General features: G+C 65.7%; 33 protein-coding genes (2 of these 33 only partly in view). 21 read left to right on the plus strand and 12 right to left on the minus strand.

Annotated elements, in window-relative coordinates; all coding sequences use genetic code 11:
- The 5 genes from AC1PMG_RS10365 to AC1PMG_RS10385 all read left to right on the plus strand — a co-directional run.
- On the plus strand, positions 1-333 hold the 3' end of the coding sequence (locus tag AC1PMG_RS10365) for a hypothetical protein (protein ID WP_481111554.1). 1,065 nt of this gene lie to the left of the window's left edge; 333 of the gene's 1,398 nt are visible here — the last part of the coding sequence; its start codon lies beyond the left edge, outside the window; it ends in the stop codon at positions 331-333.
- 461 nt (positions 334-794) lie between these two features.
- Positions 795-2,741: an ATP-dependent nuclease gene (locus AC1PMG_RS10370; RefSeq protein ID WP_481111555.1), complete on the plus strand. Its 1,947-nt coding sequence runs from the start codon at positions 795-797 to the stop codon at positions 2,739-2,741.
- Complete coding sequence (locus tag AC1PMG_RS10375) at positions 2,738-4,423, plus strand: UvrD-helicase domain-containing protein (protein ID WP_481111556.1); 1,686 nt, start codon at positions 2,738-2,740, stop codon at positions 4,421-4,423. The genes AC1PMG_RS10370 and AC1PMG_RS10375 overlap by 4 nt, the downstream gene beginning before the upstream one ends.
- A 12-nt stretch (positions 4,424-4,435) precedes the next feature.
- Positions 4,436-7,735: an NERD domain-containing protein gene (locus AC1PMG_RS10380; RefSeq protein WP_481111557.1), complete on the plus strand. Its 3,300-nt coding sequence runs from the start codon at positions 4,436-4,438 to the stop codon at positions 7,733-7,735.
- Between the two features lie 108 nt (positions 7,736-7,843).
- Positions 7,844-8,611: a hypothetical protein gene (locus tag AC1PMG_RS10385; protein ID WP_481111558.1), complete on the plus strand. Its 768-nt coding sequence runs from the start codon at positions 7,844-7,846 to the stop codon at positions 8,609-8,611.
- Positions 8,612-8,644: 33 nt separating this feature from the next.
- Here AC1PMG_RS10385 and AC1PMG_RS10390 read toward each other — a convergent pair whose 3' ends face one another.
- From AC1PMG_RS10390 to AC1PMG_RS10405, 4 genes are read right to left on the minus strand one after another with little or no spacing between them, the layout of a single operon-like run.
- Positions 8,645-9,754, minus strand: coding sequence for a hypothetical protein (locus tag AC1PMG_RS10390; RefSeq protein WP_303430113.1), 1,110 nt, complete (start codon positions 9,752-9,754; stop codon positions 8,645-8,647).
- A gap of 7 nt (positions 9,755-9,761) precedes the next feature.
- Positions 9,762-11,462, minus strand: coding sequence for a hypothetical protein (locus tag AC1PMG_RS10395; protein WP_228316205.1), 1,701 nt, complete (start codon positions 11,460-11,462; stop codon positions 9,762-9,764).
- A complete protein-coding gene (locus AC1PMG_RS10400) occupies positions 11,459-13,165 on the minus strand; it encodes a hypothetical protein (protein ID WP_481111559.1) in 1,707 nt (568 codons plus the stop codon). The genes AC1PMG_RS10395 and AC1PMG_RS10400 overlap by 4 nt, the downstream gene beginning before the upstream one ends.
- A gap of 35 nt (positions 13,166-13,200) precedes the next feature.
- Entirely contained in the window at positions 13,201-14,280 is a 1,080-nt protein-coding gene (locus AC1PMG_RS10405; protein ID WP_481111560.1) for a site-specific integrase, read from the minus strand.
- Between the two features lie 104 nt (positions 14,281-14,384).
- Between AC1PMG_RS10405 and AC1PMG_RS10410 the strand changes: the two genes are divergently transcribed.
- Positions 14,385-15,284: a DNA-binding protein gene (locus tag AC1PMG_RS10410; RefSeq protein WP_481111561.1), complete on the plus strand. Its 900-nt coding sequence runs from the start codon at positions 14,385-14,387 to the stop codon at positions 15,282-15,284.
- A gap of 155 nt (positions 15,285-15,439) precedes the next feature.
- Here AC1PMG_RS10410 and AC1PMG_RS10415 read toward each other — a convergent pair whose 3' ends face one another.
- The gene (locus tag AC1PMG_RS10415) at positions 15,440-15,832 is read right to left on the minus strand and encodes a DUF3693 domain-containing protein (RefSeq protein WP_481111562.1); all 393 of its coding nucleotides are present in this window, start codon (positions 15,830-15,832) and stop codon (positions 15,440-15,442) included.
- A gap of 128 nt (positions 15,833-15,960) precedes the next feature.
- Here AC1PMG_RS10415 and AC1PMG_RS10420 point away from each other — a divergent pair, with 128 nt between their 5' ends.
- The 13 genes from AC1PMG_RS10420 (at position 15,961) to AC1PMG_RS10480 (ending at position 22,143) form a co-directional block, all read left to right on the plus strand.
- Positions 15,961-16,149, plus strand: a complete 189-nt coding sequence (locus tag AC1PMG_RS10420; RefSeq protein WP_481111563.1) for a hypothetical protein — start codon at positions 15,961-15,963, stop codon at positions 16,147-16,149.
- On the plus strand, positions 16,149-16,337 hold the full coding sequence (locus tag AC1PMG_RS10425; protein ID WP_481111564.1) for a hypothetical protein: 189 nt from the start codon (positions 16,149-16,151) through the stop codon (positions 16,335-16,337). Before AC1PMG_RS10420 ends, AC1PMG_RS10425 begins: the two co-directional genes overlap by 1 nt.
- Positions 16,330-16,518: a hypothetical protein gene (locus AC1PMG_RS10430; protein ID WP_481111565.1), complete on the plus strand. Its 189-nt coding sequence runs from the start codon at positions 16,330-16,332 to the stop codon at positions 16,516-16,518. Before AC1PMG_RS10425 ends, AC1PMG_RS10430 begins: the two co-directional genes overlap by 8 nt.
- A complete protein-coding gene (locus AC1PMG_RS10435; RefSeq protein ID WP_481111566.1) occupies positions 16,515-17,594 on the plus strand; it encodes a replication initiation factor domain-containing protein in 1,080 nt (359 codons plus the stop codon). Before AC1PMG_RS10430 ends, AC1PMG_RS10435 begins: the two co-directional genes overlap by 4 nt.
- The gene (locus AC1PMG_RS10440; protein ID WP_481111567.1) at positions 17,582-17,896 is read left to right on the plus strand and encodes a single-stranded DNA-binding protein; all 315 of its coding nucleotides are present in this window, start codon (positions 17,582-17,584) and stop codon (positions 17,894-17,896) included. The genes AC1PMG_RS10435 and AC1PMG_RS10440 overlap by 13 nt, the downstream gene beginning before the upstream one ends.
- A 4-nt stretch (positions 17,897-17,900) precedes the next feature.
- Positions 17,901-18,104 carry a hypothetical protein gene (locus tag AC1PMG_RS10445; RefSeq protein WP_481111568.1) on the plus strand — a complete coding sequence of 68 codons (204 nt, stop codon included), beginning with the start codon at positions 17,901-17,903 and terminating at the stop codon, positions 18,102-18,104.
- Complete coding sequence (locus tag AC1PMG_RS10450) at positions 18,101-18,343, plus strand: hypothetical protein (RefSeq protein WP_481111569.1); 243 nt, start codon at positions 18,101-18,103, stop codon at positions 18,341-18,343. The genes AC1PMG_RS10445 and AC1PMG_RS10450 overlap by 4 nt, the downstream gene beginning before the upstream one ends.
- A 119-nt stretch (positions 18,344-18,462) precedes the next feature.
- Positions 18,463-19,956 carry an A coat protein gene (locus AC1PMG_RS10455; RefSeq protein WP_481111570.1) on the plus strand — a complete coding sequence of 498 codons (1,494 nt, stop codon included), beginning with the start codon at positions 18,463-18,465 and terminating at the stop codon, positions 19,954-19,956.
- Positions 19,956-20,273: a DUF2523 family protein gene (locus tag AC1PMG_RS10460; RefSeq protein ID WP_481111571.1), complete on the plus strand. Its 318-nt coding sequence runs from the start codon at positions 19,956-19,958 to the stop codon at positions 20,271-20,273. The genes AC1PMG_RS10455 and AC1PMG_RS10460 overlap by 1 nt, the downstream gene beginning before the upstream one ends.
- Positions 20,270-21,454: a zonular occludens toxin domain-containing protein gene (locus AC1PMG_RS10465; protein WP_481111572.1), complete on the plus strand. Its 1,185-nt coding sequence runs from the start codon at positions 20,270-20,272 to the stop codon at positions 21,452-21,454. Before AC1PMG_RS10460 ends, AC1PMG_RS10465 begins: the two co-directional genes overlap by 4 nt.
- A gap of 94 nt (positions 21,455-21,548) precedes the next feature.
- On the plus strand, positions 21,549-21,824 hold the full coding sequence (locus AC1PMG_RS10470; protein WP_481111653.1) for a hypothetical protein: 276 nt from the start codon (positions 21,549-21,551) through the stop codon (positions 21,822-21,824).
- Positions 21,825-21,835: 11 nt separating this feature from the next.
- On the plus strand, positions 21,836-22,018 hold the full coding sequence (locus tag AC1PMG_RS10475; protein WP_481111573.1) for a hypothetical protein: 183 nt from the start codon (positions 21,836-21,838) through the stop codon (positions 22,016-22,018).
- Positions 22,018-22,143 (plus strand): hypothetical protein, encoded by a 126-nt coding sequence (locus AC1PMG_RS10480; protein WP_481111574.1) that lies wholly within the window; start codon positions 22,018-22,020, stop codon positions 22,141-22,143. Before AC1PMG_RS10475 ends, AC1PMG_RS10480 begins: the two co-directional genes overlap by 1 nt.
- Before the next feature lie 41 nt (positions 22,144-22,184).
- On the opposite strand, the gene AC1PMG_RS10485 is transcribed toward AC1PMG_RS10480, so the two are convergent.
- From AC1PMG_RS10485 to AC1PMG_RS10495, 3 genes are all read right to left on the minus strand, one after another.
- Positions 22,185-22,517 carry a DUF3653 domain-containing protein gene (locus AC1PMG_RS10485; RefSeq protein ID WP_481111575.1) on the minus strand — a complete coding sequence of 111 codons (333 nt, stop codon included), beginning with the start codon at positions 22,515-22,517 and terminating at the stop codon, positions 22,185-22,187.
- A 132-nt stretch (positions 22,518-22,649) separates the two neighbouring features.
- Positions 22,650-23,480, minus strand: a complete 831-nt coding sequence (locus AC1PMG_RS10490) for a thioesterase II family protein (RefSeq protein WP_481111576.1) — start codon at positions 23,478-23,480, stop codon at positions 22,650-22,652.
- A 27-nt stretch (positions 23,481-23,507) separates the two neighbouring features.
- A complete protein-coding gene (locus tag AC1PMG_RS10495) occupies positions 23,508-23,720 on the minus strand; it encodes an MbtH family protein (protein WP_219842927.1) in 213 nt (70 codons plus the stop codon).
- 177 nt (positions 23,721-23,897) lie between these two features.
- Here AC1PMG_RS10495 and AC1PMG_RS10500 point away from each other — a divergent pair, with 177 nt between their 5' ends.
- Together AC1PMG_RS10500 and AC1PMG_RS10505 are read left to right on the plus strand one after the other, a co-directional pair.
- Positions 23,898-25,124 (plus strand): efflux RND transporter periplasmic adaptor subunit, encoded by a 1,227-nt coding sequence (locus AC1PMG_RS10500; protein WP_481111577.1) that lies wholly within the window; start codon positions 23,898-23,900, stop codon positions 25,122-25,124.
- Between the two features lie 24 nt (positions 25,125-25,148).
- Positions 25,149-25,853 (plus strand): ABC transporter ATP-binding protein, encoded by a 705-nt coding sequence (locus AC1PMG_RS10505; protein WP_481111578.1) that lies wholly within the window; start codon positions 25,149-25,151, stop codon positions 25,851-25,853.
- A gap of 14 nt (positions 25,854-25,867) precedes the next feature.
- On the opposite strand, the gene AC1PMG_RS10510 is transcribed toward AC1PMG_RS10505, so the two are convergent.
- The 4 genes in view from AC1PMG_RS10510 to AC1PMG_RS10525 are tightly spaced (at most 16 nt apart) and all read right to left on the minus strand, a layout consistent with a single transcriptional unit that may run on beyond the window.
- Positions 25,868-27,097: a beta-ketoacyl synthase N-terminal-like domain-containing protein gene (locus AC1PMG_RS10510; protein ID WP_481111579.1), complete on the minus strand. Its 1,230-nt coding sequence runs from the start codon at positions 27,095-27,097 to the stop codon at positions 25,868-25,870.
- A complete protein-coding gene (locus AC1PMG_RS10515) occupies positions 27,094-46,578 on the minus strand; it encodes an SDR family NAD(P)-dependent oxidoreductase (protein ID WP_481111580.1) in 19,485 nt (6,494 codons plus the stop codon). Before AC1PMG_RS10515 ends, AC1PMG_RS10510 begins: the two co-directional genes overlap by 4 nt.
- Positions 46,579-46,594: 16 nt before the next feature.
- Entirely contained in the window at positions 46,595-57,550 is a 10,956-nt protein-coding gene (locus AC1PMG_RS10520; RefSeq protein ID WP_481111581.1) for an SDR family NAD(P)-dependent oxidoreductase, read from the minus strand.
- A protein-coding gene (locus tag AC1PMG_RS10525; protein ID WP_481111582.1) for an SDR family NAD(P)-dependent oxidoreductase crosses the window boundary here: on the minus strand, positions 57,547-57,671 show its 3' portion. 16,471 nt of this gene lie beyond the right edge of the window; 125 of the gene's 16,596 nt are visible here — the last part of the coding sequence; its start codon lies beyond the right edge, outside the window; it ends in the stop codon at positions 57,547-57,549. Before AC1PMG_RS10525 ends, AC1PMG_RS10520 begins: the two co-directional genes overlap by 4 nt.

Here is a 57,671-nt window from a genome sequence, read left to right on the forward strand (position 1 = left end):
TACAACTTTTTCGGAAACGATCCTGATAGCCATGCGATCTCCGAGGGTTGGCTTTGGTCTCATGCAGCCTACAGGTTCATTGGTGCCCACATTAATGAGAGAAGGCTGCAGTCCACGCATGATGCACACAAGATCAAATGCCCGTTCTACACCACGTGCGTTTGCACCTTCCGTCAATCCAGCCCTGAGAAGTGCGCTTCACGACCTTGGCTTTCCGTGCTTGATGGTCAAGGTACCTGTGACTTCGCGCACGCGGTGCACATCACGCGCCCACCCGCCAGTGATCTGTCGCTTCGTACCAACCTCGAACCAGGCATGCCACACTCACCCTAGTCTTTTTCCGGGGAGGCGGGGCTTTCCCGCCTCCTGGTGCGACAAGTCGCGGGCGGCACTAGTAGCAGGGCTCAGTAACGTTGCGAGTCCGCTTCTGGCCGGAAGTGGACATGGGCAGGGCAGGGGATTAGGGAGATTTATCGGGGGTAGGGGAGCGCAACTTTGAGACCGGTTGCTACCGCTATTGTCGCGATAATGACAAGCATCTGCTGTGCAGTCATGGCCGCCGATAACTCATTTCTTGGGCGGCAAGTCAAGTCGTATCGCAGCCATGGAGTGCTCACCCAGCTGCAGTCTTCGAGATGAAGGGGCTCTCGCTCACCGCCGAGCCAGCCGGGCGACAATCGCCTTCCGGTCGCTGACATATGGTCGGAGCATTGCACTGCGGCTTTGTTAAACTAACATGGATGCCCGGGCGGGCGTGTGCCTGTTGCGTGGCAAATCCCACAAAGGGAGGCTAAATGAAGCTCGTTCGCCTTCGCCTATACAACTTTCGCTCTTTCGGTCCCGAACCCACAGTAGTCGAGCTTACTGACATGACTTTCTTGCTCGGGCCTAACGGTGCCGGCAAGACTGCTGTGCTCCAAGCTCTCGCCCGCATGTTCGGGCTCGATCCCGCGCAGCGTAGGATTAAGCGATCCGACTTTCACGTCCCGGCAAGCGAAGCGCCAGAGGACGCCCCTGAGCAGCGAACCCTCTGGGTCGAGGCGGACTTCGAGTTTCCTGAGCTGGAACAGGACGAGGCCGATGGGGCCGCACTTCCGGCGGTGCCTGGCAACTTCGCGCACATGCAACTTGTGGCAGCCGAAGGTCCGGCACAAGTTCGCTTCCGGCTGAAGGCAACCATCGATCAGGACGACGACATCGAAGAGAGTTTGACGTTCGTCATCCGCGAAGGCAACGACGGAAATCCAACGGAAGAGAGCCGCGTATCGAAGCAGGACCGTAGCGCCATTCAGGTCCACTACTTGCCAGCACGACGCGACCCTGCCGACCACATCTCCTACTCTGCCAACGCACTACTCGGGCGAGCACTGCGGTCGGCGGACTGGAGCGCTGAGCGCGAGGAAATCAGCACCCTGACGGAACAGATTGGCGATGAACTTCGGGACAACGCGGCCATCGGCGGGATCGCTACCGCGCTCACCAGTCAATGGGTCGGCCTGCACAAGGGAAGCCACTACACAAATCCGTCGGTCTCGTTCGGGCGGAACGAGATCGAGAACCTTCTGCGACATCTGAGCATCGGGTTCACGCCCGGCCATGGCGAGAACATCGTGGACTTCACCCGGCTCAGTGACGGTCAGCAGTCCTTGCTCTACGTTTCTCTGGTGCTCGCCATGCACGACATCGGCAGCAAGGTCCTGAGCGGCGAGCTGACCGAAGCGTTTGATATCGACAAACTGCGCCCCGCAGTTTTCACGCTCATTGCCATCGAAGAGCCAGAAAACAGCTTGTCGCCCCACTATCTCGGCCGCGTCGTCAGGACGTTGACGACTTTCGCCGAGGGGCAAGACAGCCAGGCGTTGGTAGCGACGCATGCGCCGTCGCTCTTACGTCGGGTGCCGCCCGAGTCGGTCCGATACCTGCGCCTGAACGAGGAGCGGAGCACCGTCGTCAAGAGCATCGAACTCCCGACGGATGAGACAGCACAGAAGTTTGTCCGCGAAGGCGTTCAGGCCTTCCCGGAGCTTTACTTTTCCCGCATGGTCATCCTGGGTGAAGGTGACAGCGAGCAGATCGTGCTCCCCCGATTGCTGGAGGACCGGGGCATCCTCGCCGACGACGCATCCATTTCAGTCGTGCCCCTTGGCGGACGGCACGTCAATCACTTTTGGCGGCTGCTGAACGGCCTTGGCATCCCGCATGTCACGCTACTGGACCTAGATGTCGCGCGCTACCAGGGCGGATGGGGCCGCATCAAGTACGCCGCCAATCAGCTTCTGAGCTATGCCGACATCGACGGCAATGACCTGACGCAGGATGAGATCGACGACATCCCGAAGTGGAACTCCGATGACGGGATCATGCTTGACGATCTAGGCTGGATCGCCCGACTTGAGGCGCTCGGGGTCTACTTCTCGACGCCGCTCGATCTCGATTTCATGATGATGACGCACTACCCGGCTGCTTACCGCGTAAAGGACGACGACCTGGAGGAGCCCGACGAAGAGACGGTCAAGGCTGTGCTTGGCAAGAGCCATGATGTGCTTGACGGGCAGTACTCTGACGAGCAGCAGAGCTACTTCGATGCTTACCATCGAAGGTTCAAGCTCGACAGCAAGCCCACGTCGCACATTCGTGCGATGGCGAACCTCGATAACGAGAAGCTCATCGAGCAAATACCCGATGCTCTCGACCGCATGTTCGATGCGGTTGAAGAAAAGGTCGCGGAACTTCCCGAATGATCACGTCCGAACGATGGGCACCGGCTGACGGCCTTTCCCTTGAACCGAACGCGCTAGCGGCGGCCAAGGAGATCGACCGCAACTTGGCGCTCACCGCCGGTCCAGGCGCTGGCAAGACGGAGATGCTGGCGCAGCGTGCCGACTTCCTGCTGCGCTCCGGAGCGTGCCGCTATCCCAAGCGCATCTTGGCGATTTCGTTCAAGGTCGATGCCAGCCAGAACCTCAAGGCCCGGGTCCGCAAACGTTGCGGTCCGGAGCTTGCGGCGCGCTTCGATAGCCATACGTTTCACGCTTTCGCAAAGCGCATCATCGACCGGTTCAGACCGGTACTGACCGGTAAGGACGCGCTTGATCCGGACTACAGTGTCGGTCCTCATCGCGTCCAGCGGCGATCTATCACCTTCAATGACATGGTGCCGCTGGCGGTGCAGATCGTGGAGACAAGTCAGATCGCGCGCAACGCGATCCGTCACACCTACAGCCATGTGTTCCTTGACGAGTTTCAGGACTGCACGGATGCGCAGTACGAACTCATCAAGGCTTGCTTTCAGGGTACGGTTGTCCGGCTTACAGCGGTCGGCGACACGAAGCAACGCATCATGGGATGGGCCGGGGCACTTGAAGGTATCTTTGAAAGCTACGCGGAAGACTTCAACGCACACCCGCTTAACCTCTATCAGAACTTCCGGTCAAAGCCGAGGTTGCGCCGCATGCAGAACGCCATGGTACGCGTCATGGACCCGCCCGCTGCACTTGACGACGATGACTTTCCGGGCGATGAAGGAGAGATTGAGGTCCTTCGGTTCGACAACGATGATGACGAAGCGGAGGCGCTCGCGGATTTAGTGCGCGGCTGGATCGACGGTGAATGCCTTAATCCTTCCGAGATCGCCGTGCTGGTCAGCAAGCAGCAGAACCTCTATTGCCAGAAGCTGCGTGCCGCGTTGGATGCCAGAGGCGTTCCGATCCGCGACGAGGACGCAATGCAGAATCTGGCATCGGAGCCGGTTGCGAACCTGATCATTGATTTTCTTCTCGTCGCAACAGGGCAGCGGCAGCCAGGCCCCTTTCAGCGTCTCCTCGATCTTGTGGTGTTCGGGCGAGGGTTCGATCAGGAGAACGAGTATCGCGCGCGATCCCGATGGGATCGCTTCAGTGCGAGTGTCAAACAGCGGCTTGCCGCGGGGGAAGCCGACCTTGCAGACATCGACGATCTGCGAACCATCATCGGCGAGCTACTCGACATCGTAGGACGCGATGCGGTAGTCGGGCTTTCGTCCGAGTACGCGCAGGGGGATTATCTGCAACAGCAGATTGACGCGACGACTGATCGGGCACATACGCTGTTGTCCGAAGGCGGGGACCCGTCGGCAGCCCTCGCCTTGTTCTCAGGCGATCGAGCCGTAAAAGTCATGTCGATCCACAAGAGCAAGGGCCTAGAGTTCGATACAGTTGTGATGTTCGGTGTTGAGACTCAGACCTTCTGGGGCGATCAGGATGCCGAGCGCTCTGCCTACTTCGTTGGCATCTCGCGCGCAAAGCGTCGCTTGTATCTGACGGTTTGCGAGGAAAGAGAACCGCCTGAGGGAGCTAAGCGCTGGAATGTGGTCCGGACGGAGCATGAAGAGTTCGTCGGATACGTGAATCCCTATGTCGCCCACCATACCACCGGTCTCAGCTGAGGCGAGATGGGAATGACGGGCGCCGCTACGATCGAACTTTATGTCGGCACGGCCATAGAGCACGCATCGGAGCGAGAAGTGCTGGCCGCGCTCATCGAGCACATGTCGATTGCCGGCTGCTGGGCAGCCATCTTCGCTAACATCCACATCGGCGGCCGCCAGATTGATTTTCTGGTCGCCACCGACTCTCTGACGCTAGTTGTCGAAGCAAAGCAATTCTCGCGTCGTATCCGCGGCAAGGTCAATGGACTCTGGCAGATGCACGTGTCGGGGAGCGCCTGGAAGAATGTCGGGAACCCTTACCTTCAAGCCTTGGACGCAACGCACGCACTGAAGGATCACCTCCGGGCCTCTCACGGCGAAAATCTCGGCTATCCGGCTACGTGTGTCGTCATCGCTCCGAAGGTGCCCGTGGGATCCGATGTGCCACCCTCCGACTTCAAGGTCTCCATCATCGGGACGGAAGGCCTTGCAACTGTCGTCGCCAAGACCTCCCGTCTGCTTCTGTCCAGAGAAAAGTGGGCGGCCTTTGCACGGGAGCTTCGGCTCCAGCGTGTCCAGACGATGAGTGCAGCTTGCGATCCGAAGCTGCTGGAGCAGGAGGTGCTGGTCACCGCTTACAGGTCGGAGTTTCTCCGGACCTATGCCCCCGACATTGGTTCGCTGAAACCTGATTCCTATGGGGTCGGGGACGAAGAGTTCGATGCCAGCGGTGTGGCGGATTGCGTTGCGCAGGAAGGTGAAGACCTGCTGATCGTGGTGCCATCAGGCTGCGGAAAGACCTTGCTGACCAAGAAGATCGCCATCCACTCCTTGGAGCAGGGCCATGTTCCGATACTCCTGCAGGCGAAGTACTTTGCCGGGAAACTAGGCGAGAGCATCGAGCGGGAAGCGGTCATGCTCGGCGCGCCTTCGGCGACCAGCCTGATCAGGGCGGCGAGGGCGACCGGCAGTCCGCTCGTCCTGGTGTTGGACGGGTACAACGAATGCCCGGCAGCAGAACAGCTTGCCCTCACGCGGAGCTTGGCGGCTGCTGTCCGGCGTTTCGGTGCCCGGCTCGTGGTCAGCGCACAGGCTGACCTTGCGCGACCGGATCTCATTGAGGCGAGGCACGTAGTAGTAAGAGAACCTAGCAAGGCCCTGAAGGCAGCGATCGCAGGGTCAAGTGCCGCGGATCGATTCGACTATCTTTTGGAGTCAGTATCGAGCGGGCTTGAGGCAGATTTGGTCGGTCGAGTCGGCACGACATTGGCTGACGGATCGAGCCGATTTGCGCTGTTCGACGCTTATGCGAGGCAAAAGCTGGGAGATGACGCATCCGATGGGATCCGATTCCTCGCTGCCGTCGCAGCACAGCTCATCGACCGAATGTCGTTCAGCCTATCAATCAGGGATTTCGATCGCCTAGCGGCCGCCGAACGCATCCCGGGCGACCTACTTGGAAGGATTGTCGCCGCTGGCCTCGTGGTGAGGCGGTCGGACAAGGTCAGTTTCCGCCATGAGTTGATCTTCGCGGCGTTCGCCGCCGAGTCTGTAGTTCGACGGACCAATCATGATGTCGAGGACGTGCTTCGGGCACTGGGCGCGCCCAAGTATCGAAATGCCCGTTCTTTGATCCTGGGCGCCTACGATGACGATGGATTCGTCGTGAAGGTGCTCGCGGAAACGACCGATGCGGATCTCCTGCGGGCTGCATCCGACGGAGAGTGCGGGCTGGCTGCGCGCCACTGGACCGTCGCCCGATGCGAGCAGGTACTTGAGAGACTGACCTCGGAAGCCGCAGCACTCGGGTTCTCGCTGCAGGGAGGCATCTGGAACGGGGCCGGTGTATCCGAAGACAGCGCCAGCGAATGGACGCCCGCGGAACACGCGCTCATGGCGACAATCTCCTATGGCGTGTGGCGAGGATCGTATCTTGATCAGGTCCTGCATGCCGTAGGCGTAATGGATCAATCGCTGATCCGGGGTTTCCAGGTGCTGAAGGACGAGGCAAGAGAGAAGAAGATTGCGCTCCGCAGCGGCTTGTTTGCGGATGCCTATGTCGTGTCAGGAAAGGCCGGGATTTCCCACCTGCTGATGTGCATCTTCAACAGCGATCGCGTGTTCCGGGCTAGCGAAAGCGAAGTCGCGGGCAAGCTCAGGACCAAATGGGAACAGCCTCGCACACCCGGCCAGACTTACCTGCTGCTGTCATTGGTCAGATTCGCGGAGGACAAGGAGTTCGTAGTTCCGTACATCCTGCCCTTGCTCGGCGAGCAGTGGAAGTATCAACCCTACCACTTGCAGCTTGCACTTCTGAATTTCGTGCACTTTGCGCGTCTGTCTGACGAGGAGCTGCGGCAGCAGCTAATAGGCGCATTGGACGCTTTGGTTCCAAACGTGGGTCCCGTACTGTCCGGCATGGTGATCGAAGCCCTTGAGCACATGGGTGCACTGGAGGAAGAGGTCAGCCGGCATGTCGATACCGTCAGGACGGATCTGCAGCAGCTTCTGTCAGGCTCTATAGACGCCGACAAATGCGGCGGCGCCTGGAGAGCTTATGTCTGCCAGTTTGACCACCCGTATTCGGCAGCCTATTGCGAGGTCATGCAAGAGCTGAGTCCGGATGACAGGAAGCGTCTTTTGGCGATGGCCTGCCGAGGCGCGGACTACGCAGGGATGTTCGTTGCACCGTTGATCCAGGAGCTCGTAAAGCATAGCGATCGTTCCGTTGCTCCGGCGATTCAGCGATGGCTAGAGCTGCCCGCAGTTGAGAGTTTCATACCGCAAGATTCTGTCTCCGTGTTTGTGTGGGCCCACGTCGCCCTGGGCATGCTCGGAGTTCCGCTACCCGCCCGCGATGTGCATGAAGACTCTCCCGCGAAGGCTGCCTTGATTGCCTTCGGGGAGTTGTACTACTGGATTCACCGACGGGACTTCGAAGCGGAGCATCTCGATCAGGCTTGCGCGCCGGCACTGGGTGTTTTGCTCAGGCCAGATCAGTTCGGGGCGGCGTCGGCCTTGCATATGTTGACCAGGTCGATGATGCACGAAGATGGCGTTCGAGAGTCGGTCATCCGGGAATTTCCCGGCGCGATGGCAAGCATCTGCCGGAACGCATTGCGGCTGCCCGACCATCAGGTCGGCTACTTTCCGCATTTCGTGCATGACAAGCTTGACGCGCTGCGATTCTGGATCGATCTGATAGGGAGTCTCGGTGACATGGGCGATCTACCGCTCTTGCGAAGCCTAAGTGAGGATATGGATATCGGGGAATCGGCGATCAAGGCGATCCGGCGTCTTGAAGTACGATCAGGCAGTATCGGCGGCTAGGAGGGCACTGGCAGCTGTGCGAAAATCAGTGCAAAGATAGTTGTGTTCCTAAACATACATCGGCTTCGTTTATGGTCGATGCAATGCAAAACCAAACGGTGCGAGACGATGTCGATCAAACGAGTGCTAATTCCGGATACGACTTTCGACGGCGATGCAATCCGCACAGCATTTCAATGCCTTCTTGGCGTCATGGCCGAGGATCCGAGCATCAAGCGATGTCTGCTGTACATCCCAACCAAAGGAAACATCCAATCCACCACGCTTGAGCAGGCGCTGGGTGCAAAGACCTTGAAGCTGCTCAGTGACGGTAATGAGCTGCGTATCGGCGAGGGCGCTGTCAGGCTGGAGACAATCAGGACCTTCAAACCCTATTCGCCGGGAGACGCCGTGGTTGTTGTCTATGCCGATCAGAAAATGATGGATGCCGTTGACTCGAATCGGTCATTGAAGGCCGTTATTTGCGTACCTCATCTTCCCGATGCGGTGGATAGCTGGAAACGCACATGGAATCCGATCTCGCCTGGAGGCAAGCAGGAGGAAGCACGGCTCATCAGCAATCCGATCGTCGAGGCGGCGCTGGCTTCTCTGACCGGACGAATCAATCTAAGCCACCGAGCAATCCATTCTTCAGATACCGGGGTGGTGAAGGACGCTTTTCGCATCCTGCGTGCGCATCGACAAACGGAAGACCCCGCGAACATTCGGGCTTGGTGCATCAAGCAAGGCTGGCATGCCGACACTGCCGATATAGCGATGAAATATGCCGCCAAGGCCTTTGCCCTGCGTTCCAAGCCGAGCATACTTGGAACCAATTGGGCATCCGACATCTACCAGCATTGGGAGAAGAAGGCTGCGATCGGAACTACCATGTAATCCCAAAGGATGACGCGTTGCAAGCTTCGCTTTTTACTCGGCGCGAAGTAGAGCAAGCGCGGCCGGAATCGCGGCGGCGACCTTGCAGTCGTATTGGCGGTCAAGCGCCAAGTGATTCGCGGTCACCATTGACATCAGCCGGCGTTCGGTCAGGAAAAGATCGCAGTACGCCAAGGCCGAGCACGCATGCCGGAAGTCCTCAAAATCGTTCGGCCTGAGCTGTTGGGTCTTGTTCCAGCGAACGCTCGCGTGCAGGCAGGTATTGATGTGCAGGCTGGGGAGAACCGACTTGTGCTTTTCATGGCCCAGCGCCGTCGACAGCATCTTAGTCCAGATGCGAACCGCCTCCGCTTCCGCGGTATTGCCTGCCGCGGACGGCGATCTCCCTGTGACGAGTTTCTGCACGTCGCGAGTGATCTCCACGGCCATTGATGCATAGACCTCGGCCGCGCCGTGCGCCTCAATGGCGTAGGTTTGCTGAAAACTGCAAAGCTCGCCGGCATGCTTCGCATTACCCACGTTGAGCTGCTCCGCCAGGCGGGGGTGCCGGTCTGGGGGCATCTGTTTGCCGCCGAGCGTGTCGACCATTTGCGACAGTGACAACGACCACATGTGGTCGAAGAATGCCTTCTGGATCGCAAGCTCGGTGCTGGGGTCGAAGGTGGTCTCAAACGGGTGCATCACTCCCAGGACGTAGCTGAGTCTGGTCCATGGCAGGCGCTGCGGCTCTGGGGCCCCGAGATCTCGGCATTGACCATAGATGAAGGCACGCAACTCCATGGCGACGCGCTGCTCGAACGGGATCAAGGTGACGCCCAGGCTCAATTCATCGATTATTTTTGCCGTCGCGATGCGGGTTAGGTCGTCGCTTTGCTTGAGCATTTCGGCAAAGGTGCTTTCGCTGAGCGGGCAGAAGGCCTTGCCTACTGCGACGAGTCCGCGCAGGACGCCGAGCAGTTCGATTTCCGGATCGGTCCTGCGCACGCCGGCAACGACGTCTCGCAGGATGATCCAGTACTTGGTGTCCAAGTAGATGATACGGCGGGGCCGCAGCTCCTCGGCCAAGGCGGCATGGCAGCTTCGTACGTGGGTCTCGAGCGTCACGTCTGGCGAAGCGAGATGCCATTGCAGTGTGGACATCATGCCTCGCTCACTCCGCGGCAAGCGGGGCGACGATACGCCGCCAGAACTGGGGCGGGACGGGCAGCCGGTAGTGGTGGCAGGCGGCGAGCATAATCGGCCAATAGCCGGTCGCGATCGCCGAAAGCTTGTCAAAGGCGCGCTCCTGCTTGAATGCGGCGTCGAGGGTGTCGATCTGCTCCTGGCCGTTGGCCGTCAGGGGAAGGTCACACAGAGCGATCCCGTGATCGTCGCTGCCGGCGTAAAGGCCGGCTTCGCTCGATTCGTCTGGGATCCAAAGCTGGAGCGTGCAGTGCTGCAGCTCTTTGTCCTTGAGGTCGATCAGCTGTGCCAGACATTCCCCGTCGTTGAAATAGGAAAGATAGGCGGCCATGAGCGGAATCAATGTCGAACCTGCCGTCGCGTCCTTGCGGTATTCGTCAGTCCGATAGCGCGGATGCGCGATGAGGTCGCGGTATTCGGAGAACACGCACGGATACCGGCCGTGGGTGCGCAGCGTCAGTGCCAGCCTCTGGGTCATTCCTCGCAGCCACGCATGGGCATCGTGCAGGTTGCCGTCGGCGGCACTGACCAGGAGCAGGAACAGTGCGACTTCGATGGACTGCTCATCTTGAAGGGGCAGGAACAGCGCCGGATTGTTGTTGACCAGTTGGAAGCCGGCGTCCGCCAATGCCCTGGTCTGGGCCTGCAGCCTGGCCCTGCGCTCGACATCCGGGTCCCGTTGGCTGATCCAATGGATCCACAAGCCGGCCATCGCAATCCGGCCGAGGAGGTCGAACAGCTTGAGGTTGACATCAGCGGAGGTGCCGCCGCGGATCGCCATCGAAATGCCGTGGGGCACGCCGGCGTGCGGCAGGATCTTGTGATACAGGAATTCCTCGGTGATCGCGAGATGGAGCTGGATGGCGTCGCCCAGGATGGCGGTGATCGCCTTGCCGGTCGCATTGCGGGTCTTGCCGACATACGGGCGCAGCAGGTCCCACAGGCGGAGCAGGGCAAACTCGCTGGTGCGGTACGGCGCCTCGACGTTGTCGACGTCGCGCGCCCACACAAACAGTACCCACTGTGCGATGTAGATCTGGCGGGCGGTCCGAACACGCTCCTTGTCGTTCATGGCGGACAGGCATAGCTCGTGGACGAGCCGCGAAAAATGCGCGAACGCGATCTCGGGATCGTCCACCATCGCGACCGCTTTCTGGAAATGGCGGCGCAGCGCCTTGGGCATGATCTCTTCGCGCAGCACGCCTTGCATCAGCAGGCCGGCGAGCTTGTCCCCGTTCCATTCGGCGAACGAGACCTTATCGGTGCTGTATCGCCGGGCGTAGCCCTCGACGTCGCTGCGTACCTGCTCCTGCATGTCGCCGCCGAAAACCATGCAGACAACGATCTTCAGGTCCTGGTAGCGCTTGGGCACGCGGTGCTGGACGTAGTTGTCCAGGATAGTGTCGAGCGACGCACGAAGCGATTGCGGGGTGCCGTCGTTCCAAGACTCCCGGGTGAGGTCTCCGCGCTTCACTGTAAACAGGAACAGCTTGCGCTCGCCATCCTCGTCCACGCCGACGGCTGCAATGTCGACGCCGGCCTGCGCCGTGCCGCGCTGCGGTCGGGAATAGACGGTGTAGCCCAGTTCGCTGAGCAGGTCCGGCAGGATCGCATCGAGCTCTTCGCGTTCGCGCAGGGACGCCAGGTAGCTCCGGAAGATCAGCTTCATGCGGGCTTCTCGACCATGCACACGCGACGCAGGTAGTCCAGCCCGACGGGATCGAGCTTCTCCAGGTGCGGAAGTTCGATATAGGCGCTGTGCTTCTGAAGATCCATGGCGAATGCGCGCTTCTGGCCGCCGGGGTCAGCGAGGTAGGTGAGCGTGCGCTTTCCGTGCAGGATGGTCGAGTGGTGCACGAGCTTGCGGAAGATGGACTTTTTCTCCACCTCCTTGTGTGACTCCCGCATCTGGTCGTGCGAGCGCTGATGCGCGGTGTCCAGCTGCCGTTCGGAAGGATGCAGTTCCTTGATGGAACCGATGGCGTCGATGGCCGAGTAGAAGTCGCCGAATCTGGCCAGCACATTCTGGACGGTTCCGTAGGCTGCGTCTGTCGAAGGCAGGCTCGCCAGATAGTCCCGGGCGCCGCCGCCGTAGCTCAGCAGGATGGGGTCGAACAGGATCTGTCCGACTTGCGCCCTGAAGTCCTCGTCCGCGGCACGGATCACCGAGACCAGGATCGAGCAGCAGGTCACGGGATGGAAGAACAGGAAACCGATCGCCTTGCGGCACAGAAACAGTTGCTGGTCCGAGCTCAGGCCCAGCGACTGTGCGCTGGTATTGAAGACGCGCTCCTTGCCGGCCCTCACGAACTGGCTGGTGCTGCTGGCCAATGCGATGCTGCCCGACAGCAGCCATCTCGCGACCAGCTCATACACCCGCTGCGGGTTGTCGGTGTTCAGCTTGTGCGCGGTCGAATGGAACTGCTCGATGGTCAGCGTTCCCTCGCGCAGCGTTTCTGTCAGGAAGTCCAGCGCCTGCGACTCGTTGGGCGTGCCGACCATGCGCTGCAACCCGCTGTCCACCAAGCGAACAGTGCCCAGTTGCTCCGCATCGACGGCTCGCAAGGCGTTCAGCGCCATCCCGACCGTCTCGATATCCAGCGATGAATCCGGTTGGAACAGGAGCCGCGCGAGTCCATACAAGACCTGTGGCCCCGGACCCTGCACGGCGGATTGGACCAGTCGCCGCGCCAGTGCGTTGTCCTGAAGCGGTTGCAGGATGCCAAACGCCGCGGACAGCGCGTTCGCTCGGACCGCATCGACGTTGCCGCTGGCCACGAACGGCTCTACGGCGGCGACCGCCTGCCTGGCGCTGTCGCCATCCGCAAAAGACATCTGGCCCAGGGCCGACAGGCCGTAAAGCCGGCGGTTGTCGTCGTACTCCCTGACGAACTCGGTGGCCGTTTCGATGTCGTTTGCACCCTGCAGGGCAAAAGTGACGAACTGCATGGCCAGGTCGTCCCCCGCCTTGGCGTTCCGGATGACGCCGGCAGCGTCCTCCAGATTGCGTTTGCACCATTGCCGAAAGGCACCGTTCGGCATGTGAGCGACACCGTCGTTCCCCGCGCGTTCGATCAGGGTGCGGCAGCAGGCCATCAACGCGGTGGCATTTGTGCGGAGCCGGGGGATGGCATCGCAATAGAATTGCTGCGCCGTGAAGAACGAGTGCGTGTCGATGGCGTCGAACGCCGGCTGGCCCGGGATGGCGACGAGATTGATGTCGCCGTTATTGTGCAGAGCGATGCAGCGGTGCAGGAACGTGTCGCTCCCATCCTTGGCGGGGAGATGGTATTGCGCGAGCTCGGCTACGAGGCTGCCGGCTTTGTAGAGCTGGATGATCTGCTCTGCTGACGGAATCGGTGAAACGGCCACGGCGTCCCCTGTCAATGACACGTGCCCAAAATATCCTACTTGAGCAATCGCGCGGCAGGATTCTCCTCGACGGCGCCTGCTTGGAAGTACCCAATCACGCTCGCCACGGAACGGTGTTCGGTCATGGCCATTACCGCAGGTAGCGGCACACCTTGCTTACCGGCCTCGGTGACAAATCCCGACCGCAGGCTGTGCGCCCCGAAGTCCCCCTCCAGCCCTGCCAAACGGGCACGACGCTTCACGATCAAGGCAACTGAGCCGGGGAGGAGGGGAGGGCCGACTCGATCTTTCCAGATCCGCCGAAAGATCGCCCCTTCACGGATCTGCGCGGTTTCGAGCCAGGCAGCCAAGGCCTCAGCACTACGGCCCAGAATCGGCTTGTCCGGGGTCGAGTCCGCCGTTACGCCCGCTTGCTGGGTCTTCGAATACTCCAGCCGATAGATATAGCCGTCTTCGCTGACCATGCGCAGGTCGCGCATATCCGCGGCCGCGATCTCGCTGCGCCGGCGCCCGCCGCTGGCGAAGCCGAAGCAGAGCAGGGCACGGTCGCGCACGCCTTCCAGGCTGTCATCGCAGGTGGCCAGCATAGCCTCAAGCTCGGCCCGGGTGATCGCAGTTTTCTTGGCCGGGCGCTCACCGCGCTTAACGGCAGCACGTCGAGCCCGGCTCAGGAGCGTACGGACACTGGGCAGCTCGCAGGGGTTGGCCAGGCGCTTGAGACTGTGCGCGGAGGACAGCACAGCCACGCGCTGGACCACGGTCGACAGCTTCAGCGGCCCAACCTTGGCTTTGAGGCCGGCAGCGACTAGGGCCTGATCGATCGCCGGCGGCAGCTCGCTGACCAGGCCAGTCTTGTTCTTGCGCTGGATGTGGTCGACCAGGAACTGGATCACCACAGCCTCGCTCGCCGGCAAGGCCAGCTCGACGCCATAGCGAGCCTGGTGCCAGCCGGCCCAGTAGCGCAGGGCCGTGGCATAGCTACGGGTAGTGTTGGCCGCGGCCGCTTCGGCGAGCAGTTCACGCACCGCGTCGGCGGCCTGCTGGGCCAACTGCTCGGGCAACACCAGGTGCGTGGCCGTCGCCGGCAGGATGGGCAATGTGCTATTTCGCTTCATACTATGTAATGCATGTTATGAAATATGGTGTGTACTAGCGATAATCATCACTTATCGCCAGTACGTCAACTGCGGGGCAGGGCGCAAATCCGGGAGGCACTTCAATGGCCAGAGGCATCACAGAATCAGATGTTCACGCTGCCGCCGACGCGCTTGTCGCGCTTGGCGAACGTCCCACCGTGGAACGCATTCGTGCTCATCTTGGCACTGGCTCGCCGAACACCGTGGTTCGCTGGCTGGAAACCTGGTGGGGAAGATTGGGTGAGCGGCTGACCGCGCAGCAGGTCAGACTTGAGCTACCCAATGCCCCTGCGGAGCTGGCAACCTTAGCCTCACAATGGTGGGAGCACGCGCTGGCAGCAGCACAACGCCACGCTGACGCCCAGCTGGCTCAACAGCGTGCCAACCTCGTCGCGCTAGAAGATGACTGGGGCAATCGGGAGGCCGCTTGGCAAGCGCAGATTCACCAGCATACCGCTGCTGCCGACCAAGCTCGGCAGTCGCTGGTTGTCGCCGAACAGCGGCTGGCCGATCTCCAGCGCTTGTGCGATCAACAGCTTACTCAGATTGCCGACCTGACCACGCAGCGCGAGGACTTGCGTGACCGCTGCACCCATATGGAACAAGAGCTTAGTGCGCTACAGGGCCGTTACAGCGAGCGCGAGGCAGTGATCACCATCGAGCGCAATCGCCAGGCCGACCACCTGCGTGCAGTTGAGGATAGGGCGCACATAGAGATTGATCGGGCACGTCAGGAAGCTCAGGCACTTCTAAAACAGCTTACGAGTGCACAACGAGAGCGTCAGACCTTTGAGCAGCACGCTCGCCAGCAAGAAGACAATACCCGTCAGGCATTGGCTGAGGCGCTACGAGAAGCTGCCGTCGAGCGAGCTCGAGCCGACACCCTGGCAGCAGAGTTACAACGTACCGTCTCAGAGCGGCCCACGTCACGCCAGAAGTCGGCCAAACCGGCGGCCCGTACGCCGCGCCGCGCCGCACGTTAGACAACAAAATCCAAGCAGATTGGCGGACAGTCAGGCTATTCAGGTCAGTCCAAATAATTCGTTTCCAGTCCATCCAATTGATAGATAGTCCAGTCAATTGGTGTGGCTCGAGAGACAACTGCCGACAGAGAAGCAGCTGCTTGAGCCTGGCGTTTTTACATAATATACATTTTATCCGCACCGGAGCCGTTCAAGCCATTGATTTCAATGGTCTTTTTCTGATTCGTCGCCGGCACTGTGCCGATTGTCAGCACCACCAGCGCGACGACCGCGGCCGCCGCGCTTAGCCTGTCCAGTACCGACCTCCACAGGGCTTTTTCCGCTGGGCTGGCCGCTCGTTCGGCGTGTATCCGGGCCATCCACTCTCCGCCATCGAGCCTGGCCATCGCGCAGATCTGCGCAATTCGTTCATCCGGCATCGGGTTTCGACCCGCCCGCCAACTGCTTATCACCGCCCTGGTGATCCCAAGCCGCTGAGCTAAAGCATTGTCAGACGGGAGATTTGCCCTCTCTCGGCCTTTGTCAAGTAGTTCGTTGACGCTTGGCATGTTTCAGATTCCGTTGACAGAACGTATGCGGACCAATATACATGGCCCGTGTTTGCGGAATCGCATACACCCCGCCCCCCGGCACCCCCCGGGGGCCACGGGTCAGGGTAGGGGACTGGGGAAATATTGTGATTAATCACGAATATCAGGTGCAGCAGCGCGATGGTCGCCGCTGGGTCGTCCTTGAGGCGCACCCGGATCGTTTCACCGCCTATGAGCGCAAGTTCGAGCACGTCGCCGATGAGGTGATCCGCGGCCGCATGTTCGCCATAGCGGTGCGTGACTTCCGCGTTCGCAAGGCGGGGGATGTTTCGTGATGAGTCACGATATGTACGTTTCTGCCGGCGCCGCCGTTCTCGGTCTTCTGGCCGGCCTGCTGATCCTCCGCGGCATCATTGCGCTGCTGCGCTGGGATGATCGTCGGTTCGCTCAGCAGCTTGATGCCGACTTCCGCGCGCACGTCATGGTCGAGGAAGCGAAGCGCGAGGTATCTCGCCGTGCGTGAGTCCAAAGCTCCCGCGCCGCGCGTGCAGCGCATCCTCGTACCGGTTGCTCCGCACCGGCCTGACCTGTTGGAACTCTCTGCCGTCGTCATCCACGTCGACGGCCAGGCCGTCACCCTGGGCGACTATTGGGTGGCTGTTCGCATGCAGGCTGCTGCTGCGCGCTTGGAGCGTGGCGCATGACCGCGCTTCACGAATTTTCACCGGTCGAACCGGTGAAAAATGCACATGACCTTGGCCCGGGGAGTAACACGGGCCAAAAAGGTCAACCGGTACCCGTTCGGCAGCACGCGGTGACGGTGGACTTTTTGACCGTTGTCTTCAATCGCGACCGCCTTGAGGCGGCGCGTAAGCTCAATCTGCGCTACCTGTTGCAGTGGATCTTCGGCCTGGATCCGCGTGACGTGTTTATGGGGCAGATTCATGCGAAGCGTTGGCAGTTCTATCGCTCCAGCGCGCCCATCATCGACGCCAATGGCGAGTTGGTCGGTCGTTTCGGCTGCGAGGGCAACGGCGACACCATGTGCGTCAGTCTCTCCGGCGCTGCCTGTCGGTATATCCGCAACTGGCGGCACGTCGAAGTCAATTTGCAGCTTGTGGGCGCGCGTATCACGCGCTGCGACATCGCATATGACGACTACGACGGCGTGCTTGGCACCGTGCGCGATCATGAGGCGCTTGCTCGCGCCAACATGTCCGATACCGGCGGCTGCCTCCTGTTCGGTTCTGGGCCTGGTGCGCCTCCGAAGACGCGTTTCATGGATGACCACGGCAATGGCGATGGCTGCACGCTCTACGTCGGCGGCAAGGGCCACAAGCAGCTCTGCATCTACGAAAAGGGCAAGCAGCTAGGCGTCTGCGAATCGCCCTGGGTGCGCTACGAAGCGCGCTTGTATGGCAAGCACGCCGAGCTGCCGCTCGACATGCTCACGCACCCTATGCGCTACCTGCGCGGCTCCTACGCGTACATGGATCGACTCCTTGCCCGGGTAGGGCAGGGTGTCGCCACCGCGGTCAAGATCGCCAAGCGCACCGTAGAGGCGACTGCTGAGGCCATGGTGCGCTGGGCGCACCGCCAGGTCGGGCCAACCCTTCATTGCCTGCGCGAAGCGCTGGGCGACCAATTCGGCGACTTCGTCGTCAATCACCTGGCGCGGGAAGGGCTGCCCTCGCGTTTCAAGCGTGCCTGTAAGGCAGCCGATCTGCCCGCCTACGTGCGGGAAACCTTAGTCAAGAGGGAAATCCCATGTCCATTGTGAGGGTCAAAGATGACCGCATCATCGAGCGCCGTGTCGTCATCAAGGGTGTGCCGCAAATCTTCCGCGAGCAGCGTGCTTGCGTCCTCCTCGGTGGCGGCTACGAAACCACGTTCAACGTCGGCCTCGGCGATGGCCCCTGCTATCAGGTGGGCGATTACGTCATCCATCCGGACAGCTACGGCAGCGGCCAATACGGCGACGTGACGCTCAAGCGCATCAAGCTCTGGCCGCTCGCTGTCGCGCTGAAGGAAACCGGCGCGACCGTTCCGCAAGTCGTCGGCACCCCGGTGAAGGCGGCGTAATCCCATGGCGCGCGTCCTGACCTGCATTGATCCGGTGCCGGCTCAGGACGGCACCTGTGCGCAAACCACCTGGCTGGATCAGTCCAGTTGGGTGGACATGCTCCCTACGGTGGAACAGGCCAACACCGTAGGGCCGGCAGTTGTAGTTGGCCTCATCAGCATCGCCGCACTGCGGCTCATCATCCCAAAGAAAGGAGACGACGAATGAACAAGAACCTGCGTGCTCTGCACACCTACCTCCGTACTCTCGGCACCAAGACCAACGCCGTGTTGTTCGGTTCCAGCGTGGCCCTGGCGTCCCCGGCCGCGTTCGCTGCCGATGGCATCGACACTGCCACGATCCTCGCCGCCATCACCGGCATGGTGGCGGCCGGCGTGATCATCTACACCGCGTTCGCTGTCGGGCGCTGGACGATGAAGGCCTTCGGCCTGATCGGCGGCAAGTGATCTGTTTAATCAACGAACAGGGGAGGGCGGGGTAACTCGCCCTTTTTCGTTATGACCGGTCTGATTCTTATCGTGTGGTATTTCGTGGCGGGTTACATAATGGCAGATGGGCTGCGCTAATGATGCGCCGCCTCCTCTGCGTTGTTGGTCTGTCGTCTCTCTTGGTGGTGGCGCCAGTTGCGCGTGCGGACGGTGATTGCTTTGGCGATACGTCCGAGGGCTACACGGTCATGTGTGGCGACCAGGGCGAGGCTGCGGCTGGCGGTTCCGCGGCTGCGAATAAGCTTAAGTCGGGTGGCGTCGGTGGTGTTGGGCCGAACAATATCCGTGTCGATGGGCCTACCGAGGTCAACACTTCGTCGCGCACGTTGGTCTACAAGCTGGTGTGGATTTCCCAGGGGCAGATGCTTGCCCGTATCGTGCGTGGCTGGCCTGAGGCCAAGTCGTGTGCTGATCGCAATTCAACCAAGCTCGCCGACGCGGGCTTGTGGTACTCCGAGCCGTCGTCATGCATTGGTGGATGTCAGGTGCAAGGCACCTCGTTCAGCGGCACTAGCGGTTCGGTGAAGGTCTACGGCATGAAGGATCGCAGTTATACCGGCGATGTGTGCGCCGCTCCTAAGCCATCCGATGACGTGTCGCAGGTGCAGGGAGAGGTTGAGGACGCGAATAAGAAAAAGGCGCCCGAGTGCACCGCGCTTGGCAACGGCCAGACTGGCTGCCAGAAGCCCAACGGTGATTACTGTGCAACGTCATCCACCGGCAAAACGTTCTGTTGGCAGCCGCAGGAAACAGGCAAAAAGACCGATGGTTCAGATGCTCAGGTGAAGTCGCCTAAGGGTGAACCTGTTACGCCGCCCAGCGTCACGATCAGCGACGACAAAGAGTGGCAGCGCAACGAAGGCCATCAGCAGACCGCGTGTGTCAACAACACATGCAATACGTATAACGTCACGAATTACAGCAGCGTCGGAAAGGACACTTCGAAGAACTCCACCGGCGACAACACGCCCGATGGTTCTGGCAACACGTCTGGCAATGGCGCTCCCGGCAAGGGTTCTGGCGAAGGCGATAAGGATGGCGACGGCGATAGTGCAGCAGATAGCGGCAACTGCACGACGCCGCCTGTGTGCGTGGGCGATACGCTCAAGTGTTTGCATCTGCGGTACACGTGGAAGATTCAGTGTAATACCGATGGCGGCGAGGTCACCAGCGGCACCAGTTGTTCGGATGGCGACGTACCCGTGTGTGCCGGCAAGAGTTGCAAAGCCGCTGAGTATGCGCAGGTGTTGCAGCAGTGGCGCCAACGCTGTGGTGCCGAGCATGAGCGAAACGCCGCGAAGGGTGACGCCGCTGCGGGCGCTGCTGACGCGGCTGGTGACGATGAGTCGGGCGAGGTGGCTAAGCTGTGGTCGCAGGACGGCAAGCCGTCTCCGACGTTCGATCAGGGCAAGGTAAGTATCGGAGGTGGCGATCTGTTGGGAGGTGAGGTCAAGATCATGGGCCAGACCTTTGCGCTCAATGCGCAGTTTTACAACGCGCTCGCCATCATCAAGAAAATCATCATCGCTTCCGCAATGATCGCGGGGCTGTGGATCGTCTGGAAGTCCTAATGGCCTGGTTCAACATCGATAACCAATTCCTCGGTGCGCTTGCTGGCGTCATCAATCGCCTGATAAAGCTGAAGCTCTCGCTATGGATTGCCAAGGCGTTGAGTGCGATCGGTTTGGGCTTCGCGGCGAAAAAGCTTGTCTATGATCCGTTGATCGATCAGGCCGTGAACGCGTGGCAGGCCGTGCCGGCGCTTGCTGCAAACTGGGTGCACGCGCTTGGCTTGGATACGGCAATTTCCATCGTGCTGAGCGCCTATGGCATCCAGGGCGTGCAGCGTGTGTTCCTCACCCGTCGCAATGAGGCTGTTGACAAATGATCGGTGATACCGCGTCTATCTCGTTGCTCACGGGGCTGCCAGGCTCCGGCAAGTCGCTTCGCATGACTCAGCGCATCGTGGAGTTGGTCGAGCAGGGTGCGCACGTGTACACGTGCAACATCAACGGAATCAGCGTGCCGGGCATCAGCCCGTGGGAGGACCCCACGAAGTGGCGTGATCTGCCTGCCGGTTCAGTGCTGTTCGTTGATGAGGCCCAGCAGTATTTCCGTGCCCGCCGCGGGGGCGAGCCGCCGGAGTACATCAGCGCGATGGAGACCATCCGCCACGCTGGTGTGCGGTTGGTGTTGGCCACGCAGCAGCCGAACTACCTCGACACGCACTTGCGGGGCCTGGTGGGCTTTCATGAGCACTTGCTGCGTCAGTCCGGCAAGGATGAGACTTTCATTTTCCGTAACCATCAGGTGATGGATGAGGTTCGACTCGGTCTGAAGCGCATCAAGGGTCTCTATGACCATGAGCGCTGGAAGCTTCCGCAGAAGTACTTCGCTTACTACAAAAGTGCCGAGTTGCACACGGTCAAATACCGTATGCCGGCGCTCTTGAAAAAGGTGCTCATCACCGGCCCTATCGCCGTGTTCATGATGGCCGGCGCGTTCGGTTGGCTGTTCTGGAAGGGCATCCATGGCAAGGCCGAGGCGGACGCCGCGCAGGCCAAGACGGCGCCTGTGGCGCCGACGGGCCGGCCGGCGTCCAGCGGCACCGCCACTGGGGACGGTTCCAGACCAGCCATCGCAACCGCCGAACAGTACGTCCAGGCGATTACGCCCATGGTGGAGGACGTGCCGTGGTCTGCGCCGGCATTCGTGACGCGAGCCGTTGTTAGCGATCCGCACGTGTACTGCATGAGCACAGAGAACAGTTGCCGCTGCGTGACTGAGCAGAACACCAAGGTGCAGACTGTTCGCGACGACGTGTGCCGAGACATTGCCCGCAATGGCGAGCCTTACAACCCGTTTAAGGCGCCGCCAGAGCGCTCGCAGCTGCAGCAAGTGGCGCAGAGCGGGCAGGGTAGTGGTGACAGGGGAGACGCGCGTTCCGCGCAGCCTGCGGGGCACCCCGGGTCTGTAATTTCTAAGCAGACGCGTTCGCTTGGCACGTTCCCGGAGTCCCCGTCGAAGATCACCGAAACATACACGCCGCCCACTACGCTCGACATGTAATTACGTGACGCGTCACTTATAACGAACGACCATTAGACATTCGTGACGCGTCACGATAACATATCACCATCGACAGACAGGAGGGGATTGCGTGATGCGTGACGAAAAAGACCCGGGCACCCTGGAAATGCCGCTGCCGCGCAAGCGTGGCCGTCCTCCCAAGTACGATAGGCCGATGACCGCTGCCGAGCGTGCAGCAATGTATCGCCTGCGCCAGGTCACCGAGTCGTGCCGCGTGACGACTGACCCGGCCGAACTTGCTACTCTGTCTGATGTGATCCTACTCAACCGTCTCCGTAAGGGCATGGCTGATGGGTACAAGCGCAATGTCAAGGCGATCTTGGCCGAGATTGCCCGCCGCCACACTTAAAGTGACGCGTCATGAATATCTCAACCATCGATTGGCAGACCATCGCGCTTGGCGTGTTCGTGGGCATGCTTGCTTACCGCATTGCCAACCTGGCTCTGGCAGCGGTTGCGCATGCGCTTGTGATGATCCTCGCCTGGATCTGGCCTAACACCTGGGCCAGCTACGCCGAGTCGCTTGGCCGGGCTCGACGTTGATGGGTGACATCGACTGGTTCCGCACCTTGCTCCTCGCCGAGGTCATCGTTTTTTCTATCCTCGGCCTGGTCTCCGGCATCCGTGCGACTCGCCGTGGTGCCTCGCTGTTCCGACCCCTGCGCTAGCCCCAGGGGTGTAGGGGGCAGCGCCCCCTACGGATAACGCCTCACCCGCGCTTGCATCGCCTGCGCGCACTACGTGCCTGGTCTGCCGTCGCTGTCGCCGGCCCCGGCGTACCGCCTCCTGCCGACCGCTTCTTTTCCAGGTCTTCCCGCAGCCTGTCCCGCATGTACGCGACGCCACCTTTCCGGGCTAGCGTCTTTCCGCGCTCGCGTTGCCGGCACTCGTCCATCATCCGGCGCCATTCGTCTGCGATGGTGCATGTCAGCGACCAATGGCGTAGGGTCCATGCGTCGATGCGCCTGCCTTCAGGCGTCACCAGCATCCCGGCCTCAAACGAAAAACCGGCCCAGGGGCCGGTCAGTTTCCGATTACGCATGCGCCGAACTCCATTCGGCGGGCCATCCTGGCCCTGGTCGTGTGAACAGCCCGCGCAGCCTGGCGAACCAGCGTCCGAACATAAGATACATTATGCGAAATTCGCCATGTTAGTGGTGGTTGGTGTCTTCATTTAGTTCTGCTGCTTTTCGGCCGCCTCGCGCGCCTCACCGGCTTCCTGATTGCCGCTGTTTTGCGTCCGCTTCCCGCCCCTGGCGGTCGACAACCGATCCATCAGATGCTGGCGAACATGCCGCAACACTTCGTCGCGCTGGGTATGAATAAAAAAATGATCGCCGGGGAACCATTGCACATGGCATGGACCGCTCGTCTCGGCGGCCCAGTGTGCCAGTGTTTCGCCGTCCACGTGGGGATCGGCCGCACCGGCGAGCACGTCAATGGGAAGATCGAGCAGCGGACCAGGCATGTATGCATAATCTTCCACGATGGCGAGGTCGGCTCGCGTCATGGGCAGCAACAGCGCCATCAGTTCACGATGGGCGAGTACTTCCGCCGGCGCGCCGTTGAACTCCGCAAGCGCGGCGATCAGACTGTCGTCGTCCATCCGGCTGAGTCCGCGCGGTGGTGCGCGGTCGCGAGGTGCTTCGCAGCCGGAAAGGATCAGGCTGTCGGGCATGGGGCGGGCATGGCGTTGCAGATGGCGTGCCAACTCGAATGCCATGAGTCCGCCCATGCTGTGGCCAAAGAACGAGAAATGCCGGGGCGCATCGGCATCGATCACTTCGGCGAGAATCGCCACCAGCGTGGCCATCGACGTGTGGGCGGGTTCGTCGAATCGAGGTCCCCTGCCGGGCAATTGCACGGCGCAGATCTCGATGTCCTGAGGGAATGCTTTCTGCCATCCCTGGAACGCCTGCGCATTGCCTCCGGCATAGCTGAAGCAGTAAAGCCGGTGCGCGGCGTCGTCCGTGCGAGTGGACAGCAGCCACCGTTTCGTATCCATGGGGGAGAGTCCGGGCCACACGTCTCGTCAGACGCCGTTCGTGCCGTCCACGTGTCGACGCAGGCTCAGCGGGCGCATGTCGGTCCACACTTCCTCGATGTATGCGAGGCATTCCTGCTTGGTGCCGGCCTTCCCCACCGTGCTCCATCCCGAGGGCACATCCATGGTCGCGGGCCAGATTGAATATTGCTCTTCCGCGTTCATCACGACTTCGAAGCGGGTATCTTCAGAATCCCACATCGTTGAAGCTCCTTCCATTGGTTGAACGGAATGCACGCATGCCTTGTTATCGGCACGGCGACGGGCCGAAGCATAGGTGAAAGCATTGGAGGCAACAAGCGAGTACGCCGCGTGCGTCGCACACATCGGCAAAGGCTTGTGTGCTATAAATCGAAAAAGTCAATGCGCCGGGGAAACATGAGCAACGCCGAGCTGCTGGAAGGCTTGCGAATCGATCGCGGCCAGGAAAACCGCTCGTCCGGCCGTCCATGGTGGCCGTGGATACTCGGCCTCATCGTCATCCTCGTCATCGCCGCGGTCGCCATCTGGTTCTTCTTCGGCCGGGCGATAAGCGTCAAGACCACGACCGCGGCGACCGCCGCCAGCAGCGCCGGCACCGGCGCGGTTCTCCAGGCTACCGGTTACATCACCGCGCGTAGGCAGGCCACGGTATCGGCACAAATCACTGGCACCCTCACCGCGGTACTCATCGAGGAAGGCGACCGCGTCACGCAAAACCAGGTGCTAGCGCGACTCGACGACAGCCAGTACAAGGCAGCGCTCGATACGGCCGTGGCACAGGCGCAGGCAGCCCATGCGCAAGTCAGGCAATACGAGGCGCAACTGGCGCAGGACCTCCGCGACGCTGATCGCAATGAACAACTGGCGGTCCGTGGAATGGTCAGCGGGCAGACGGCGGAACAGGCGCGCACGCAGGCGCACAGCACGCAGGCCCAGCTGACGTCGCAGCAGAAGCAGGCCGTGGCAGCCGATGCCCAAGTGGCCGAGGCGCGGGTCAACTACAACTACTGCGTGGTACGCGCCCCGTTCGACGGGGTCATTACCACGAAGGACGCGCAGGTCGGGGAAATCGTTTCGCCTTTCTCCGCCGGTGGCGGATTTACCCGTACGGGCATCGGCACAATCGTCGACATGGGCTCGCTCGAGGTCGACGTCGAAGTCAACGAAGCCTACATCGGTCGGGTTACGCCGGACATGGCGTCGGAAGCCGTTTTGGACGCCTATCCTGACTGGCGCATTCCCGCCCACGTGATCGCCATCGTGCCGGCGGCGGATCGGGGCAAGGCCACGGTGAAGGTGCGTGTCGCACTCGAAAGCAAGGATGCCCGGATCGTGCCCGACATGGGCGTGCGCGTTTCCTTCCTCGACGCGCGCCCGGATGCCAAGATCGAATCGGCCAAAGGCGTGCTGGTGCCATCGCAGGCGATCGTCAAGCGGGACGGTGCCGATACCGTTTTCGTCGTCGTCGACGACGGCAAGGTGCGTGCCCAGCGCGTGACAGCGGGTGCCAAACAGGGCGACGACATGCGCCTGATTCCCAGCGGTGTCGCCACCGGCGACCGGTTGGTGATATCCCCGCCCGACGCATTGCATGATGGCGCGTCGGTGCGGGTCCAGGAGTAATGACGTGACGATGGAGGTACGTTGATGGCCAGCCTGATAGAGATTCGCGGTGTTTCGAAGACGTACCAACGTGGTCAGCAGTCGGTCGAGGTGCTCCACCATGTCGATCTCGACATCGCCGAGGGCGACTTCGTTGCGTTGATGGGTCCTTCCGGTTCCGGCAAGACCACCCTCCTCAACCTGATCGCCGGCCTAGACAGGCCTTCGGGAGGTTCCATCGCGATCCGGGGTGAACGGATCGACGGACTCGGCGAAACCGCCCTCGCCCGCTGGCGATCGTCGCACATCGGTTTCGTGTACCAGTTCTACAACCTGCTGCCGATGCTTAACGCGCAGAAGAACGTGGAATTGCCTCTGCTCCTCACGCGTCTGTCCGCTGCCGAGCGGCGCAGGAACGCGTCGATCGCCTTGCAACTGGTGGGCCTCGCCGACCGCGCGTCGCACCGACCGTCGGAGTTGTCCGGCGGCCAGCAACAGCGCGTGGCGATCGCACGCGCCATCGTTTCAGACCCCGCGGTGCTGGTCTGTGACGAGCCCACCGGCGATCTCGACCGGCAGGCGGCGCAAGACGTGCTGGGCCTGCTCCGCGAGCTCAGCCGTAACCACGGGAAGACCATCGTCATGGTGACCCACGATCCACTCGCGGCGGAGTACGCTACGCATACGCTGCGGCTCGACAAGGGCTCGCTGGCCCCGGTCGCCGAACCGTCGCGGCAGGCGATGGCGTGAAGCCGGCTGTCGCGTCACGCCTCGTCGGCGTGGCGCAGGCAGAGCGCGGTGTTGACGCCGCCGAATCCCATGCTCAGGGTGATGGCGTGACCGACGTCGCGGGCCACGCTCGTGCCGCGTACCCAGTCGAAACCGTTGTCGACGGGCTCTTCGAGATTGAGGCTCGGGTGCAGACGCCCTGCCCGCATCTGCAGGACGGTGGCCGCGACCTCGACCGCCCCCGCCGCGCAGAGTCCATGACCGGTCACGGACTTCGTCGCATTGATGGCTGCGGAAGCCAGTCCGCAGGCACGCAAGGCTTTCAGCTCGGTCTCGTCGCCGAGGGGCGAGCCGGTACCGTGTGGATTCACGTAGTCGATGTCGCTCGCCTGGCAGCCAGCGGCCTCCAGAGCGGCGCGGATCGCGGCGACTTCGCCGTCGACGGATGGATCGGGATTCCGGTTGCCGTCGATGACGAGTCCCCAACCGCACACCGTCGCATAGGGACGCACGCCGGCCCGGCGCGCAGGCGTGGCACGCTCGACGACGATAGCCGCACCGCATTCACCGAAGATGAATCCATCACGGTACGTGTCGAACGGACGGCAGGCCGCTGACGGTGCGTCGGCATGGCGCTCCGAACCCATCGCGCCCAGCGAGCGCAAACCGAGGCATTCCCAGTAAGACAGGTCCATCAGGGGGCCGAGCGCGATGCATGCGTCCACCTCGCCCGAACGGACCGCCTGCGCCGCGCGAAGGATCGCCAGCTGCCCGCTGGCCGACGCGCCAGCGACGTTGTACGACGGGCCGCGAATGCCGAAGAGCGACGTGCATGAGGCAACGACGTCGGTATCCATGAACGTCATGCCGTAGGTGGGACGCAAGAACGCCTCGCGATTGCGATACTTTTCGTGCAACAGCGCGATCTCGCGTTGCTGGAAATTGGATCCTCCCACGATGAGACCGATACGCCGCGGGTCGATCGCATCCAGCGAGGCCTCCTCCCATGCCTCGTGCAGCGTCGCCAACGCGAGCCGCCCACTCAGCGAGAGGCCGCGTGGCAGTGATTTTTCAAGCGCATCCGGCAGCGGCGGCATGCCCATCTCGGCACCGATGAACGACGTCTCCTGACCATGCTGCCGGCCAGGCCGCCGCATGATGCCGAAAGCGCTGCGTCCTTCGAGCAACGCGTCGAGGAATGCGTCCTTTCCGTGGCCGATGGCGCTGCCCACGCCGACGCCGGTGATCACGACATCCTCGCTCATGAGAACAGCATCCCCATATCGATGGATGGCGTGTCGTCGGGCAAGGCCACCAGTTGCGGCGGTGGCTCGCCGGTAGCGACGGCATCACGGCGCGTCTTTACAAAGGCCAGCTGGGTGAACGGTCCGCCGAGCAGGCGATCGAGCGCGGCGAGTCCTTCCTCTGGCTCAATGGATGCCACGCCAAGATCGGCCATCCGTCGCTGGATGGCCTCTGACGCCACGATGCCTACGCTGCCCCAATAGCCCCAGTTCATTACCCTGACGCGGCAGGGCCAGGTACGGGACAACTCATGCGCAAGGGCATCCTGGAACGTGCAACCGGAGGCGTAATTGCCCTGGCCGCCCGCGCGGGCGAAGCTTTGGAACGAGGAAAAGAACACCGCGAAGTCGAGAGGTTCGTGGGCGAACACCTCGGCGAGGCGCACGCTGGCATCCACCTTCGCGCCGAGGCCCGCGAGGAAACGTTCCTCGTCCATGTTGGCCAGTCCCTTGTCGAGCAGCACTATCGCCGAATGGACGATGCCGTGGATTTCTTCGTGGCGTTCGCGGATTTCGCGATATGCGCGTTCGAGGTCGCTCCGTCGCGTGGCGTCGGCCTGGATATAGATCGGAGCGGGACCACCCAGTGCCATGAGGCGATCGATCCTGGCGGCGATCCCGGCATCGTGAGCACGGCGGCCAAGCCACACGACGTGCGCGCGATATCGGCGTATCAAGTGCTCGCTTAGCGCTTCGCCGATTCCCCCTGCCCCGCCGACGATGACGTAGACACCACCCTCGCGATAGACGTTGCCCCGAGCCTCCACCTCACAGGCAATCAGCTCCTGCGTCAGCCATTCGCCGTCGCGATGGGCCGACGTGCATCCGTGGCCGTCGACGGGGCGGTCGAGCATGTCGTCGAACGGCCGGGGATCGTCCGCCGCGATGTCGACGATGCGTACGCTCCAATGCGCGTATTCCTTGGCCAACGACCCCACCAATCCGTGCGTGGCCGCCTGGGCGGCGTCGACCGGCGCATCGGCGTCGACGGCGCAGGCGCCCGTCGTGACGAGGGTGAACTCCAGCGCATCCTCTCCGAGGCCTCGGTGGAGCAGCGCCTTTATCGTCCGGAAACAGGCCACAGCGCATGCCGACGGCTCGTCGGGATGCGCAGCGAACGCGGTCGGCGTCGCCACCCAGACCACGTGACCGGGCGTTTGTCCATCGAGGGCGGTGGCGATGTCCTCGACCGTCGCGCCGGGTTCGACGTCGATGAGCCGAGCGTGCGGATGGCGTTGCTTCAGGGCGTCCCTGAGGCCGTGCGTCGCAGGTTCGCCGAGCAGGAGCAACGCCTCGTGGCGGTCGCCGTCGAGTCCTGGCGAAGCGTCGACTTCCCACGACGGTGTGAGCAGCGTGCCGGGTGCGTCGCGTTCGGTTCTGTTCGTATCGTCCGCATCATGCGATGGTGGCGTGAGCTCGCGGGAGCGCAGCCCATCCAGTCGCACGCATACGCGACCGGCGGTATCGCAGATGTCGATGCGTAGGTTGCGCATCCCTGGCTTCGCGACGTCGGAGGTATCGGCGCGGATGACCACGACAGCGTGTTCTGGAGTGCGTTGCGTGATGACGGCCTTCTCTACCGCGAACGGTACGACGGGACCACGGGGTTCCTGCGCCGAAGCGTTCGCGTCGGCCAGTTCCAGGGCCAGGGCAGCCTGCGCGGCGGCGTCCATGATCGACGGATGCAGCGCGTAGCGCGACTGGGCGTACAGGGTGCATGCCGGCAAGGCGACCTCCGCGACGACGTAGGGTCCTTCGTCGTCCGTGCCGATGTCGATACGCGTCAATCCACGATGGGCTGGCCCGTACTCGATGCCGACGCTGGCGTAGATCGCGTAGCAATCCTCGACGGCGACACGGCGTTCGCAACCCGCTCTTAGGCGTTCGAGGTCGAGGCGCCCACCGTTTTCCGGAAGCGCGTCGTCCAGGTGGGCCGCGAGCACCGCCCTGCCCTGCGCGTGCACCCATGGCCTGCCGTCGTCCGGACCGTCGGAAGCGATCTCGAACTCGATTTCGCCGGCGTCGTTCTCGACCAGCGTGGTGCTCACGGCAACCGGCGCGCCATCGACAACGATCGGGCGCAGCCAGACCACGTGGCGCAGCACCATGGGCACGGCATCTTCGTGCCGCGAGGGGCCGTGACGCCCTTCGCCGATGCCTTGCAGACCCATCGACCGGCTGGTCGCCGCATGCACCATTTCAAGATAGGCGACGCCCGGAAGCAGGCGTTTGCCCTGTACGCGGTGGTCCGTGAACTCGTGCTCGTCACCGGCAAAGGTGGAGACGTAACGCTGCTGCCAGAAGTCCGATCGGTTGACGTGAAGCAAGGGATGCAGGTGCTCGCGGACGTATCGTGCACCGACTGACGCCGTCGTTTCCGGCGCTTCCACCCAGTACGGCGTCGGCGCGAACGGGTAGGTCGGCAACGACAGGCGTGCATAAGGCTGGGAGACGAACAGCGGGGCGAAGTTCAGGTCGTAGCCCTGGGCGTGCAGTTCGGCGATCGCGGCCAGGCGTTCCAGGTAGTCGTCGGTGGCCAGGGTCGGCAGACACTCCGCCATGCATTGTTCGCCGTATCGGCGCAGTGCCGCCTCGCCTCCGCCCTGCAGTTCCGCGCCGCGCGAGACGTGAACCTGGGGCGCTTTGCCGCGAGCGAGCCATTTGCCCAGTCGCTGGACGAGTTCTTCCAGGCTTCCGCCCACGCAGGCCAGTCGGTGTTCGAAGTGCTTTCGCCCCATCAGCAAGGTGTAACTGACGTTGCCGCAGTCGATGGCGGGTTCGGCATCGAGGTGGGCGAGCAGGCGTTCGACCTGCTGGCGGAGTTGCGCCTCGCTGCGTGCGGAGAGCGCCCACAGGTAGCCGGGGCGCGGAGCGGTGGTGCGGGCATGCGCGGGGGCTTCCTCGATCACCATGTGCGCGTTGGTGCCGCTGAGCCCGAACGAGCTGACTGCCGCGCGGCGGGTCTGCCCGGGGGCGACCGTCCACGGAGCCAGGGCGGTGGGCAGGTAGAAGGGGCTGTCGGTGAAGTCGATGTGGCGGTTGGCCTGGCCGTAGTGCAGCGACGGGGCGATCTGTGCGTGGCGCAGGCACAGCAGCACCTTGAGCACGCCGGCCACGCCGGAGGCGGCGGTGGTGTGGCCGAGGTTGGTCTTGATCGAGCCGATCGCGCAGTAGCCCTGGCGGGCGCTGTCCTGGCGGAAGGCGCGGGTCAGGGCGTGGAACTCGATCGGGTCGCCGAGCTTGGTGCCGGTGCCGTGCGCCTCGACCAGTTGGATGCCGTCGGCGTCGATGCCGAAGCGGTCGTAGACCTCGCGCTCCAGGCGCTCCTGGGAGACCGCGCTGGGCGCGGTGATGCCGTTGGTCGCGCCGTCCTGGTTGATGCCGCTGCCGCGGATCACCCCATGCAGGTGGTCGCCGTCGGCGAGGGCGTCGTCCAGGCGCTTGAGCACCACCACGCCCACGCCCTCGCCGGGCACGAAGCCGTCGGCGCGGTCGTCGAAGGTGTAGCAGCGGCCGCTGGCCGAGAGCATGCCGGCGCGTTCGCCGCCCAGGTACAGGCCGGGGGTGGACTGGACGAAGACGCCGCCGGCCAGGGCCAGGTCGACCTCGCCGGCGCGCAGCGCCTGGCAGGCCAGGTGCATGGCCACCAGCGAGCTGGAACAGGCGGTGTCGACGGTGATCGCCGGGCCCTGCAGGTCCAGGTGGTAGGCGATGCGCGCGGAGACCAGCGAGGTGGCCTTGCCCCACATCGCCTGGGCGGGCAGCGGGCCGGCCGGCAGGAGGTGGTAGTCGCCGCCGTTGTAGCCGGCGTAGACGCCGCAGCGCTGGCCGGCGATCGAGGCGCCGACGTGGCCGGCCTCCTCCAGCGCCTTCCAGGCCTCCTCCAGGAACAGCCGCTGCTGCGGGTCCATGTGGGTGGCTTCCAGGCCGGAGATGTTGAAGAACAGCGCATCGAAGTGGGCGATGCCGTCGAGGAAGCCGCCGCGCGGGCAGTACGGGGTGTCGCCCAGGATCGCCGGCATGTCCCAGCGGGTGACCGGCTCGGTGAGGTCCTCGCCGGCGGCCAGGTGGGTCCACAGGGTCGCCACGTCGGGCGAGCGCGGGTAGCGCCCGCTCAGGCCGACGATCGCGATCGGGGCGAGCGTGGCGGGCAGCGCGGTCGGCGCGCGCGGCGTTGCCGCTGCCGGTGCCGGTGCCGATATTGGTGCCGTTGTCGTGGCCGGTGCCGCCGCGCCGCTGGCCGCCGGGGCGCCGTCGAGCGCGGCGGCCAGGGTATCGCGGTAGCGCTGGACCAGGTGGGCGGTGAGCTTGTTGACCGTGCTGAAGTCGAACACGCTGGTGCTGGTCAGGGTGGTGCCCAGGGTGGCGTTGATCGCCTCCACCGTGCGTACGCCCAGCAGCGAGTCCAGGCCATACTCGGCGAACGATTCGTCCGGATGGATCGCTGCCATCTCCACCATCAGCGCCTCGGACAGCGTCTCCAGCACCACCTGGCGCACGTGCGCCTGCAGGCGCGCGGTGTTTGTCGGCGCCGTCGTGGTGACCGGCGCCGGGTCCGGGGCGAGGTTCGTGGCGGGCGCCGCGACCGGTATCGCCATCGGCTCGCTCGATGCCGCCGCGTCGGCACGCCGGACCACGCCGTCGCTGACCGCGGCGATCACCTGCGTGCCAGCGTGCAGCTCGGGGGTGAGGAAGCGCACCGGCGCGTAGCCTTCCGCGTGCAGCGCCCGCGCCCAGCGCGCCGGGGCCAGTAGCGGCGAGCCCGGCTCGCGCAGCGCCGCGTCCTCGAACCGCCACCAGCCTTCCAGCAGGCCGAAGGTCAGGTGGCCCAGCACGCTATTGCCGCTGAGTTCGTTGAGCAGCAGGATCCCCTGCCCCTTCAGCACCGCCTTGACGTGGCCCAGCGCCTGGCGGATATCCCGCGTGGCGTGGATCACGTTGGTTGCGATCACCACGTCGTAGCCGTGCTCGTCCACGCCCTGGACCCCGGGCGCCTTCTCCAGGTCGAACACCTGGCCGCGCAGGTACGGCACGTGCGGCGCGTATTGCGCCTGGGCGTGATGCAGGAACGCCTTGGACAGGTCGGTGTAGGCGTACTCCGCCACGTGCGCGGCGTACGCGCCCAGCGCGTCGAAGACCACCGCGCTGGTCCCGCCGGTGCCCGCACCCACCTCCAGCACGCGCAGCCGCGTGGCCGGGTCCTGCGCCAGGCGCGCGCGCAGGTAATGGACCAGCGCCTGCGCCACCACCGCGTTGCAGTGGTCGGTCAACGGGTTGCCCCGGTACATCCCCTCCACCCGCTGCAGCGTCGCCTGCGGGAACACCACCGCCGTCGCCGCCTGCTCGCCGCGCAGGATCGCCGGCAACGCCGCCTGCGTGGCGTCGACCAGCGCCAGGGACGCCGCGTCCTCCCCGCCGGCGGCCACCCATGCCGCCCAGCGCGGCCCCACCGTGGCATCGCCCTCGCCCTGCAACACCGCCAGCACCGCCGCCTCGTCGCCCCAGCGTGCGCGCAGCAGCCGCTCGGTCTGCGCCCACCAGCGCGCATACGCCGGGGCGATCGCCGCGCCCGCCGCCCACGCCGCCAGCGACGCGCACGGCGCCGCCGGGCCCACCTCGCGCAGGCGCTGCACCAGCACCTCCAGCAGCAGGTCGTGCAGGGCCTGCGCCCGCGCCTGCGTGGCCGCCGTCGGCACCGGGCCGGCATACGCCGGCGGCACGAAGTCCGCCAGTACCGAGGCCAGCGGCGGCGCCGAGGCATCCACCGTGACCTGTCCCGCGCCCAGCCACACCCCCTGCAACGCCCCGACGCGTGTCGTGCGCAGGTACGCCACCCGTTCCAGCGGGCTGGCCAGCACTCGCTCCAGCACCGCCAGGCCCTCGGCCGGCGCGATCGTGTCCATCCCCGCCTCGGCCAGCCAGTGGCGGAAGCTGTCCAGCGCCCCGGCCGTGGCCGTGCTCGCCCAGTAGCCCCAGTCGATCACCCTCGCCGCGCAGCCCAGCGTCGCCACCCGCGACGCCACGTAGGCGTCCAGGAACGTGCTGCCGGCCGCGTAGTTGCTCTGCCGGCGCGTCTTCTCCAGCGCCTGGATCGAGGAGAAGAACACCATCACGTCCGTCACGTGCCCGGCGAACGCCTCGACCACGCCCACCGTCGCGGCCACCTTCGCTGACAGCCCGGCCTCGAAGCGCTCCACCCCCATGTGCGCCAGGTCGCTGCCGCCCATCGCCAGCGTCGCGTGAATCACCCCGTGGATCACCCCGTGCCGGGCCAGGATCGCCTCGCGCGCCCGGCCCATCGCCGCCGCGTCGCGCGCGTCCACCGACCGATAGGCCGGCGCCTCGCCCCACCTCGCCAGGCGCTCACGGCGCGCCTGGATCGTCGCGTCCTCGGCCCGCCGGCCCAGCCAGACCACCTGCGCGCCGTAGTGGCGGACCAGGTGCTCGCTGAGCACCTGGCCCAACTCGCCCGCGCCACCGACGATCACGTACACCCCGCCGGTACGGAACGCCGGCGTGGCCGCCGCGGGCAACGCGCACGGCACGCAGACCGGCCGGTACCAGCGCCCGTCCCGCTGCGCCCGGCCGTTGCCGTCGGCATCCGCCGGCCAGGCCAGGCAGGCCTCCAGCGATGTCGGAGCCGCGTCCGCTTCGTCCGCTTCGTCCTCCAGGTCGAACAGGCGCAACCGCCATGCCGGATGCTCCTTCGCCGCGCTGCCCACCAGACCCCACACGCTCGCGTGCGTGGGATCGATCGCCTCGCCGGCCACCACCGGCTGGCTGCGCCGGGTCAGCACCGTCAGCGCCAGCGGCCAGGACGCCGCCGCGAAGGCCTGTAACAGCGCCAGGCCAGTCATCACCCCCGCCGCCTGGCCGGCCACGATCGCCGCCCCGGTCGCCGGCTCCCGCACCGACGGCAGCATCCAAAACCACTGCGCGATCCCGGCCAGCGCCGCCCGCCGTGCCGGCACCTCGGCCGCCGTCAGCACCTCGGCCGCCGGATAACACGCCCGCCAGCGCGCCTGCCGCGCCGGGTCGTCGTCGAGGATCGCCCAGCCCGTGCCGTCGTGCCGCCGGCCCGCCGTCGGCACCGCCGTCGCCGCGATCGGCGCCCAGCCCGGCACCAGGGTCAGCGCGCCGCTCAGCGGGAACGCCGGCGCCGCCTCGTGCATCGTCTCGTCCCTGTCGTCGCCCCCTGTGGCCTCCGTGGGCGGCGCCGGCGCCGGTGCCGGTGCCGAGGGCACCCAGTAGCGCGACCGCGCGAACGGATAGGTCGGCAGCGGCACCCGCGCGTACCCGCCACCGGCGAACAGCCGCCCGTAGTCCAGCGGCTCACCTTGCACGAACAGCTCGGCCAGCCTGTCCAGCCCCTGCCGGTACGCCGCCGCCTCCGCCACCGGCACGGCCGCGCATGCAGCCAGGCAGGTCTCACCTTCGGCGCTGTGCGGCCCGCGCTCGGTCACGCCCCGCTCGCGGATCTCGCCCGAGCGCACCGACGTGGCCTCCCCGGCCAGCCAGCCGGTCAGTTGCCGGGCCAGCGCGTCGAGATCCTCGCTCACGCAGCCCAGCCGATGGGCGAAGTGCCGCCGGCCGGTCAGCAGCGTATGGCTCACGTCGCCCAGCGCATACCCCCGCCCCTCCGCCCGCCACGTCGCCAGCCGCTCCAGGAGCCGCTGCGCCTGCGCGCGCAACTGCGCCGCACTGCGCGCGGACAGCACCACCAGCTGCGCCGGCCGCGTCACCGCCGAGCCCCGCCGCTCCGGCGCTTCCTCGATCACCAGGTGCGCGTTGGTGCCGCTGAAGCCGAACGAACTGATCGCCGCGAGGCGCTTTCGATCCGGCTTAGGCGGCCACGGGCGCAAGGTGGTGTTGACGAAGAAGGGACTCGATGCGAAATCGATATGGCCGTTGCCCTTCTCGAAATGCAGCGAGGCGGGCATGGCATCGTGCCTGAGTGCCAGCAGCACCTTGATCACGCCGGCCACGCCCGCGGCATTCGCCGCATGTCCCAGGTTGGTCTTGATCGAACCGATGGCGCAGTACTGGCGGTCCTGCGTGTACTTGCGGAACGCTTTGGTCAGCGCCTGGAACTCGACCGGGTCGCCGAGCTTGGTGCCGGTGCCGTGCGCTTCCACCATCTGGATGTCCGCCGGATCGATGCCGAAGGTGTCGTACACGTGGCGATGCAGGCGTTCCTGCGAGCGCGCGCTCGGTGCCGTGATGCCATTGGTCGTTCCGTCCTGGTTGATGCCCGAACCGCGGATCACCCCGTGGATATGGTCGTTGCTCGCCAGGGCATCGGCGAGCCGACGCAACACCACCACCCCCACGCCTTCGCTGGAGACGAAACCGTCGGCGCGATCGTCGAAGGTATGGCAGCGGCCGCTGGCCGAGAGCATGCCGGCCCGCATGGCGGATATCTGGAACGTGGGACTGGACTGGATGAACACGCCACCGGCGAGCGCAATGTCGACCTCGCGGGCACGCAGCCCTTGGCTGGCGACATGGATGGCGACCAGCGAACTGGAGCATGCGGTGTCGATGGCGAGTGCGGGTCCCTGCAGATCGAGGAAATAGGCGATGCGCGACGGCGTCACCGAACCGGAATTTCCCCAGAACGCCTGCGGCGGAACGTTGCCGGAGAGCAGCGCACCGTAGTCGCCGCCCGTGCAGCCCAGGTAGACGCCGCAGAGCTTCTGCTGGATGTCGACGCCAGCGTAGCCGGCGTCTTCCAGCGCATTCCATGCTTCTTCCAGGAAAAGCCGCTGTTGCGGATCCATGTAAGTGGCTTCTGTGCCCGAGATGTTGAAGAACATCGCGTCGAACTGTTCTATGCCCGACACCACGCCACGACGGCCGTACGGACTGCCCTCGATCGGATCGAGCAGGTCGTTGCCCTGAGCGAGGTGCTTCCACAACGCGTCTGTATCCTCGGCGTGCGGATAGCGCGCGCTCAGGCCGACGATGGCGATCGGTTCGGGCACGCCGGGGGCGATGGCCGCCGCGTGTTCTTCCACGATGGGCTCCGGCGCGGCGAACCGCGTGGACGTCGGCGTCGATGGCTCACCGACGACGACCGTGGCGGCGGCATCTCCATCGTTCGTCGCATCCGGCTGCCAGCGCACCTCATGCTCGGCCAGAATGAAACCGGTGAGCCGGTTCACCGTGCTGAAATCGAACAGCGAAGTCGTGTTCAACGCGATGCCGAGCGTATCCGACAGCACGTGTACGGCATGCACGCCGAGTATCGAGTCCAGCCCGTAATCGGCAAACGGCTCGTCGGGATCGACCAGGTCGGGCGATACCCTCAGCGCGGTGGCGATCGTCTCGACGATCGTCCGGCGCACCCAGGCGTCCTTGCGCGCATCGTCGTCGCGCGCCGTATCGGCGGTGCGCACGAGGGCGCTGACGGTCGCGGTTTCCGCCACGGACTGCGTCCGTGCCGGTCGACGCTCGGCGGGCATGGTGGTGACCGGAGCACCGAGCGTCCGGAAGATCACGCCGTCGCTCAGGGCGACGATCACTTGTTGACCGAGCGCATGCGACGCCTCCGCGGGCAGGTGGACGATCGGGAATCCTTCCGCTCGCAGTACGTTCCGCCACGCCGACGGCGCGAGCCCCGGTGTGCCGGGGATGCGCAGTGCATCGTCTTCGAACAGCCACCAACCGTCGAGCAGTCCGAACGTTAGGTGGGTGAATAGACTGAATCCGGTGATTTCGTTGATGAGCAGTAGGCCGCCCCGCTTCAGGGTCGCCTTTGCGTTGCGCAGCGTGCCTCGGATGTTGCGCGTAGCGTGAAGTACGTTCGTGGCGATCACCGCGTCATAGCCGCCCGTGGCCATCGATTGTGCTTCCGGCGCCTGCTCGACGTTGAACAGGCGGCCGCGCAGGTAAGGCACGTGCGCGAAATGATCTTCGGCGTGCAGCAGGAACGACCTGGATACGTCGGTATACGTGTACTCCTCGATGGCGGCCTCGAAGGGCTTCAGCCGTTCGAATATCATGGCACTGGTGCCGCCTGTGCCGGCGCCGATCTCCAGGATGCGGAAACGGCGGCCCGGATCGCGGTCCAGGCGATCGCGAAGCTGCGCTTCCAGTGCGTCGCACAGCACCGAGTTGAAGTGATCCGCCACGGCGTTGCGCGCGTAGACGCTAGCGACCGAGCCCATCGACGAATCGGGGAACAACACGTCGGTTGCCAGGCGGCGTCCCGTGAGAACATCCGGCAGGGCACGCAACGCGCGTTCGACGAGATCCATCTGCGCGACGAGGCTGTGGTCGCCACGCGAGACATCCTTCAACGATTGCCATGCCGTCCAGGGATCGCCGCCTCCGGTCTGGATGGGCGTTTCGTCGAGTATACGCAGGCTGTGCCTTACCCAGCGCACGTGGTTGTTGCGTATGCCGGCCGATGCGATCCGGTCGTGCAGGAGCGCTTCCGATGCCGCATCGAGCAGGCCGACTTGCGCGAGCTGCGTGCTCAGCAAGGCAAGTTGCAGATCGTGGAAGGTGGCGTGCCAGGCGTTCGCCCGTTCATCTTCGCTCGCGGGCCCGCCTGCCGCGACCATCGGCGTGTCGGCGATTCGGTCGTCCACATGGGGCGAACGAGGTAGCGCGCGCAATCCAATGTTCGCGCTCAAGGCGCCGAGTGTCTCCTTCGACAACGTCTTGACCATCGCCAGTTGCGGTACGTCCGCGTCAAGCAGCGACAACAGGCCGTGGATGCCCTCTTCCGGTTCGATGGAGCCGATGCCCATCTGCCGCATGCGCTGCGCGTAGTCCTCCGAGGAGACACTGCCGACAGACCCCCAGAAGCCCCAGTTCATCGTCTTCACCGAGGACGGCCACGACGATTGTAACGCGTGGGCGAAAGCATCCTTGAAAGTGCAGCCCGCGGCGTAGTTGCTCTGCCCTGCCGCCTTGACGAAACTCTGCAACGCCGAGAAGAACAACACGACTTCCGGCTCGTCCACGGCGAAGACCTGGGCCATGCGCACCGAGATATCCACTTTCGCGCGAAGCGCTGCGCGGAAGCGATCTTCGTCCATGTTCGCGACGCTCTTGTCGAGCAGTACGATCGCGGAATGCACGATTCCGTCGATCCGTCCGTATCGCTGCACGATGGCGGAACGCGCGCGATTCAGCTCGTCGTATTGCGTCGCATCCGCCTGGATGTAGAGGGGTGGTTCGCCGTGAGCGCGCAGGTGCTCGATGGCCGATTCGATCTCCACGTCTTGCGCCCGCCGGCCGATCCATACCACCGATGCGGCATGTTCCCGCATGAGATATTCGGTGAAGACCTGGCCGAGGCCGCCGGCACCTCCGACGACGACATGGACGCCGCCCCGGCGAAAGACCGGGCGAGGTTCGGGATGGGGTTCGAACGGTAGCCACCGCTGCCGGAACCATTCGCCGCCACGGGTCAGCCATGCGTCGCCCGACGCGATGGAGGGCAGGCGCAGCACGTCGTCCGGCACGAGGTGTCCGTCAGCCCCGAGATCGACGAGGCGCAGCGACCAATGTGGGTACTCCTTCGCGACCGAGCCGATGAAGCCGTGCACGCTCGCATGCGCCGGATCGATCGCGTCGCTTGCCCACGCACGCTGCGACTGTGTCGTCAGTACGGTCCAGCCGAGGCGACGCGTGCCGTATCCCTCGGCGAGCAGTGCCTTGACCAGGCGGTAGAGGGCGACGACGCCGTCTTCCTGCGCGTGGATCAATGCATCGTCGCCAGGTGGCGCGGATATCGTCGGGGCGATCCACACGACATGGTCGTATGGCGTCGCCGACGAGGCGAGCGCCCGGGTGAGCGACGCATCGGTGTCCTTCGCATCCACGATGACGCGTTGTCCATACCGGGCGGTCAGGGCAACTCCCTGACCGTCGCTGCCGTCGATGACCAGCACGCGCGCGTCCGCTGCTGGCCACGATTCCCCGAAGGGTTGCACGACCACATCCCATCGCGGCGCGAGCAGCGTCGTCTCGGGCGCCGCGGATGTCGCGGACGTCTCCGCGGAGGGCGATCCGACGGTACGGCAGGTCAGTCCGCGCACGATGACGCATGGCCTGCCCCGTTCGTCGCAGACCTCGACGTCGAGTCGCGACGAAGAGGAGCCCGCAATCGAGCGGCTGCGGACCAGCGCATGGCCTTGGCGCGGTGTTGGGGCGAGGACTTCGATCTCGTCCACCGCGAACGGCATGGCCGCCTGGGCCGGCGTGTCGGCGCTCCGTTTCGCGTCAGGCATCATCGCAAAACCGATCGACGCTTGCAGCGCGCTGTCGAGGAATCCGGGATGGAGCAGGTAACCGTCGTCCGTCGCGTGCATGGCGTCCGGCAGGCGAAGCTCGGCCAGCACGTAGGACGACCGCGCATCGGTGCCGAGATGGAGGCGGCAGATACCGCGATGGCCCATGCCGTAGCGAACGCCGGTGGCGTTGAAGACGGCATAGCAGTCCTTCCCATCGATGTCGCGATCGCAGCCGCGGCGAAGCGCGGCGACGTCGACGACCTCGTAGGACCTGGGCGAGGCGATGGCGATGGTGCCACGCGAATGCACGGTTTCGTCCGCGTCGTCCGTCGCATTGCCTGCCCGGGTATAGATCTCGAAGCGGAGATCCTCGGCATCCGTCGGCACCAGGCGAACATGCACCGTGGTCTGCGCATCCACGCGCAGCGGATGCAGCCAGACGACGTCTTTCAGAATGAAGGTCGCGTCGCCACTCTCCCGTGAATCGCGCTCCCAGGCGAGGGCGGCGGCCTCGATCGCCATCTCGAAGCACGCCACGCCGGGGAGCACGCGCGAGCCGTGCACGCGATGATCGGCGAGGAAGAATTCCTCACCGGTGAACGTCGAGGAGAATCGCTGTTCCCTCAGTGTCGACGTATTGCGATGGACCAGGGGATGCAGTGTCGCGACCGCTTCCGCGACGGGCGGGGCGAGCGCGTCGAGCGGCAACCAGTGCCGCTCTCGCGCGAAGGGATAGGTGGGCAACGGGCGGATGCACGGGGGGGTACCGTTGTGCAGTTCGCGCCAGTCGACGGCCAGGCCCTTGGCCCACAGCTCCAGGACCTTGGCGTACTTGCCGCGCGCGAGCCACTTGGCCACCGCCTCGCCCAGTTCCTCGTCGGCGGTGAAGATCGCCAGCGCGTCCTTGTGCGCCTTGACCTCGCCGCGGTGCAGCGCCTCGCCGTCCGCCGTGGATTCGGCCTCTCCGGCCAGGAAGCGTTCCAGCGTCGCGCGCAGCGCGGCCATCGAGGCGGCGGTGAAGCCCAGTCGGTGCTCCATCGCCTCGCGGCCGACCTGCAGGGTGTAGGCCACATCGGCCAGGTCCGCGTCCGTCCACCCCTCGCGCTCGCCCGCCGCCAGCAACTGCGCCGCCCGCTCGCGCAGCGCCTGGTCGGTGCGTGCCGACAGCACCACCACCGCCGGCCGCGACGGCGTCACCGTCACCGGGGCGACCTCCGCCGCCACGTATTCCTCCACGATCACGTGCGCGTTCGCGCCCCCGGCGCCGAACGAGGAGATTCCCGCCAGCCGCGGGAACGTCCGCTCCTGCCCGTCCACCGTCAGCCGCGGACGCGGCCACTCGGCCAGCGTGCGCTGCACCCGGAACGGCGTGGCTGCGAAGTCGATGTTCGGGTTCGTCGTCGCCGCATGCAGGCTCGCCACCCACTGTCCGTGGCGCATCTGCAACAGCACCTTGGTCAGCCCGGCGATCCCCGCCGCGCTCTCGCAGTGGCCGATGTTCGACTTGGCCGAACCGATCGCGCAGAACTGCCGGTCGTCCGTGGCGAAGGCCTGGGTCAGACCGGTGATCTCGATCGGGTCGCCCAGTTGCGTGCCGGTGCCGTGCGCCTCCACGTAGCTCACCGCCCGCGCCGGCACCCCGGCCCGGGCCAGCGCCGTGGCGATCAGGTCGCGCTGGGCCAGTGGGTTGGGCACCGTGTAGCCGTTGGTCTTGCCGTCGTGGTTGATCGCCGTGGCGCGGATCACCCCATGGATCACGTCGCCGTCGGCCTCGGCCCGCGCCAGCGGCTTGAGCAGCGCCACGCCCACGCCCTCGCCCGGGACGAACCCGTCGCCGTCGGCGCCGAAGCTGTGGCAGCGGCCGCTCGCCGAGAGCATGCGGCTGCTGCACATCATCGCGTAGTTGGCCGGATGCAGGTACAGGTTCACCCCACCGGCGAAGGCCATCTCGCAGTCATCGCGCAACAGGTGCTCGCAGGCCTCGTGGATCGCGGTCAGCGACGAGGAGCACATCGTGTCGACCGGCATGCTCGGACCCTGCAGGTCCAGCGCGTAGGACACCCGGTTGGCCAGCGAGCCGAACGAGGTCCATGGCGCCACCGTCTCGCCGCGCTGCCACAGCGCCGGACCGTACAGGTCGAAGCCGGTCTTGGTGATCCCGGCGAACACGCCGACCCGGCGCCCGTGGGCGCGGGCGAAGCGCTCGCGCGTGTAGCCGGCGTGTTCCATCGCCGCCCAGCAGGCCTGCAGGAAGATCCGCTCCTGCGGGTCGAGGTTCATCGCCTCGCGCGGGGAGATGTTGAAGAACCGCGCGTCGAACTCGGCGAAGCCGTCGAGGAAGCCGCCCCATTTGCTGTAGCTGCGGCCGGTGGCGATCGCCCGCTCCCTGTCCGGTTCGTGGAACCCTTCCAGCGACCAGCGCTCGGCGGGGATTTCGGTGATGCTGTCACGGCCGGCGGCCAGGTTGTCCCAGAACGCGTCCAGGTCCGCCGCCCCCGCGTAGCGTCCGCTCAGGCCGACGACGGCGATCGCCCGTTCGGCGGGCGCGGTACGCGGCGCGGATGGCGCCGACGCAACCGACGGCGCGGCGCTGGGACGTTCGGACCCGACGGCAGGAGCGACCGACGTCGCGTCGCCGGTCCAGCGTGCGCACGCCGCCGGGGCGCTTTCGACCAAGTGTGCGGCCACCCCTGCCAGCGTCGGGTATTCGTAGAACAGTGTCTTGGACACTTCGCCGAACACGTTCCCCAGGCGCGCATTCAACTGCATGATCATGATCGAATCGATGCCGTAACTCTCCAGCGGCTCGTTCACGTCGATCCGCGACGGGCTCAGCTTGGTCACCGTGGCCAACAGCGCCTGCATTCGCGCGAGCACACGCGGACCCAGCGCCGCCGACGGTATCGCCGGCGTGATCGGAGCCGCGGCCGGCGTCCCCGGTGCGGCCGCCGGGTGCGCGCTGCCGTGCAGCACCTGCACCTGCGCCTGCCCGCTCGCGTACGCCTGCGCGAACGCCGCCATCGCCGCCGCCGTCGGCATGGCCTCGATCCCCGACGCGCGCAGTTCCTCGCCACGCAACGCGTCCACGCGCATCCCGCCCTCCTCCCACAGCGGCCAGCCCACCGACAGCGTGTGCCCGTGCGCCTCGCCCCGCGCCACCGCCGCCGACCGCTCCTGCGCGTACGCGTCCATGAACGCATTGGCCAGCGCGTAATCGCCCTGCCCCACGTTGCCGTACGCCCCCGTCGCCGAGGAGAACAGCACGAAGCAATCCAGCGGCAGCTCGCGCGTGGCCCGGTCCAGCAACACCGTGCCGCGCACCTTCGGCGCCAGGACCGCCGCGTAGTCGGCCTGGCGCTTCTTCAGCAGGAACCCGTCGGCCAGTACGCCCGCCGCGTGCAGCACCCCGTCCAGCCGGCCGTGGCGCGCACGGATCCTGGCCACCAGTTGCCCTACGCTTGCCTCGTCGGTCACGTCGGCGCGCTCGTAGGCCACCTGCAGGCCCGCCGCGCGCAGCGACGACAGCGTCGCCTCCACCGCCGCCGACGGCGCCGAGCGCCCGCTCAGCACCACCGTCGCCCCCGCCGCCCGCGCACCGATCTCCCGGGCGAACAGCCGTCCCACGCCGCCGGCCCCGCCGGTGATCAGGTACACCCCGTCGGCCTTCCACGGACCATCGCCGGCGAACGCGCCGGCCAACGGCTGGTAGATCCGCGCCTGCGCCACCTCGCCGTCGAAGCGCAGCTCCGCCGCCTCGCCCCGCGTCGCCATCGCCAGGCACGCCGCCACGTGCGAAGCGTCGTCCAGCGAGGCCACGCCCAGCACTTGCCCGCGCAGGCGCGGCTGCTCCAGGCGCGCCGTCTTCAACAAGCCGCTCAACGCCTGGAACACCGGTGCCGCCGCCGGCACCACCACCTGCACGTGCAGCCCCGTGCCCGGCGTCGTGCGCAACCACGCCTGCACCCGCTCCAGCAGCCGCCAGCCCGCCTGCGCCACGCGCGCGTCGAGCGCGTCGTCGTCCGTCTCCAGCACCTCGATCCGCGCCGTCGGCAACCGCGCCGCCAGCGCCGTCGCCGACGTGCCCACTGGCCAGCCGGCCAGCAACACCCAGCGCTCGCCCTCGGCCTGCGCCGCCGACGTGTCCGACTCGAACGACACCCAGCGCGGCGTCAGCAGCAACGTGCGCGCCGACGTGCTGGCGTCCGTCGGTGTCGACGACGTGTCCGGAAACCAGTGACGGATCCTCGCGAACGGATAGCCCGGCAGGTTCGCTCGCCGTGCCGCGGAATCTCCTCTTGCCCGAACCCAATCGATCGACGCGCCGTTCGTCCACGCGTGCGCGATCGATCCGAGGTCGCCCTCACGCATCCAGGTCGCCGCGCGCGCCGACGGCCGTTCGTCGCGGGAGTTCGCGTTCCATGCTTCGCGGTCGCTCGTGCGCTCGCCCGCGAACGACGCTCCGTCGGCACGCACCACGCCGTCACGCGCGAACGCATGCAGGCGCTGCGACAAATCCGCCATGTCACGCACGATGAAGGCCAGGCGATGATCGAACGCCACGCGTCCCACCTGCAGCGTATAGGCGAGATCGTGCAATGGCACGTCGACCTGTTCCAGGAAGGTATACAGCCGGCGTGCCAGCGCGCGCAGGCGTGCATCGTCGCGGGCTGACAGGATGACGAGCGCTGACTCCGACGACATGGGCCGAATCGCTTCTTCGGCGCTGCAGACGTATTCCTCGAGCACGACGTGCGCGTTCGAACCGGTGGCACCGAACGAGCTGAGTGCGGCCCGGCGCGGCGTCGGCGTGGCGCAGGCATCGTCCACGAGGGTCGGCGCCGACCATGCTTCGGTACGCGTCTGGACGACGAAGGGACTATTCGCCCAGTCGATGAGCGGATGGGGTGTGTTCGCGTGGAGCGACGCCACGCGCGTACGGTGCTTCAACTGCAGCGCCGCCTTGATGAGACCGGCGATGCCAGCGGCTCCCTCGGCATGTCCGATGTTGGATTTCAGCGATCCGATCGCGCAGAAGCCCACCTCGTTCGTCGTGGTGCGAAACGCGCGGGTAAGCCCCTCGATCTCGATGGGGTCGCCGAGCGACGTGCCCGTGCCGTGGGCTTCGACGTAGCCGACGCTGCGCGCGTCGACACCCGCCCTGGCCAGGCATGCCTCGATCATGGCCGCCTGGGCGACAGGGCTAGGCACGGAGAAGCCACTGACGGATCCACCGTGGTTGACGGCGCTGCCACGGATCACCGCGTAGATCGCGTCGCCATCCGCCACCGCGTCGGGCAGCGGCTTGAGCAGCACGGCGCCCACCGCTTCGGCCGGTACGTAGCCGTCGCCGCCTTCCCCGAAACTGCGGCAGCGTCCATCGCTCGCATGCATGTCGGCCATGCCGTATCCAAGGTATTTCGCCGGATGCAACGACAGGTTCACGCCACCGGCGAGAGCCGCGTCGCATTCGCCGCGACGCAGGCTCTCCACCGCAAGATGCACGGCCGTCAGCGACGACGAGCACAGGGTGTCCACGGTGATGCTTGGCCCATGGAAATCGCACACGTACGACACCCGGTTCGCGATCATTCCCGATGACAGCGACAACGGAAGCAACTGGCGGTCGCGCAGGCGCTCGACGCCCAGCAGCGCGTAGTCCTTGTGCATGGCGCCGGCGAACACGCCCACCGTGCGGGCCGAACCGTTGGGCCGCGCTGCGGAGAGCGTCGCCGGCGTGTGACCGGCATCCTCGATGGCTTCCCAGGCCACTTCGACGAACTGGCGTTCCTGCGGATCCATGGTTTCCGCGTCACGCGGCACCACGTGGAAGAATTCCGCGTCGAAGCTGTCGGCATCGGCGATGAATCCGCCCCAACGGGACATGGCCTTGCCTGATGCCGACGTTACCGGATCCAGCAGATGCCAGTCCCAGCGCGAAGGCGGAACCTCCGAAACGCAGTCGCGGCCGGCCAGGAGGTTGCGCCACAGTTCGCGAACATCACGCGCCTGAGGAAAACGCCCTGCCATGCCGACGATGGCAACGGCATGGGCGGACACGTCCCGCGTCCGGTCGTCGTTCGTCGTCGCCGCAGCCATCGTCACCGGAGGCTGGCCGACCCGGTCGCGCAGGTGCCGGGCCAGCGCATGCGTCGTCGTGTGTTCGAAGAGCAAGGTGGGAGCCATCGGCACGGAAAGGCGGTCCTCGATGACCTGGGAAAGTTCCAGCAGGCCCGCCGAATCCAGGCCCATGTCGTAGAACCCGCGATCCACATCCACGTTGTCCGTTGCCACGCCCAGGTGCCGGGCAATGATCCCGCGGACGAGATCCTCCATCGCGTGCGCCGACGCGACTTCGCCGCTCGCGTCCTCCGGTGAGGACGGCGCAGCCACCGCTTTGGTGGTTAGATCGATCAGTTCGGCGACCTTGGTGCCCGCCGCATCGAAGAAATCGAGGGTGACCGAGTTCATGTCACTCTGCATGCGCAGGGCATCGTGCCGGATGCGGGCCACGCAGCGTCCGTCCAGCGGGCGCGAGGCGCGGAACGCATCGAACGAGATCGGCAGCAGCAGCGGTAACGGTCCGTCGTGCTCCGCCGCCAAGGCGAGGCCGCCAATGCCGATGGCGCAGGTGTCGAGCAACGCTGGATGGAACATCAACTCCATCCCCTCGGGCCGGCTCGCCGCGTCGACGGCGCAATCGACATAGATCGCTTCTGCGGTGCGATAACGCGTGCCGGAGGGTTTCATGAAAGCACGATGGACCAGCCCGTGCGCGACACATTGCGCATGGATGCGCTCCAGCCCGAGGCGCTCGACACACGCCGCCGCCACCGCTTCCATGTCGATCGTCTCGTCGAACCGGACTCGTTCCCCGCGTACGACCCGAACGCTGCCGTAACGACGCCGCGTCGCTCCCGGCAGGGTGCCGTGGACATCGACGTGCCAGGTGGCGTCGTCGATGCGGTGTCCCGTGATTTCGACGGACATTTCCTCGCCCGCGGAAACGGATAGCGGGTGGTAGATGGACAGGCGGCGCAAGGTCCACTGGCGATGGTCGAAGCCATGCTCGCGAAGCACCTGATGCAGCAGATCGACGTAGGCCAGCCCGGGAAGCACGTGCCGCCCGTGAACGACGTGATCGCGCAACACGGGGTGCCGCGCGCTCAGGCGGAACTCGTCTCGCAAGGAATCCATTGCAATCGCTTCCTTTTCAGTGACTGGTCGCAGGCTCTTCTTTCCAGAAATTTCCCTTTGCACGCTTCGCCGGCGCACGAACGGCGGCTGGGATGGGCGTGGCCAGGTCGGTGCGGTTCAACACGGGCACCTCAAGGGGCGATCGCTTCGGTACGTAGTCGATCGCGTCGAAGGCGGCCAGCACGACGTGCGCATTGGTGCCACCGTCGGCGAAGGAGTTGACCGCCGCCGCCGGTAGCGGCGACTCCCATGCACCGTGGTCGCGACAGAACGACAGGCCCGCCGCGTCGGTGTCGAAATGCGCCAGGGGCTGCTCGGCCGAGAGAAACGGAACGCGTTGCCGATGATGCAGCATGAGCACGACCTTGATGAAGCTCGCGATCCCTTCGGCGCACAGCGGATGCCCGATGTTCGGCTTCATCGAACCGAGTTCGCAGCGACGTTCGAGGCCTCCGTAGACCGCGGCGATCGCCTTCAGCTCGAGCAGATCGCTCACCGGCGAGCCGGCACCGTTGGCTTCCACGTGGGTGACGTCTTCCGCGCGCAGACCACTGGCGGCCAGCGCGTCGCGCATGACGTCGACCTGGGCATGCATATTGGGAGCCCCCGGTCCCGCCGTGCGTCCGTCGTTGTTGATGCCCGTCGCCCTGACGATGGCGTAGATGGTGTCGCCGTCGGCCCGGGCCCGGTCGAGGGTCTTGAGCAGTACCATGCCGGCGCCCTCGCCGAGAATCGCGCCCTGCGCGCGACGATCAAAGACGTGGAACCGGCCTTCCGGCTGCAGCAGGCCACGCTGCCTGAACAGCGCAAGCGCTGCGCCCGTCTGCAACACGTTCACCCCGCCCACCAGCGCCGAGTCGGCGCGTCCCGAGCAAAGTGCCTGCACGGCAAGGTCCGCGGCCACCAGGGCTGACGAGCACGCCGTATCCACCACGAGGCTCGGACCACGCAGGTCGAAGAACTGAGAGACGTTCGCAGCGAGATAGTTCTGGCCCGTGGCGAGAATGGGATTCGGAGCCAGGCCCAGGCTTTCGTCGTCGGCCCGATGTTGCGATCGGGCGCCGAGGTAGACGCAGGTACGAGAGCCGCGGATCTCGTCGGAACGGTATCCGGCGTGGTACCAGGTTTTCAGCGATTCCTCGAGCAGGATCAGTGCCTGCGGATCCATGGCTCGTGCGTCGTAGGGCGAGAGGCGGAAGTAGTCCGCGTCGAAGCGTGCCGCGTCGTCCAGCAGTGCCGCGTGATCGTCTCCACCGTCCGTCCAGCGCTGCTCGGCGATCGGACGGATCGACGAGCGACCCTCGCGCAGGAGCGCCCAGTACGCGTCGAGCCTGTCGCAACCGGCGAAGCGGCACGACATGCCCACCACCGCGACGTCCCCGCCACGGGACGCCGTGGACGTCGGCCGGCCGGCCGGCAAAGTCGCCGGGCGTCCGTCATCGGGCCGGGTCGCCGTGTTCACCGACGCATGCGCCGGATCGGCAACGTCCGCCAAGGCCTTGCCATGGTGACGTCGCAGCCAGCCGGCGAAGGCGGCGATGGAGGGATGTTCGTAGAGGATCGACGGATCCAGGACCTGGCCCACCGCCTTGCCGACCGGCGCAAGGAGCTGCGCGAGCATGACCGAGTCCGCGCCGTAGTCCGTCAATGGCGCGAGCGGATCGATGCGGGACGGCTCGATGCCGAGGTGGCCCGAGACCAGCGTCAGCAGCCACGCCTCGATACCGGTACCGGTTCTCGCAGGGGCCGGCGCCGGTTCAACGACGCCAGGGCTCGGTTTGCGGGCCGCCGGAGCCGGCGCATGGCGCAACGGACCGGTGGACCATCGATCCTCGTCGACCCACGCTGGCAGCACGGCACCGCGGTAGCCGGCGGCGAGCAGCTCGTCCAGAAGGGCCAGCCCCTCGTCGTCGTCCAGGGTGAGCAGTCCGCTCTCCGCGTAGGGACGGCCGTGCGCCGCGCCCATGCCGGTCTGCGCCCAACTGGGCCACTGCACGCTGATGACCGGCTCGCCGGCGGCGGCCCGTGTCATGGCGACGTGGTCCATGAAGGCGTTGGCGGCGGCGTAGTCGGACTGGCCCACGGCCAGCGCCGGAAGCACTGCGGATACCGACGAGAACAACGCGGCAAAGGTCAGCGGCTGGCCATGCAGTTGGGCGAAGGCGTTTTTCAGTCCATCGACCTTCGGCTGCAGCACGCTCGCGATGCTGTCGAGCGACTTGCCCACGAAGGCCGGGTCGTTCGCGTCCATTCGACCGGCGCAATGGATGAATCCCCGGATGGGACCCATCGTGCCGACCACTTCGCCGAGCTCGCGGCCGAGGGCGAAGGCGTCGGTCAGCGGCACGTTCGACACGCGTATCGAGGCGCCGGTGGCTTCAAGTTCCAGAAGGTCTCGTACGCGCGCCGCGTGGGGGCCGGATCCAGCGGCGATGGCCGGCCATTGCTCCCGCAAGGGGAACGCTTCGCGGCAGGTGAGCAGGAGTCGGCGCGCGCCGTGACGTTCGACGAAATGACGCGCACACAGATAGCCAAGGCCGCGCGTACCACCGGTGATCCACAAGACCTCGTCGGGTGCGAAGCGGTGGGTGCGATCGTTTCCGGCATCGGGCGGCAAGGCCTCTTCCAGCGTAGCGATGTAACGGATGCCTTCGTTTCGCCGTGCCTGCACGTCGCGGGTATCGGCGAGCCATTCGTCGTGGATCCATTCGGCCTCGCGTTCGACATCGCCCATGAGGGCATCCAGGTCGAGGTGCCGGGTGGACAACCGGATGTATTCGCTTTGCAGGCCACGCACCAACGCGGCGTGCCACACCGTTCCGTCACGGGGACGCATGTCGTGGACCTCTTCGAGCCCGCGGGTCACGCACAGTGCGCGGCCGCCCTGTGCGGCGCGGGCACGGACCCACGCCTGCCAGGGGCCAAGCCGGCGCACGCTGCTATCTTCGGCGACGGGTTCCGTCGCGAGTTCGATGATGCCCTCGTAGGCGCCGAGAGTGCTTGCCGGCATCGCCAGGAAGTGCCCGGGCGTCACCGCATGCCCGTTGGGGAGGCGCGTGCGCAGGGCCGTGACCAGGCCGGACGAGGTGTCGTCCGCAACGATCAGCACGCGGTGCATGGACGGTGCCGCGGCAGGAAGGTCCGACGGTTGCCATTGTTTTGCGAGGATGCGGCGACGCCGGGCGGGAGTCGCTCCGGTCACCGCACGGTCGGCGGGCCGGGGTACGCCCGGCACCCAGTAATGTTCGGGAGCGAACGGATAGGTAGGCAACGGCACGCGTCGTGGCATGCGGCCGGCATGCAGGCCGCGCCAGTCGAGGGGCACGCCCTGCACCCATAGCGCGAGCAGTCGGCCGTACTTGCCGCGCTCGATCCAGCGATCCAGCGCGTGCCGGAGCTCATCGTCGCTGCCGAACAGCGCGAGGGCCTCCTGGCGGCGCACCTCGCCGTGGTGCGTGTGTGCGCCCTGCGGACCGTGTTCGAGGTAGTCGCGCAGTCGCGTGCGCAGTTCGTCGAGCGAGCCGACGACGAAGGCCAGCCGGTGGTCCATCGCCTCGCGGCCCACCTGCAAGGTGTAGGCGAGGTCGTCCAGCGGCGGGGCCTCGCGCTCGAGATGGGCGAGCAGGCGCCGGACCTGCTCGGTCAGCCGCTCGCCGCTGCGCGCCGACAGCGGTACGACCTGCGGGCGGTCCGGCGCGGCGGCCGCCGGCAGAGGCGGGGCGATGTACTCGCGCACGATCAGGTGCGCGTTGGCGCCGCCGGCACCGAAGGAGGACAGGCCGGCGATGCGCGGCATCTCCCGCGCCTCGCCGTCGTGCTCGATCCGCGGGCGTGGCCAGGGCTCCAGCGTGCGCTGCACGCGGAAGGGAGTGTCCTCGAAGGCGATGTGCGGGTTGAGCTCCTGGGCATGCAGCGAGGGCACCAACTCGCCGTGGCGCATCTGCAACAGCACCTTGGCCAAGCCGGCGATGCCGGCGGCGCTCTCCAGGTGGCCGATGTTGGACTTCACCGAGCCGATCGCGCAGTACTGCCGGTCGGCAGTGAACTGGGCGAAGGCCTGGGTGAGCCCGGCGATCTCGATCGGATCGCCCAGGCTCGTGCCGGTGCCGTGGGCCTCGACGTAGCCGACCTGGCGCGCGTCCACGCCCGCCTCGCGCAGCGCCTGGGCGACCACGCGCGCCTGCGCCTGCGGGTTGGGCACGGTGTAGCCGTTGGTCTTGCCGCCGTGGTTGATCCCACTGCCGAGGATCACGCCGTGGATGTGGTCGCCCGCCGCGATGGCCTGTTCCAGCGGCTTGAGCAGCACCGCGCCCACGCCTTCGCCCGGCACGTAGCCGTCGCCGTGCGCGCCGAAGCTCTCGCAGCGTCCGCGGCTGGAGGCGAACTGGGCCTGGGAGATAGCCAGGTACTTGTTCGGGTGCACCGACACGTTGACGCCGCCGGCGATCGCCGCCTGGCATTCGCCGGCCCGCAGGCTGCGACAGGCCAGGTGGATGGCCGTGAGCGAGCTGGAGCACATCGTGTCCACCGCCAGGCTCGGGCCGTGCAGGTTGCAGTAGTACGACACGCGATTGGCGATCGACGAGGCGCTGCCGCCCAGGGCGAAGGGCTCGCCCAGCGCCTGCGCCTGCGCGCCGTAGAGCTGGTATTCCTCGTACATCACGCCGACGAACACGCCCACCGCGTCGCCCGGCTCGCCGTCGCCGCGCAGCGAATCGCGGGTGTAGCCGGCGTCCTCCAGCGTCGCGTAGGCGCATTCGAGGAACAGCCGCTCCTGCGGATCGAGGAACTGCGCCTCGCGGGGCGAGACCTGGAAGAACAGCGCGTCGAAGCGGTCGACGTCGTCGATGAAGCCGCCCCACTTGCTGTAGCTGCGCCCGAGGGTGCCCTTCTCCGGATCGAAGAAACCGTGCAGGTCCCATCGCGCGCTCGGGATCGGAGTGATGCTGTCGCGCCCGGCGCGCAGGTTGTCCCAATAGGCATCCAGCGAGGCCGCCTGCGGATAGCGGCCGCTCATGCCGACAATGGCGATGCCGGCGCTGGCGACCGGGGCGGGCGCGGCGGTCGCACCGGCGAAGCGCCGACGCCGCGCCCGAGGCGCAGGCGCGGTAACCGTCGCGGCCGCGGAAGCGGCCGGTGCGGCCTGCACCGCCATGGCGCCGGTCCACGGCAATCGCGCGACCAGCGCCGCACGGTGCCGCTCGATGAAATAGCCGGCCAGCGCGTCGATGCTCTGGTACTCGAACATCAGCGTCTTCGGCAATGAGCCGAACGCTTCCTGCAACGCCGCAACCAGTTGCACGGCGAGGATCGAATCGATGCCGTACCGCTCCATCGGCGCCGACGCGTCGATGCGATCCGGCGACAGTTTCAGTGCCTGAGACAACAGTCCCTTCAGATACGCCACTGTGCCGTCGAGAAGATCGGTGGCATCGGTGTCGACGGTCGGAGCCACCTTTGGCGTGACCGCATCGTCCGCTGTGGCGCGCACCGTCGACTCGTCCGCGACGGGCGCCTGCACCGGCGCGCCGCCGATGACCACGACCTGTGCCTGTCGAGTTTCCCAGGCCTGCCGCAAGGCAATGAGCCCCTGTTCGGATTCCAGCGCGTGAATCCCCTGCCCGTTCAGCTGCCGAAGCATCGCCGGATCTAGTCGCATGCCGCCTTCGGCCCACAACGGCCAGTCGATCGACAACGTGCGGCCATGGCGCATGCCGTCGGCGACGTTTCCTTCCCGATGAAGCGCGAACGCGTCGAGAAACGCGTTGGCAGTGGCGTAGTCGCATTGGCCCACGCCGCCGACGACACCCGCCACCGAGGAGAACAGCATGAAGCAATCGAGCGGAACGTCGCGGGTGGCGAGGTCGAGGTTGACCGTCCCCGCCACCTTGGCCGACCAGACCGAGCGGAGCTGTTCGACCGACTTACGCAGGATGAACGCGTCCTCGATAACCCCGGCGCTGTGGACGACACCGTCCAGACGGCCGTGCGAGGCGAGGATGTCCCGCACGCAGGCCTGCACGGCCTCGGCATCGGCGACGTCCAGCGACATGTAGTCCGCCCGCACGCCGTTGCCGCCTTCCGAGAGGCCCTCGATAAGCCGTCGTTTCGACGCATCCAGCGCAGAGCGTCCGGTAAGCACCAGGCGCGCGCCATGCACCCGTCGCGCAATGTCGCGCGCGACGATCAGGCCCAGCCCACCTGCTCCGCCGGTGATCCAGTACACGCCGCCGTCCTTCCAAGGACCGGCGGCCGTCTCGTCCACTTCGACCGGTGTCTCGTCCAGCGCGAAAACCTCGCGATCGCCATCGCGGTAGCGGATCTGGACGTCGTCCGCCGCTGCGGAAAGGTTCGCGCGCGACGTGTTGCCCACCGTCGCGGCATCGGCGTTCGTCGGCAGTTCGATGACCTGGCCGCGGAACATCGGATTCTCCAGCATCGCGCTTTTCAGCAGCCCCGATGCCGCGGCCAGGAGAGATCCTTGCGACGGGCCCCATGCGTCGCCATGCCGGGCGATCACCAACTGCAGCGTCACCGCGTCGCGCGGACGCCCCTGGAGCATATCGCGTACGACATGGAAGACCGCTTCCCACGCATCCGTCAGCGCCGCCACCCCGGTGACTGGCGGCAGCAAGATCCAGTGCGATGCGGGATCCTTCGCGCGTAGCGCCTCCAGATGGTGGGCGAAGGCCGCGTCTAGGCATATCCATCGAGCGGCCTCACGGATGGATGCGTCACGGGCCGCGCTCAGGGCACGTGCGCGCCATCGCGGCTTCATCAGTATCGCCGGGCCGGTGCGCGGCCGTAGCGCCTCGCCGGTCAGCCGGCGCGAGGTAAGGCCGCGCACGCGAATCGCCACGCAACCCTGTTCGTCGCAGATGTCGACGTCGACGACGCGCGATCGCTCGCCGCCGCCATCGCGTTCGCGGATGAGCGCAAGGGCGCGTTCGCCACACGGTGCCCAGACCTGGAGCGAATCGAGCGCGAACGGCAGGAGCACCGGGGCGGCGTCGCCATTCGGCGATGCGTCGTCCGTCGGCGTCCATAGGCCAGCGATGGCCTGCATGGCGCCATCCATGAGACTGGGGTGCAGAAGATATCGGTTGCCGGTGCCGCGCACCGGTTCCGGGAGCGCCAACGACGCAAGCACTTCGTGCCGGCCGTCTTTACCTTCGCGGATACGCAGCGATTCGATGCCACGCATCGCCGGAAGGTAATCCAGGCCTGCCACCCGATGCATGGCATAGCATGCGTCGCCGTCGACACGGCGCGCGCCGGTCCAGCCTTCGAGGTCCACCATGGGAGCCCCAACGGGCGTGCGACGCGGCACATTGCCCTGCGAATGCACGATGCGCGCGGACGCCTCCTCGCGGTAGATCTCGAATTCGATCTCGTCGTCGCCCTGCGGATACAGCGCGACGTGCAGTGTCACGTCGTCGGCGTCGACCACCACCGGCTCACCCCACGAGACGTGGCGCAGCTCCAGCGCACCGGTACCGCGTTCGCCGCCACCGTATTCGATCGCGGCACGCGCCATCTCGAGGTGGACGACCGCCGGAAGCAGGCGTCGCCCGTGCACGCGGTGGTCGCCTAGGAAGAACTCGTTGCCCGTGAAGCGCGAGGTGAAACGCTGTTCGTCCAGATCGGAGGTATTCCGGTGCAGCATCGGATGGAGCACCGACTGCACGTCGTCGATGGACTTGCGTTTGCGCTCGTCCGGAGCCCAGAAGCGTTCCCTGTTGAACGGATAGGTAGGCAACGGCACGCGTCGTGGCATGCGGCCGGCATGCAGGCCGCGCCAGTCGAGGGGCACGCCCTGCACCCATAGCGCGAGCAGTCGGCCGTACTTGCCGCGCTCGATCCAGCGATCCAGCGCGTGCCGGAGCTCATCGTCGCTGCCGAACAGCGCGAGGGCCTCCTGGCGGCGCACCTCGCCGTGGTGCGTGTGTGCGCCCTGCGGACCGTGTTCGAGGTAGTCGCGCAGTCGCGTGCGCAGTTCGTCGAGCGAGCCGACGACGAAGGCCAGCCGGTGGTCCATCGCCTCGCGGCCCACCTGCAAGGTGTAGGCGAGGTCGTCCAGCGGCGGGGCCTCGCGCTCGAGATGGGCGAGCAGGCGCCGGACCTGCTCGGTCAGCCGCTCGCCGCTGCGCGCCGACAGCGGTACGACCTGCGGGCGGTCCGGCGCGGCGGCCGCCGGCAGAGGCGGGGCGATGTACTCGCGCACGATCAGGTGCGCGTTGGCGCCGCCGGCACCGAAGGAGGACAGGCCGGCGATGCGCGGCATCTCCCGCGCCTCGCCGTCGTGCTCGATCCGCGGGCGTGGCCAGGGCTCCAGCGTGCGCTGCACGCGGAAGGGAGTGTCCTCGAAGGCGATGTGCGGGTTGAGCTCCTGGGCATGCAGCGAGGGCACCAACTCGCCGTGGCGCATCTGCAACAGCACCTTGGCCAAGCCGGCGATGCCGGCGGCGCTCTCCAGGTGGCCGATGTTGGACTTCACCGAGCCGATCGCGCAGTACTGCCGGTCGGCAGTGAACTGGGCGAAGGCCTGGGTGAGCCCGGCGATCTCGATCGGATCGCCCAGGCTCGTGCCGGTGCCGTGGGCCTCGACGTAGCCGACCTGGCGCGCGTCCACGCCCGCCTCGCGCAGCGCCTGGGCGACCACGCGCGCCTGCGCCTGCGGGTTGGGCACGGTGTAGCCGTTGGTCTTGCCGCCGTGGTTGATCCCACTGCCGAGGATCACGCCGTGGATGTGGTCGCCCGCCGCGATGGCCTGTTCCAGCGGCTTGAGCAGCACCGCGCCCACGCCTTCGCCCGGCACGTAGCCGTCGCCGTGCGCGCCGAAGCTCTCGCAGCGTCCGCGGCTGGAGGCGAACTGGGCCTGGGAGATAGCCAGGTACTTGTTCGGGTGCACCGACACGTTGACGCCGCCGGCGATCGCCGCCTGGCATTCGCCGGCCCGCAGGCTGCGACAGGCCAGGTGGATGGCCGTGAGCGAGCTGGAGCACATCGTGTCCACCGCCAGGCTCGGGCCGTGCAGGTTGCAGTAGTACGACACGCGATTGGCGATCGACGAGGCGCTGCCGCCCAGGGCGAAGGGCTCGCCCAGCGCCTGCGCCTGCGCGCCGTAGAGCTGGTATTCCTCGTACATCACGCCGACGAACACGCCCACCGCGTCGCCCGGCTCGCCGTCGCCGCGCAGCGAATCGCGGGTGTAGCCGGCGTCCTCCAGCGTCGCGTAGGCGCATTCGAGGAACAGCCGCTCCTGCGGATCGAGGAACTGCGCCTCGCGGGGCGAGACCTGGAAGAACAGCGCGTCGAAGCGGTCGACGTCGTCGATGAAGCCGCCCCACTTGCTGTAGCTGCGCCCGAGGGTGCCCTTCTCCGGATCGAAGAAACCGTGCAGGTCCCATCGCGCGCTCGGGATCGGAGTGATGCTGTCGCGCCCGGCGCGCAGGTTGTCCCAATAGGCATCCAGCGAGGCCGCCTGCGGATAGCGGCCGCTCATGCCGACAATGGCGATGCCGGCGCTGGCGACCGGGGCGGGCGCGGCGGTCGCACCGGCGAAGCGCCGACGCCGCGCCCGAGGCGCAGGCGCGGTAACCGTCGCGGCCGCGGAAGCGGCCGGTGCGGCCTGCACCGCCATGGCGCCGGTCCACGGCAATCGCGCGACCAGCGCCGCACGGTGCCGCTCGATGAAATAGCCGGCCAGCGCGTCGATGCTCTGGTACTCGAACATCAGCGTCTTCGGCAATGAGCCGAACGCTTCCTGCAACGCCGCAACGAGCTGGAGAGCGAGGATGGAATCGATCCCGTAATGTTCCAGCGGGGCTCGTGCGTCGATCCGTGCCGGGGGCAGCCGCAATGTGCGCGAAAGCACGTCCTTGAGGTAGACGACGGTCCGTTCGTGCAGTTCGCCGTGGTCTTCGTTCGCGGTCGCATCTTCGGGCGCGGGCAACGGCGCGACGACGTCGGTCGCCACCGCCTCCCGCCCGTAGGCGCGCGAGGCGAGTCCGTCGAAACGCACGCAGAGCCGTCCGGACTCGTCGCAAAGATCCACGTCCAACGTGTGAACGCGGTTGCCCCGCGCCGAGGGTCGCAGATAAGCCCATCCCGCCGTCGGCGTGGGATGGAACACATCGAGGCCATCGAGCGCGAACGGAATCATCGGCTGGCGGGCGGGCGCATCGCCGAGGCTTTCGGCGACGTCGTCCGCGAGCAGCGCGATCGCTGCCTGCAGCGCGCTATCCATCATGCCCGGATGCAGCGCGTAGCCACCGCCGGCGTCGTCCTCGCGCAAGGCGATCCGGGCCAGCGCGAATGGCCGTCCGTCGGCATCCGCGCCGACGTGTACTTCCTGCAGTCCGCGATGGGAAGGACCGTAGTCGATGCCTGCGGCGGAGAAGGCCGCGTAACACGCGTCGGCATCGAGGGTACGCTCGCAGGCGGCAAGCAATCGCTCGAGGTCGAGTGCGGGCGGTGCTTCGCCGGCGGCATCGTGGCGGTGGCGCGCGCGTCCCTGGACGTGGGCGGCATGCTGCCCGGAAGGCGCGTTCCCGACGATGTCGAAGTCGACGTCGCCGTCGTCGCGCGCCGCGAGTTCGACGTGCAGCGTCGTGCCGCCGTCGGCGACCACCGGTCGCAACCATGCCACGTCGCGCAGTCCGGCAGGCCGCATGCCCTTCCCGTCCGGATCGCCGCCGTGAGTCACGGCGGCCATGGCCAATTCCAGGGCGACGACGCCCGGCAGCATCTTCCGTCCGCCCACTACGTGATCGGTGAGGAACGGTTCGTCGCCGGTAAGTCGCGTGGTGAAACGCAGGCCCGCGAGGTCAGAGGTGTTCTGCTGCAGCAACGGATGCGGCGACGCCAGGCCGGCGCCGGGTGTTCGTGCATACGCGAGGAGCCGCATCGCCTGGGATTTGGTCAACCGCCCTTCCATGGTTTCCCGCAACACGAACTCCGGATACTTCATGAGTCGAGCCCCGCATCCATGCGTTCGAGCATTCGCAGGGCATCGTCGAGGGTCAGGCTATGGCCCAGCAATCCGTCGATCAGTGCTTCGATCGAGCCGTTGCCCGTGCGCGGCGCATCAA

The sequence above is a fragment of the Xanthomonas sp. NCPPB 2250 genome, from assembly GCF_056725265.1.

What these genes read in the sequence shown, in the direction of transcription:
- AC1PMG_RS10385 (WP_481111558.1), top strand. Translation starts at nt 7,844, where the DNA reads ATGTCGATCAAACGAGTGCTAATTCCGGATACGACTTTCGACGGCGAT.
- AC1PMG_RS10495 (WP_219842927.1), bottom strand. Translation starts at nt 23,720, where the DNA reads ATGTGGGATTCTGAAGATACCCGCTTCGAAGTCGTGATGAACGCGGAA.
- AC1PMG_RS10505 (WP_481111578.1), top strand. Translation starts at nt 25,149, where the DNA reads ATGGCCAGCCTGATAGAGATTCGCGGTGTTTCGAAGACGTACCAACGT.
- AC1PMG_RS10465 (WP_481111572.1), top strand. Translation starts at nt 20,270, where the DNA reads ATGATCGGTGATACCGCGTCTATCTCGTTGCTCACGGGGCTGCCAGGC.
- AC1PMG_RS10435 (WP_481111566.1), top strand. Translation starts at nt 16,515, where the DNA reads ATGACCGCGCTTCACGAATTTTCACCGGTCGAACCGGTGAAAAATGCA.
- AC1PMG_RS10370 (WP_481111555.1), top strand. Translation starts at nt 795, where the DNA reads ATGAAGCTCGTTCGCCTTCGCCTATACAACTTTCGCTCTTTCGGTCCC.
- AC1PMG_RS10395 (WP_228316205.1), bottom strand. Translation starts at nt 11,462, where the DNA reads ATGAAGCTGATCTTCCGGAGCTACCTGGCGTCCCTGCGCGAACGCGAA.
- AC1PMG_RS10470 (WP_481111653.1), top strand. Translation starts at nt 21,549, where the DNA reads ATGCGTGACGAAAAAGACCCGGGCACCCTGGAAATGCCGCTGCCGCGC.
- AC1PMG_RS10380 (WP_481111557.1), top strand. Translation starts at nt 4,436, where the DNA reads ATGACGGGCGCCGCTACGATCGAACTTTATGTCGGCACGGCCATAGAG.
- AC1PMG_RS10485 (WP_481111575.1), bottom strand. Translation starts at nt 22,517, where the DNA reads ATGCGTAATCGGAAACTGACCGGCCCCTGGGCCGGTTTTTCGTTTGAG.
- AC1PMG_RS10445 (WP_481111568.1), top strand. Translation starts at nt 17,901, where the DNA reads ATGGCGCGCGTCCTGACCTGCATTGATCCGGTGCCGGCTCAGGACGGC.
- AC1PMG_RS10425 (WP_481111564.1), top strand. Translation starts at nt 16,149, where the DNA reads ATGAGTCACGATATGTACGTTTCTGCCGGCGCCGCCGTTCTCGGTCTT.
- AC1PMG_RS10460 (WP_481111571.1), top strand. Translation starts at nt 19,956, where the DNA reads ATGGCCTGGTTCAACATCGATAACCAATTCCTCGGTGCGCTTGCTGGC.
- AC1PMG_RS10440 (WP_481111567.1), top strand. Translation starts at nt 17,582, where the DNA reads ATGTCCATTGTGAGGGTCAAAGATGACCGCATCATCGAGCGCCGTGTC.
- AC1PMG_RS10450 (WP_481111569.1), top strand. Translation starts at nt 18,101, where the DNA reads ATGAACAAGAACCTGCGTGCTCTGCACACCTACCTCCGTACTCTCGGC.
- AC1PMG_RS10390 (WP_303430113.1), bottom strand. Translation starts at nt 9,754, where the DNA reads ATGATGTCCACACTGCAATGGCATCTCGCTTCGCCAGACGTGACGCTC.
- AC1PMG_RS10405 (WP_481111560.1), bottom strand. Translation starts at nt 14,280, where the DNA reads ATGAAGCGAAATAGCACATTGCCCATCCTGCCGGCGACGGCCACGCAC.
- AC1PMG_RS10455 (WP_481111570.1), top strand. Translation starts at nt 18,463, where the DNA reads ATGATGCGCCGCCTCCTCTGCGTTGTTGGTCTGTCGTCTCTCTTGGTG.
- AC1PMG_RS10510 (WP_481111579.1), bottom strand. Translation starts at nt 27,097, where the DNA reads ATGAGCGAGGATGTCGTGATCACCGGCGTCGGCGTGGGCAGCGCCATC.
- AC1PMG_RS10375 (WP_481111556.1), top strand. Translation starts at nt 2,738, where the DNA reads ATGATCACGTCCGAACGATGGGCACCGGCTGACGGCCTTTCCCTTGAA.
- AC1PMG_RS10515 (WP_481111580.1), bottom strand. Translation starts at nt 46,578, where the DNA reads ATGGATTCCTTGCGAGACGAGTTCCGCCTGAGCGCGCGGCACCCCGTG.
- AC1PMG_RS10475 (WP_481111573.1), top strand. Translation starts at nt 21,836, where the DNA reads ATGAATATCTCAACCATCGATTGGCAGACCATCGCGCTTGGCGTGTTC.
- AC1PMG_RS10410 (WP_481111561.1), top strand. Translation starts at nt 14,385, where the DNA reads ATGGCCAGAGGCATCACAGAATCAGATGTTCACGCTGCCGCCGACGCG.
- AC1PMG_RS10415 (WP_481111562.1), bottom strand. Translation starts at nt 15,832, where the DNA reads ATGCCAAGCGTCAACGAACTACTTGACAAAGGCCGAGAGAGGGCAAAT.
- AC1PMG_RS10500 (WP_481111577.1), top strand. Translation starts at nt 23,898, where the DNA reads ATGAGCAACGCCGAGCTGCTGGAAGGCTTGCGAATCGATCGCGGCCAG.
- AC1PMG_RS10520 (WP_481111581.1), bottom strand. Translation starts at nt 57,550, where the DNA reads ATGAAGTATCCGGAGTTCGTGTTGCGGGAAACCATGGAAGGGCGGTTG.
- AC1PMG_RS10480 (WP_481111574.1), top strand. Translation starts at nt 22,018, where the DNA reads ATGGGTGACATCGACTGGTTCCGCACCTTGCTCCTCGCCGAGGTCATC.
- AC1PMG_RS10490 (WP_481111576.1), bottom strand. Translation starts at nt 23,480, where the DNA reads ATGGATACGAAACGGTGGCTGCTGTCCACTCGCACGGACGACGCCGCG.